The sequence below is a fragment of the Legionella sp. PATHC039 genome (assembly GCF_026191275.1).
Lineage (GTDB): Bacteria > Pseudomonadota > Gammaproteobacteria > Legionellales > Legionellaceae > Legionella > Legionella pneumophila.
The window spans coordinates 2,839,215-2,896,885 of the sequence record NZ_JAPHOP010000001.1; the positions used below are offsets into that span (position 1 = coordinate 2,839,215).

Here is a 57,671-nt window from a genome sequence, read left to right on the forward strand (position 1 = left end):
AGAGGCTAGTCAAGCAAAAATAACGATTAAAGCAACTGAAGTGGATGGCAGTGGTTCGCAAGGAGTTTTTATCCACGCAAGGAAAAATAAAAAAAACAGGTTATGCGGCTTATTATTAAAGTATGATTTGGGCATTAAAGATGCTTGGATAACTCCAGAGATTTCTGCAGCTGAAGTTACAGATTATTATCATAAAGCGTTTGAAGACAGTGTGACCTTACGGGAAGTTGATTTTTCTTATTTTCAAACAATAGTGGAGCATTTTTTAGCCATTACTGTTGAAAAAAGTGATATACCTAATTTGCATTTTTTAGAAATACTCGAATTTCTGGGCATTCGTTTGAAACCTAATAAGCTTGATTTGGATTGCGTATTTGAACAATTAAGTGTTCAGATTATTCCTTTTACTCAAGAAAAGATAGCAGAATCTTTAAAACGCTCGAAAATGTGGCTTAAAAATAAGCAATTTACAGAATCATGGTATATTGAAAATCCCACCATTGATAAAATTGTCAATCATAACAGCAGCTTTGTGGAAGGAGTTAAAGTTTGTCGTTTGGCTGATGCTATGGACGCGGTATTTTACGAGGAAATGGAATTACACCGGGATAAATGGCAGTTTCATTTTTTATGGATAGCGTTATGGGTTAAGGCAAAACACAGAAAAAATGAAAAGGTTTGGCAGGATAGTTTTTTGATAGCTTATGCTATTCACCAAGGATACTCATTGAAAGATATTCCAGTAATGAAAGAGATATGTTATCAAACAGTTGTCAACAGCATAGAAACCATGCAGGAAAGAAGAACACACTTGAGTCAGGAATAAATAGGAAAATATCCCGGAATGATTCTGTAACTAAACCTATTTTTAGAAATAACATCAAGTATTGCCAAATGTGACTGAAGGCTCAACATTTTCTTTTTGTTGCAAGGATGTGGATGGATCAGTATGCTCAATCCTTCCTTCAGCCATGATTTTTCTATACTCTACTGCAGGATTGATATCCTTTTCATTAGACACTGTTTCCTGATTTTCAGAGGTAGAAACCTTAACCGGCTCAGCTTGAACTTCAACTTTAAAGTCTTGGGCAGGGCCTTTGAACAGGGAAACAACCCATTCAATTGGTGCCCAAAGAAGATTCAATATCTTTGTCGCCCAGCTAGGCTCAGCGGCTGCTTTAGCTTCTGCCTCAACTTTATTCAAGTAAGTTTCCAGTTTTCCTTCACTTAAAAAATTAACTTGTTTAATGCAGAGGGCAAAGGCTTTCTCTTTCTGGATGTCATCCATTTTAGCATCGACTGTCAGAATGTCTTCAATTTGATCTAAATAATTTTGCACGCTACTGTAATCACCATCATTCATTTCTTTGACGATTTGTTCTTGAAGATGTAGAATAACTTGTGCATGCGCTGATGCCTCAAAAATCTCCTTCTCTGATTTCTCATCAATCAATGCATCCTTGAGTTTATCATGTCCGATATAAAGTATTGCCATTAATGGATGGTCAAATGCTTGCTTGTGAGAATCCAGTAATTGCATTGTCTGATCGTAGCCATTTTTTACAGCGCGCGCTCTTTGTTCAGGTGTTGGAGAGGTGTTTGTGGTTGTGACTTCACCTGTATTAATGTAAATCATATTATCAATGTTATAATAGACTTTTTCACGATTTAACACGGATGAAGTGGCATGAAGCCATTTTCCACCTATTGTAGCCTCAACCAAAGAATCCATGCGTGCCTTAAACCAGCTTATCGCTTCCATAGCATTTTGCTTGGCCTTATTAACGCGATCTTCAAATGCGGTGCCTGCCTCTGCTTTGACACAAAGCACCTCTTCTCTGTCAAGCCCTTCAATTTCCGGCATATTGTCCAGAATCCCTCCATCAGCGATGTATTCTCCCTTGGCATTTCTGCCAGGTACGAAAAGTACCGGATGTGCCCCAGACCACTGGACAACTTGTGCTATAGATTGTTGAGGAGTTGTGTCTTCACTGTAGCGTTCCAGCTCATGCTTTGTTTGATTAGTTACTGCTACAGACAAGTTTTTAATTAGATATTTATTTTCCTCAGGCAGCAACTCTCTTAAGCGGCCCAAGTCACCAAGAGTTATACGAGGATTTTCAAGTTGTTCTCCTTGGGCGCCTTTCAACTCAGTAGGAATACTATTAAGTGCTTTATCAAGTTTTTCCAGATCTTTTACTGATTGTGTCAAGTTGATAATATCGTCTACATTATTTATCACAATCCCCGCTCTTGATAACTTGTCTTCATAGAGAGCTATTTTTTGTTTAAGTATGCCATAATTCATCTGTTGCTCTGGAGGAATGGGTTGCTGCACGCTTTCTAAATGTTTTTTCATTTGCATCATGTAAATAACATCCAGAATGTTACGAAAACGATCTCCTCTTGCACGAAAACCTACTCCGCTATTATCTAATAGCTTGGTGATGTCCAATCCCTCAATCAGTTTTTTGATGTCTTTGATATCCATGCCAACGGCTAATATACTCGCCGTCATTGCTCCGGCAGATGCCCCGCTAACATGGGTCAGTTTTTTTATTTTTCCGCGCTCTTGTAACGCTTGAATCATACCCAAATAGGATATGCCTTTCGCTCCGCCTCCACTGAGCACCAAACCTTTGTGCTCAGGCGCACTAACAGAATATTGTCCTGCCTCAGTCTTTGATATTTCCAGTAAATTCCTTTTTAATTTGCGGCTTTTTGTCATAATTTCATCAAGTTTCAAACAGAATTTAATTTCTTATAGTTTTATTATAGTAATTAATTTTGACTTTGTGATCTTTGAATAGATAATTATGTGGTCAATTGATTGGGGGACCCTCCTCGAACCAATATAAGCATGTAGTCTTTTTTACTGGCAGCTTGAGATACGGTGCTCTTTATTAGCGAAAGCACAAATAATAAAGGAGTGATTCGCCTATAAAACAAATCAATTGCATAAAAATAAATCTAATGGTAAAATATTGAATCATTTGGTTGGGGTATAGAATAGAAATGGCGACACGAAATCCTTTTGATATTGATCTTAAAAGTAAATACTTAAGAGAAGCAGCATTAAAGGCCAATTTATCTCATCCAGAAACAACACCAACAATGCTGACTTGCCCTATTGACAGCGGATTTCTAAAAGATCCCGTGATCACACCAGAAGGTTTTGTTTATAATAAATCTTCTATTTTAAAATGGTTAGAAACGAAAAAAGAAGACCCACAAAGCCGTAAACCCTTAACAGCTAAAGATTTGCAACCATTCCCTGAGTTATTGATTATCGTCAATAGATTTGTTGAGACACAAACGAACTATGAAAAATTAAAAAACAGATTAGTGCAAAATGCTCGGGTTGCTGCACGCCAAAAAGAATACACTGAAATTCCGGATATATTTCTTTGCCCAATAAGTAAAACGCTTATCAAAACACCTGTCATTACTGCCCAAGGGAAAGTATATGATCAAGAAGGATTAAGTAAATTTCTTATCGCAACGGGCAATAAAGATGAAAAAGGCAAAAAATTATCCATTGATGATGTAGTGGTGTTTGATGAACTCTATCAACAGATAAAAGTTTATAATTTTTACCGCAAACGCGAAATGCAAAAAAATCAAATTCAACCTTCAGTAAGTAGTAGTTTTGGCTTTTTTAGCTTAAATTTTCTCACCTCATGGTTATGGGGAAGTGAGGAGAAAAAAGAAAAGACATCCTCTGATATGACGTACTAACGCCCTGTTTTTGCGCAATATTGATTCAAAGTGAAGTAAATTTTGAGAGAAAAAACCACTATACTGGCATGAATCAACTATATTAATAATATGGATTGTTCATTTGCTGGTTGATGTGGTATGAAAAGAACCATTGAAACCTACATCATCTATTTAAAAGAAGATTTAAAAATAGCTGATACTTGTAAAACAATAAAAGATGGTTTGTTAAAATCGATTACCGATAAAACCCATTTTTCTGAGGAATTAGCTGCTTATTTTGAACGAGATAACCCCAATACCCCTTTTAAAGTTAACACGACTGATCCTACCCAAGTCGCTGTTCTGAAAAAATTGCTTAATGCTTTGGAAAATGCTGAAAAGTCTTTTCGAGCTATTGAAAATATCGATATCAGTCGTGATAGGTACACTGCCATGATCGCTAAGGATGCAGTCATGGTCAGTTATAAAGCGGTGCATGAAATTTATGCGGCTCTTCAATTAATCAATCACAGTAATTCGGACATACAAGATATAGTCGGCCCACATATCCAAAAATTATTACCACAAATGGCTTTAGCCAGTAAGGCATTAGGAAATTTTGCTCCGGAGCATCCTGAGGAGAGTGCTGGAGCAGTGCTTGCTGGTGTAGTCAATATGCTTCCAACTGAAAAGCCAACCGAGTCAGAAAGTCTGGGTAAACTTAGTAACCTCATTTTTGAATTGCCTCATTACTTCGAGGAGTTACAAAAATTAATCGCTACCGGGGCATCAGGGATTGCCACCAAATCAATTACCAGCGCTGAAGACTATCAATCCGCAATGATAAAAAAGGCAAATGAAACAAAATATTATTTTGAACAACTCAGTTCCAAGAGTGGGCTATCAGCAATCCCAAGCTATCTCTCAATAGTCAAAAGATTAATTGCCCATAGTACTGATCTGGTTAATGCCGGTGCTCCTCTGACAAAACAAGCTTATTTGGATGCTGTCGCAAAGCTTGAAGACATTAAACATAATATTTTACCCCAATTGATTTCAGAGCTGGAAATGGTTGAAGAAAGCATGGGTCTAAAACCAGGTTTACTGACCGACCCCGCTCTTGAACAAATGAATAAATACTATACGCAGCTGGCAGAGCAAGTTGATAATATTGCCAAGGCAGCTGGAGTTCTTGATACTGTTTCAGATTATTCTGATTCAATAGGGGGAAAAATCGTTCGCTTTCTTGCTGGAGATAGCAAAAAACTGGATGTGGGGCCAAAATTAACGCCTGCACCTGATTTAGGTGTTTTGATGGACGATGTATTTATTCAGAAGAGAAGATCTAATCAGGAAAGTCGACTTAATGAAGCCAGACTTGGCTCTGAAGACAAAAGTGTACTTGCTGCGGCCAATCGTTTCTTTGATAAAATCGGCTCCTACAATAGCATTCACAAAGCATGGTCCAAGTGGAGTTTGGCCAACATTAGTCAGAGTGAAAAGGACGCTTTAATCAAGGAATACAAACAGTTTCAGCCACATTTTGCGGCATTATATCCAGATATTGACAAACTGGTTGTAGATGCTCTTACCCAGCCTACCGGCAGCAATATCGTTTCCAGACTATACAGTTCCGATTATAAGCAATTATGGAGCTCTGATCATTTTAAGCAGGTATTATCATGTAAGGACTCCGTGCTATCCAGTATTCACCAAAGCCTTGCTCAATCTGAGTTTAAAGCAAAGCTCATTGAAAAAACTATGAGCCACTCAGAAGAGACAGCTTATTCAATGAATAATAAAACAACTAATCTAACTACTCGGGTTCAACCGTTTGAACCACTAAAATTTACTTTGGAGGACGATAAACCGGTTGAGTATTACCATAAGAAGGTTATTGCAGCATCTAACCAAATTTTAGAACTTGAAAGAGCACAGAAAGGGGTAGCGGAGTTTTTTAATTATATTCAGAAAAAGTATCCCCATGAAAACCCATCGTTTGATTCTCTGGATGAATCGGATAAAGAATTTCTCCGCAAGGCTTATAAAACATTTCAACCACAATTATTGGCGTTGAAGCATGATGACATTAACACTCGCCTTGTAAACAGCCTAACCAATTCAAAACCAACTAACCCTCCCCTTCGCCTCACCGATCTGGTATCTCTTAAATCGAGTATTGATGATTATTTAGATGAGAAAATTAGTGATTTAAATCAAGATAAAACTACTTTGCTGGATAAGGAGGAAGAAGCTCGCGAAGAACAATATGCAAAAGTTCCCTTGGTAGCAAGGGGGGCAGAACTTGAGAAACAAACACTCTTTGGACAGATGAGTAAATTGAAGTTATCCAAATCTGTTGATGATTTTTTCAATAACAAATTTCAAACTTATCTTAAGGACAATCTTTCTCCTGAAGTATGGAAACAGCTCTCATCAAATGGAGAAACGCTTGATTTTGATAAAATACCGTATCTGGAATTTCATAAAGACAGTCCTGAAGTCAGCATGTACAAGCAATTAATAAACTCCATACATTACATGAAGAAGGGATTGGAAAATCTGGAGTCGTTAAATGACTATGGTGACCCCAATAACATTTATCACCGTACGCGATTTGTCATGACCACGTTTAATGCTCTGGTTATGAATATCTGCTACAGTAAGTACTATGTTATGGAGGCAGGAAATAATCCCGGATTAAAGGCAATCGTTCAGGAAGGCTTGGATTTACTAAAACCATTAGAGGGTATGCCACTGATAGGTGATTATTTAAAAACCACAGAAAACCAGGAGCCTCCCAAGCAAAATATTATTACTGCATGGAAGAAACAACAAGCAATTGTAGAATCTGGTTTGTCAAAAGGACCTAAGCCTAAAACAGATCAGCAATTAATTAGTGAGGAATTGGGTAAAATTCAGGAAGCCATCGATAATTTTGATGGAGACCTGGAAGTTTCAGATTTAGCCAGGGAAGAAATAAAAACTCAAATTGGCGAATTTGTCAAGGGGATCAGTGGCTTGTCTTTTGGCCCTGGTTCTGCGAAAAAAATACTGGCTGCCTTGACCAAACTCGAAACTCAGCTTTCTAATCTGGATAAGGAAAGTCCTGAAGTAACACTCGGTAAACTTAAGGACATTCATTCCGAATTGAATGCGCAATTCAGGGCGGCTGCAGAATATGCCGAGTATCATTCAGGTCAAAAGTTTGGCTCCTACTCCAATAACATAAGCACTATGGTCAGTAATTTTTGTAATGCTCTTGTTAGTAATCTGCCTTTAAAACAAGAACGGGCACCAAAGGCTAAGACACCAGAAAAATCGGTTACTTCTGTTATTACTGGTGCAACTAACCCTCATGAGGTAGTTTTTGGCACAAAACATGAAGAATTTAATAGTGTTTATCAGCCCTATCTCTTGTTAAAGCGTATTACTGATGAGTTTCGAGATCAAAATAATCCATATAAACCTTCTTTTGACGAATTAAAAGAGGAAGCGGTTAGTTATTATGACAAAATCCAACCTCTTCTCGAGTCTGTTGATCCAAAATTTGATAAAAATTTCATAGCAAAACATAAAGAGTCATCAACACTACTGAAAGCTATTGATGAAGTGATGTCAATGCGCCAACGCATTAATAAACCTGAAAGTAGTTTTGCTAAACTTAAGGATTTGCATTTGGAAGGGGACTTTGCAAAAGAAGAAAACAAGGAAAAATTTCGACAGCTATACAAAGAAATTCAGCCGTACCTCCATAAAATCGATAGTACTTATGATCAAACGCAATTTTTAGAAGGCTTAAAGACAGCAAAAGATTTCAGTGGTGCTTTGCAAAGAATTATGAATGAGGAAAATGCTCTTCAACAAAGTACGTCACTAAAAGATACTTCTTATTTACAATTAATTGCAGAAAGCATCTATCAAATTCCAGTTAAGCTCAATAAGTTAAAAGCGGAACCTGACATTCCAGAGCCTTCCAAAGAGGAAATAGATGCGAATGTTAAAGCATTTGTTGAAGGATTAAATGGATTATCCTTTGGTCCAGGTTCAGTTAAAAAGATTTTGAGTACTGCCGCTAAACTGCAGATGCAGCTTTCTGATATTGGTAAAGAAGGACGAGAATTAACAATGGGGCGTTTAAAAGAAATTCAAGCAGAGTTCGGCACCATTTTAATGGCGGCTGCTGATAATGCGGAATTTCATTTGGGCCTAAAGCCTGGTACCTATTCTCGAACTGTAAGTGAGCGATTTGAAAAGTTCTATAGTTCTCTGATTGTCAATTTACCTTTGGAAAAAGATCAAACGGGTTTGGAGTTATTAATTGATACAACAAGCACACAAAAACGTTTGGCAAGAGAAATGGAACGCCTTGAACGTGTTAAGGAAGATACCAGTGCAATCGATACGAAAAAAAGTATATTTGGTACAGAGCATGAGCAATTCAGTACTTTATATCAACCATATGCCAACTTAAGGCATATTGCGAAGGATATAGAAGATGGAGTGCACATGAATCTGTACGAGAGGACATTAGAGGAATTAAAAGAAGAAGCTTCGAATGAATATAAAAAAATTCAACCTTATCTTGCTAAAATTAATCCTGAGTTTACTGAGGATTACATTTCCAAAACAGATGGTGAGTACTCATTACTCCATGCCATTGACAGGGTATTCGAAGAGCGTCATAAAATTAATAAACCATCCAGCCCTTTTGATAAATTAAGGGATTTATATTTGGATGGCGATTTCGAAAAAGAAGAGAATAAAGAACAATTTTTGCAGCTTTATGCGGAGCTTCAACCCTATCTTATCAAAATAAACTACCAATATGATCTCGCTTATTTTCTTAGAGAGTTGCAAACACCGGAAGATTTTAAAGCCGCGACTGAAAGAATTATTAATGATGAAAGTAAACTTCAAGAATTGATTGCCGGTTTGGATGATACAAAACGATTAAAGGTAAAATTATGTGAAGAGCGTATAGGTTATTTTATTGATCTGCTAAAGAAACAGGAGCTGGAAGTTGGTCCAGAAAAAATACAAGCCTTTAAAGAAAAAATATTTTTTAATTACATCCATGCTAATGTCAATAGTGCCCTTGAAGCTAAAATTGGTTCTCGTGCCGAACAGTTTCTACAATTCATTGAAAAGGATTTTCTCGATAAAAAAAATGAGATTTTAGATATAATTACTATTGATCAAGATATGGAAGAGGAAATTGCAAAAGCAATAGACAGAATAGCCCCTGACATTATCAATAATAAAATAGAGTCTTTTAAAAAATTACTATTTGACAGTTATATTCAGAGCGATATTAAAAACTCTCTGCACAATGAATTGGGAATTTATACCAGTTTATTTATCGATAAAATAAGCCCGGAAATTCATTTGCATCAATCTGAAATATTGGGAAATGTTGCATTTGACAGCAAAATGGGGGCTGAAATTGGCTCAAAAATTAATGCGATTACTCCCGGAATTTTGCTGAATAACAATCTATTGAAAGAGTCGTACGTTGATTTAAAGAATACATTGAAGGAAATTAATACAGTACTTGATGAGGAAAATAAAAAGGCCAGGGATAATCCTTGTCGCAATGAAAAAATAGCCAAATTGACTTCTCTAAAGGATCGCTTGAGTGATTTGGACAGTATTCCTAAAGAAAATACAGTGGAATTCCTTAAGAAGATGCAAGAAGAAACACGGTCTTCGCTGAAATCTTTGGAAAGCAATGACGCCTTAATCAATATTTATGATGTACTTAATTCTTTAAAAGAAACCATAGAGAACGGGAGTGACTTACCCAAAATCAAAAAAGACAAGTTACAAATGATTTCCGATGTTCAGAATATCCTCTCGAATTCTGATAAAGACATAGCCGAACGTTTGAATTTGGCAGTGCAAATATTAAATGACTCTAACCCCGAAGTCTTGTCAAAAACTAAAGGAAACTTTCTTATTGGAGAAGCATTTAAAGGACAAGTTTTTACTAATTATATTAATACTAAAATCAGCGAACAATTGAACAACGAACTCGGTCCTTATGGAAAGGTATTCTTGAAGCAAATCATGCCTGATTTTATTGCCAAAAAATCTGAAATAATCAAAGAAATAGCCATTGATAATATGGAAACAGGACTTGAAACCCAGTTTAAAATTCATGTTCCTGCTATTTTTGAAAAGAATAAGGAGTTAAAAGCTGCATACGAGCAATTAAACGTCCATCTAAAAGAAGTACAGAGCCTGATTGAGGCAGAAGAAAAGAAACCTAAAGGCAATCCCTGCCGTGAAGAAAAAATAGCCGCATTAAGATCCCATCAGTCGCAGTTAATGAATACCCAACGTATTCCGGATCATGAGACACTCAGTTTTTTGCAGGAGCAGAATAAAAGCGCGAAAAGTTTTATGGGTAAATTAGAAAAATATGACACGATGATCAGTGTCTATGACTCACTGACAGAAATAAGAGAGCATGTCAGTAATCATAAGAGTTTGTCAAAAGAAATCAAAGATGAAAAAATTCAGGAAATATCAAAGATGGAAGACATGCTAAAAACAACCAGCAAAGAACCTTCTATTCGTTTGGCAGAGATCAAGGCTCACGGCCTAAGTGATCAATGTAAAAATGTACTACTTAAAAATTGTGACAATTTTCTGGTGAGTTTCTTTAAAACGCTATTTTCCAAATTATTTAATATTAAAAACGAAAATGAAACTTTGGTTTCATCATTCAAACAAAGGCTGCAAAATATCAAGGGTCCAGAGCCCCTAGCTACACCTTTGGAGACTCCAGAAAATGAAGCGCCTTTAGTGAATGCCAATATTACCAGATTCTAATTCGAATTAGTTTTGATTTAATCAGACATAATCTTTCATTTAAGTCAAAACAACAATTAAATTTAACTAATTTCTTAGTAAAGTATAGGGTGGCATTTCAAAAGTCTTGGTCAGTGTTTTTAATCTTCCTTCATTCAAGGCCAGATTTTCGAAAAATCCAAACTTCGTTGGTTTGCCCAGTATCTCCTGCTGTTTTTTTTCGGCTGCTTGGCATTTTGTTTCTCCCGAAAGTGAAAACGGAGTGCACCTTGGACGAGGATCTGCTTTACGATGTTTTATGTATTTGTCCAGACAAAAGACATAGAGTGCGGAATGCACTATTTTCATTTCCCTTTGGTTTAAAATGTTTGCTTGCTTTTTGACGGTATGGGCAAACTCCAAAGCAGCATGATAGGATTTATCTTTCTCAGTTGCAAAATCACTGTCTAACCAATTAACTGCATCATTCAGCAAATCATACTCTGATCTTGATGTATTTGTCCTGCTTTGAATAAAAGGGTATATCCAGTGTTCTTTATTAGTTATTTTAATAAAATCACTACGCGCAGTTGGGATAAAAGGGCGTAATGGTGCTAACTCATTAATTTGCCTAAACGATCTTGTGTCAATGTAATCTTCATTGGTTTTAAAGAATTCAAGGCAATCAGCTGGTTTTTGGGTTAGCCAGTTAAAAATCGCCAATTCAGATCGTCTTTCTTCATCTGTAGTGGGATTACGAAAATAAATCAGGTAAGGAATTAAAGTCAATTGCTCAATGGTGCAACAATGATGAATTAAATAGAAGATGGCTCTTAAAAGGCAGAGGATGTCTTTTAGCTTGGCAAGTTCCTGTGGCCTTCTCGCTTCGATTTGTTTGTTTAATGGTGAGTGGGGATAAGTAACAAGAGATTGTGGATCTTTATTGGCATACCCAGTCATGCGACTGCAACGGATAAGCAAGGGCAAGAGCTGGTCAATTCCTAATTCGCTGTGACCAAAGCTTTCATAGCGTTCTTTTAAGCGCTGGTACAAAATGGGATGGTGGAAATCCGTAGGCAGTAATCCGGCTTTGGATAATGATTGCTGTAATGTAAGCCAGGGAGCAACTTGAATACTGCTTTGCCATTCTTCATAAGGTAATGTGAGACTAACTAGCTTCCAGAACTCACAAATAACCGTTTCTATTCGGTATATAAGCTCTGGACTAACATGTTCATCTTGCTCAAAATACTCAATGATTTCTGATAAATTGCCAGCCAGGTTAATTATGTGTGTGCATGCAACCTTTGGTGAAATCTCTTTATTTAATTCAGCAACCAGTTTTTTTAATTCACTAATTTTCATGATGATTCCCTGCCTGAATGATTAGTTTTTTACAGGCCTTAAGTAAACCTCCAATCTTTTTTTACCTTGACCTTGGGGTTTTTCTTAAGTCTCGCTCTAGAGAATATCTGAAAGGAAATTAAACTGGTAGCAAAATTTTTTGAACTTTTAATAAAAAATCTCAGCCATCATGCATCGTGCGCTTCCACCTCCAATGGCTTCTATTGTAGGGATATCTGTTGATATTAATCTGGAGTGTTGTTGGATGATTCTTAGCTGATCATGAGTAAAGTTTCTTTTAGCTTGCTCGGATAAAATTAAAAGGCTCTCACCTTTTTTGTTATAAAGTTCCAAAACATTACCACACATGTGCTGTGCTTGATTCCAACTAATGTCAATCATTGTTTTGCCTGTTTCTTTGAAACTTTCTGAAAGTATTGCTTTTTGTTGAGCATCATTAATAGAGTCCAGGCAAATAATAGCGTAACATTTGCTTAGTCCCATTATGACATTGGTATGATAGACGGGTTTGTTCTGCCTATCTACACTATTAAATACAATAGGGGTGTATCCCAGAATATCAGCGACTTTGTTTACCAAATTCAGGGAGGTTCTCGGGGACAAAGACGCATAAAGAAGGCGGTTTTCTCTATCTAAAACCAGGCTGCCAGTTCCTTCAAGGATTTCATCCTTATCGTTTCTTAAGTCAATTATTTCATGAACTTCAAATTGGGCTCTGTTCAGTACTTCCATTAATCCTTTGATATTGACTTCAGCTTGTCTGTTTTTAGCTAATAATGGATAAATAAGCAGAATATTATTCCCTCTTGCATCAATATGTGTTGAAAACCAGTTATTGGGAAAGACGGCATCGGGTAAATCCCGGCTTTGTGAGAGGGTTAATACTCTTATCTCTTCTTTTTCCAGTTCTAACACCATCGCAGTAAATTCTGCTAATGCCTTGTTACCTATATCCCTAATAGAAAGGAATGATTGGAAAGAGTTGCTGGTTGATGTTTCATAATTGAAGCAAAATCCTTCCGGTGGAACCATTAATACCGTAGATCCTTTACAAGTCATAAATAAGTCAGCAGGGAAATCATGTTGCCTAGAATACTGATAGTATTTGCAAAAATCCATATCCACTTATTGCATTTTAAATAAATCTTTATTCTTTGCTGCACCGTTTTTTTCAAATCAATTAGTTTGGATTTGATGATGTTGTAAACCGTAAGCAAAACAAATAGGGTAAATAGTGCTCCAAGAATAAGGCCGCTAATCAAGCTTTATATTGTATACCATGGTATCAAGGCGAAGGTCATAGTTCACGGCTTCAAATAATTACCTGAAATTGCGAATTGCTCTAAACCCAACCAATAAATAAGGATCCCTTAATAATGATCATTTATAATATCATTTGCTCATTTAAATATGCTTATGATCATGGCAAGAGTAATTGTTACCTATAGTCCTGAAGTTGGTGGAAGCAGTGTTCTTTCGTTGAAAGAATCATTTACATATGTCGGTTCCGAAGTTATTGACGGTGACTACAGGAAAATGATGGAAGACATACCCAAAGAAGAATTTGATGAGTTGTATTCCACTAAAGAAGGCCGACAAAGATTATTTGCACACGCCAAAGCAAAAGCAATGGAATTACTTAAAAATGTTGATGTGTTAGCATTATCTGGTAATAATTCCATGATTGATCCGGAGCTTTTTAATCAAACTAGAGACCCCGATCAAAATTATGATTTTTCCAGAACAATCGCTGAATTGGCATTAGCGCATGTAGCGACAGAAAAAGGTATGCCTATTCTAGGTGTTTGTGGTGGACATCAAGTCATTGCAGTATATGGCGGTGGAGAAATATGCGATTTAAATTCTGACAAATTAAATAAACAACAAGTCATGAATTATGATGCAATCAAACTGCATAAGAGTTCATTAATAGCTCAAATTATTGGTGGAAAACAAGTCCAGAAAGAAATGGATACAGCCAGAAAAGCGTTTAATGAAAGAATGAACCAATACAATAGATTATCAGAAAAAATAAATGCATTGGAAAAATTAAACATAGTACAGGAAGCAGGGAAATTAGATGCATTAGGAAAATTAGAAGAATTAGATAAATCTGAAGTGCAGCTTTTATTAAAATTGACTGGATTAAATATAGAAGAAGAGTTATTTGATTTAAGAGAATTAGTAGGAGAAATGGGCGAGTCAGCTCAATTGAAAACAGAATTACAAAATATAAAAACGAGTTTAAATGTAGAAGATTCTCATTCTCTTAATTCTCCTCATTATGAAATGGAGTTTTTTGGCGCGCATGAGCAAATTGTTTCCAAATTAGCAGCTGGTTTTCAACATACGGGTACTGCAAGTGATAATGAATCCATTGAAGCAGCAGAATCAGAGTTTGGTGTTCCTATTATAACCACGCAATTCCATCCCGAAGTTGGTGCTAAAGGACTGCCCGAGGCTCATTTCTTTTATCTAAGAACAGAAGCTGAACAAGAGATGAATCTTAATATATTTAGATACCTTGACAAAGCAGGTGATGCTTACAATAAAAAGAAAAACTTAATGGTTGAGTTAAAACAAATCAATTCGAAAAATCAAGATGTATTGCTTCAACCCTCTCAAATTAAAAAAACAAGCAAAGAACGTCAGCAAGAGAAGGAAAAACAAGGGGGCAAGTCTTCATCAAAAAGACAAACAGAATCTTACTTTTTTGAGAGTATACTCTCAAAAATTGGTTCATATTATTTAAGTGCTTTAGGAGAATTCGTAAAAGAAGGAATTGGTAAATTTTTAAGAGACATCCTATCAAGTATGTTTACCTATGATTCCGTTTCAAGACTGAAAAAAAAGGAACAAAAACAATCAAAATCTGAGCATTCGAAAATAGATCTCATTGATAGCAAAAGTAACTCATATTCTACTGTGTTTCATGATATGAAAGTTAAGTCACCTTCTGAAATATTACGAGAAAATTCAGCAAAGTTGTGGGCAAAAAAAGATAATAATCATGAGAAAACCATCACCAATCAAACTGACATGGATAACTCTAATAAGGTAAGAATAACAACAGAACTGGTTCAAGACGAAGTTGGACAAGAGTTTGATGAGAACCATACTAGTTTGTACAGAAACAATTTATAATAGACAAAATATGACCGAACGTCTTTATGAAGTCTACTAGAAACGATGGGGATTGATATTTATCTACCATGCTGCCTCCATTGAAAAACAGAATGCTAATAACAGCTATTATCAGCACAGGTATTTGCCAATAATAATTTAAGCGCTATTGAATTCCTAACACACTTTTCTGCAATTGAATTCAATGATGGCACATACTTTATCATATAATTGAGCTGGCTTTAACCAATATTTGCTAAAGCAGTTGCTTACGCAGAGCTTTTTTAATTGCAGAACAGAAATTTTAAGAATGTTTTAGATAAAAAAAGCCCTGCTTTTCTAAGGATTAAATTATACTTAAAAAAACAGGGCTAATATAAAAAATTAGACTACTTCAACTTCCTCAGCTTGAGGTCCTTTTTGACCATTGCAAGCTTTAAACATTACAGTAGCACCTTCAGCCAGGGTTTTAAAACCACTGCCTTGGATCGCACTAAAATGCACAAAATAATCTTTGCCGCCACTTTCTAAAAAACCGAAACCTTTGGACTCATTAAACCACTTGACTGTACCACGAATTTTTTCTGACATGTTAATTTCCTAAATTGTTACGCATACATTGTAGCATTATTTTATTAATTGTGCTGTTTTTTTATTAATTTTTTTTTAATTTTTTGAATTAATTTAGATTTTGTATAAAAAATAGGAAATTAAATCAATAAATTGCTAAAATTTCACCCGAAAACGATCGATGTGTTCACTCATTGCTCAGCGATATCAGCTCTTTCGCATGAGACAGTGTTTGTTCTGTTATAGTGAGCCCACCCATCATGCGAGCGATCTCGGCAATTTTATCGGATGCTTTAAGTAATGAAATATGGGTAAAAGTTTGATTGTTATTACTATGTTTGGTGACTAAAAAGTGATGGTGTGCCGAGGCAGCAACTTGTGGCTGGTGGGTAACACAAAAAACCTGCAATCTTTCTCCAAGTTTTCTCAGCATTTTTCCGACTAGCGCAGCAGTTGAACCGCCAATACCCACATCCACCTCATCAAATAATAAGGTAGGAGTTGAACCTTTTTGCGCTGTAATCATCTGTATTGCAAGACTGATTCGGGATAATTCTCCGCCTGAGGCAATTTTGTTCAATGAATCAGGCTCCATACCAGGATTAGTACATACCTTGTATTCCACTTTATCCAATCCGTGAGCTTGCATTTTTTCTAAAGGAGTGATTTCAATTTCAATCCATCCTTTTGGCATTCCTAACTGCTGAATGCTGGCGGTTATTTCTTGAGCCAGTTTTTTTGCGTGAATTTTGCGTGATTCTCTTAATTTTAATGCGGCGCTTTCATATGCCTTATTGATTTGAGTCAATTGCATATGAAGATGTGCCAATTTGCTTTCCACATTTTGCAAACTTTCCAATTCATTTTGTAATGTTTTTTCATGCTCTTGAAGCGATTTGCTATCAAGATGGTACTTCCTGGCTAGTTGATGAATAGAACTGATTCGGGCTTCTACTTCTTGCAATCTTTCCGGATCCAGCTGAATTTTATCTGCGAATTGCTGCATTTCAGTGATTGCTTCTTCACATTGAATTAGGGCTGAATTAATTAACTCAGCTGTGTTTTTTATTTGCGGTTGTTCTTGAGGGAGTTGCTGGATGAGTTGAAAAATCTGGTTTAAACCAGAGCAAATATTCGGTTGATCATCACTATTCAATAGCTCATTGATCTGTTGACTTAACTGCAGATACTCTCTGGCATGATGTAAAATTTGATGCTCTTGATGTAAGGCTTCAACTTCACCTTCCCGAATACCCAGCGTTTGTAATTCATCAATTTGAAATTGCAATAATTTAATTCGGTCTGCTTGTTGCTCCTGACTTTGTAATGCATTTATTTCGTGTACTATTTGTTGATGTTGTTTATAGAGTGTATTGACATCATTTAACAAGAGGTGGTTATTGGCATAGCGATCAAGTTGTTGTCTATGTGTCACATGTTGCATGAGTGTTTGATGCTGGTGTTGCCCATGGATGTGTACCAGTTTTTCACTTAACTCCTTTATTTTTTGTAAAGGGAAAGGTTGGCCATTAATATAAGATTTGGAGCGGCCTTCTGAGTAAATAATGCGCCTTAGATAGATTTCTCCATCATGACAAGAAATATCGTGCTCAGCTAACCATTGAGCGAGTTCTGATGATTCATCGAAACAAAATCCGGCTGTGATATCACATTTTTCTTCACCGGGGCGGACTACGGAAGTATCAGCTTTTTCACCCAAGGCTAACAGTAAGGCGTCAATCATGATGGATTTTCCAGCGCCTGTTTCGCCTGTAAAGGTAGTCATGCCTTGTGTAAAATCGAGTTCCAGTTGTTTAACAATAGCAAAATGTTCAATGCGCAATGTCGTGAGCATGTTTTATCCCTGATGCTTTGATTCCCAACCAAGTTTGCTTCGTAATGTATCATAATAATGATAATCAAGAGGGTGTAACAAACGCAATCGATTACCATTTTTTTTGACTGCTACTTTCTGTCCCGGTTTAACGACACGGGATTCGTGACCATCACAACTGATACGCAAATCGGTTTCATTTGATTTGCTGATATACAATTCAATTTCTGCTTCCCCATCGATAACGAGTGGTCGGGAACTTAGGCTGTGTGAAAACATGGGTACCAGGACGATGGCATTGAGTTGAGGATGCATTATCGGTCCTCCTGCAGACAAAGCATAGGCTGTTGAGCCAGTTGGAGTGGATAAAATCATTCCATCTGAACGATAATGGCTAACCAGCTGCTGATTGATGTAAACGTCAAATTCTATCAAATGCGTTTCACTTCCTCTGCCTAATACGACATCATTGAGTGCGTCACCTTCAAAATAACTGTTTTCCTTGTTATATATTTTAGTATGTAATAAGAAGCGTTCTTCTTCATTATATTGTCCATTAAGCACAGGGCCTAAATGGGACTCAATGTCTTGGGGTAAAATATCCGTTAAAAAACCTAGTCTCCCCCTGTTAATGCCGATGACCGGTGTATTAACTTTTATAGCCATACGCGAGGCAGAAAGTAAACTGCCATCACCACCCACGACAATAATCAAGTCGTGTTTTGCCCCCATCTTTTCTCTAGGTAAAACAGGGGCCTTTAATTCAAAACTGGCCGCAGTATCTGAGTCCTGAAAGATTTCTATGTCTTGCGTGCTTAAAAAGTCAACCAGTCGATGCAAGCTTTCATTGACTTCCTGATTCGCTCTGTGTTGACGGGCATACAAGATGGCTCGTTTAAATTTTTGTTTCATAATGTGTTATTCTTCACTTGTGGCGGTACGAGAGGCTTTTTTTCTATCGTGTTCCTTGAGAAATTTTTTACGTAAACGAATAGATAACGGGGTAACCTCAACTAACTCATCATCATCGATAAATTCCAGCGCTTGCTCAAGAGATAATTTGACTGGAGGAGTCAGGATGATATTTTCATCCGAACCTGATGCCCTAATGTTTGTTAATTGTTTTTCTTTGGTGACATTAACAACTAGGTCGTTATCTCTGGCATGGATACCTACAATCATTCCTTCATAGCAGACTGATTGAGGCTCTAAAAATAATCTTCCACGTTCTTGTAAATTGAACAAGGCAAAAGCCCGGGCAGTGCCTGGACAATTAGCTATCATGACGCCATTGAGACGCTTCCCTATGCGTCCTTTAATCAACGGGCCGTAGTGATCAAAGACATGATACATTAATCCGGTACCTGAAGTGCTGGATAAAAATTCATTGTGAAAACCGATTAATCCGCGAGTCGGGATGATGTAATCCAAACGTACTCTGCCTTTGCCATCAGGAACCATATTTTGCATTTCACCTCGGCGTTCGCCCAATTTTTCCATAATGGTACCTTGATGGTTTTCCTCAACATCAACTGTCAGGTGTTCATAAGGCTCCTGTTGTTCACCATCTACCTCGCGAATAATCACTTCCGGTTTGCTTATTGCCAATTCATAGCCTTCGCGGCGCATCGTTTCGATAAGAATCGACAAGTGTAATTCCCCGCGACCAGAAACTCTGAATTTGTCAGGGTCATCGCAGTCCTCTACGCGAAGCGCCACATTATGCAGTAATTCTGTATTTAAGCGCTCACGAATTTTTCTTGATGTGACGTATTTACCTTCTTGGCCGGCCAGCGGTGAATCATTAACCTGAAAAGTCATGCTGATTGTAGGTTCATCTACCAAAAGTGCTGGCAATGCCTCCACCTGATTGGGATCGCAAATCGTGTCGGATATATTCAGGCTCTCAATTCCGGTTATCGCGATAATATCACCGGCACTGGCCTCCTCGACTTCAACGCGTTCCAGCCCTTTGAATCCCAGTAACTGGAGTAGTCGTCCGTTGCGCATATTACCGTCTTTATCAATAATTTTTACAGGAGATTTTGCCTTAATTTGCCCACGTGTAATCCGGCCAATGCCTATGGTGCCAACATAAGAAGAATAGTCGAGAGAGCTGATTTGCATTTGAAACGGACCATTGGCATCGACACAAGGTGGTGTGACTTTATCTACGATTGTTTGCAGTAGGGCAGACATATCTGTTGCATTGTCTTCCAAATTAAGTTTGGCATAGCCATTTAAAGCGGAGGTATAAACTACAGGAAAGTCTAGTTGGGTGTCATTGGCACCTAAGTTATCAAACAAGTCAAACACCTGATCCATGACCCAATCAGGTCTTGCTCCGGGACGGTCAATTTTATTGATCACGACTATAGGGTTTAAGCCACGGGCAAATGCTTTCTGGGTGACAAAGCGGGTTTGTGGCATGGGGCCGTCAACTGCATCGACCAGCAATAAAACGCTGTCAACCATAGAAAGAATGCGTTCCACTTCGCCGCCAAAATCCGCATGCCCTGGGGTATCTACAATATTAATTTGATAACCTTTCCAATAAACGCAAGTGTTTTTGGCTAAGATAGTAATTCCACGCTCTTTTTCAAGTGCATTGGAGTCCATCACACGTTCAACTTTTGGAGCTCTCTCATTGAGCGTTCCAGTTTGTTGCAAGAGCTTGTCAACAAGAGTAGTTTTGCCATGGTCAACGTGGGCAATAATGGCAATATTGCGAATTTTTTCAATCATAAAAAACCTTTAGTTGGGGAATAGCGAGATTTAATAATTTAAGGTAATAACTGACAATTGTTCATAGATTTAACATTATACACTAATCGCTCATTAAAGAATATCTACTCTTTAATTGATGCTCAACTGCCAGCCTTTTTGAGTTTTATTGCGATACCAAATTTTTTTGGAGAAGCAAGTAGAACTATCAAGCAAGCTTGATTCTTCTATGCCTTTGACTTGTTGATAAATTTCTTCAGGTGCCAGTAAATCATCGAATGCTCTTTCTCCACTATAAATTTTTCCATCATTTATTAATAAGCCTAATTTCATACACAAGAAGGTAGTAGTCGCGGTTGCAGCCAAGGCATTACCTGCTATTTCTCCTGTGCTGGCATTGATGCCTGTAGGCACTTCGATAGCCAGGATGGGTACAGTGAACTGTTGGAGGCGTTGAAGAAGCGAAGCTATTTCCGGGCGAACATGACCATACAACCCTACGCCAAAAAGGGCATCGACAATCAATTCAGGATCGCCTAAATCAATGTCAGGCGAATAAGTATGTAGAACAATACCTTGCTGATCGCATGAATTCATTTCATACCATACTTCTTTATGCATTTTTACCTTTTCCATAAATATCAGCTGTATCAAAGAAATTAACTTGGTATTGGTCATGCGCATTACGAATAATTTTGACTGCATCATCAAGGCGAGCAGGTTTGCCATAAAACTCTGATAATCCCATGCACCCAAAGCCCAATGCTGAGACATCAGGTCCCACCTTTCCCAATTTCCGATATTTCATGGTTTATCCTCAACTGACATAGGTTTATTTGGACAGTTGAATAAAGTATAGAATTATTTGGTAGTAACGTATTAATGATTGTGATTTTATTTCTGAAATGGTAATGCGTCTTGAATAATAAAAATCTTTTACATAGAATGCTGCGGTTCATCTTTAGGGATTTAAAAAGGATTTATTATGAGCTTTAAAGGATTTAAAGTGGTAATGCTGATATTATTATCAACTCAAAGTTATGCCTCTAAATTGGCATCCTCCGGTGTTTGTGATTCAACTATTGAAAATCCATGTATTGTCCAGGATAGTAAAACCCAATTTTCACCCGTCATTAGATATAGAGAGGTTGCATCAATTGCGGATGTTTACGGTGGCAATATCACAGGGATTAATAAATTTCATTTGTCAGGAAGCGAGCAACCAAGCGAAAAGGGTTGGGAGGCTATTGCTGAGTCCATTTCCAGAAAAATGGGGGCTGAAACAAAAAAAGTCATAGTGCTCGATCTTCGCCAGGAGAGTCATGGGTATCTAAATGGCAGAGCGATTACTTTAGTTAGCGTCTATAACTGGATAAATTTGGGCAAGTCAAATAGTCAGAGTACTTTGGACCAGGAAAACTGGTTAACCGGCTTAAGATCCAGAAAAATTGTTAACGGTGTTTTAACTGTGCCCCAATATGTAGCCAAACAATATTCTCAAGGCAAATCGATGGTAGTGAGCACTGTAAAAAATGAAGAATATTATGTATATAAAAAAGGATTTGATTATTATCGCATATTCATATCCGATCACCGGGCTCCTTTAGATTCTGAAGTGGATGCGCTTGTCGCACTGATAAAAAATAATCCAGAAGACACATGGTATCATGTCCACTGCAGGGGCGGGAAAGGCCGTACGACGACCGTTTTTTCCATGTTTGATATGTTAAAGAATGCAGACAAGGTTAGCTTTGAAGAAATCATCGCACGCCAAGCCTCCATTCCGCCTTTTTATAATTTGATGGTGACGAATCGTGAAATCCCTGAGTTGACTCCTTATTATGAGCAAAGACTGCAATTTTTGATTCATTTTTATGAATTTGCTCGCCAATCCCTCATGGGATATTCAGGTACCTGGTCAGAATGGAAAAAGCTCAATATCTAGCATCTAGCGCCATTTGCAAGAAGATCATATTAAAAAGCCTTCATTTGAAATGAAGCGAATTTCATGAAGGCTTGGCACTTAATCGTTTTCGGCAAATACCATATTAATCTTAAATTAAGTGTTGGTTTTCTTAGGATTTATCTGCCCCAAGATAAGAAATCCTTGATTTAATCATAAAAATACATTAGGAATTATTATATTAGTCATAGAAAACAATTGGTATTTGTTTGCTAGACTAATAGTAAGAGGTAAATATGGGGGGTATTTATGAAACAACTAATATTACATCCCACTGATATTAGCCAATGGCATGCGCTGGTTAATGAAGCGCAAGCAGCTACCAGACTGATATTGAATGAAAACACGGAAAGTTATTTGGTTTTTTTGCTGATGCGCTTTTCTCAAGGCACAAAGCTTATCGAATCCGTTGTTGCACTAGATTTTCTTGAATCCATGCGCAAACCTCGCCAGTTACAAGTCGAATTATTAAGGGATGTGGGGGACAAAAGCTTGTTGTTTTGCGGCTTATTTCCAGGTATCGCTAAAAAACGCCATGTGAGTTTGAGTTATTTTTCTGACATGGGGCAAGCGGCTTATTTGACTGTCGGAGAGCTTGAGGAAAATCAGACAGCCAATTTGTACTTGCAATTAAGTGAGCAATTTATTACTTTGCAGCAAGTACTACAAGCCATGAGAGGAGAGTATATCCAGTTTAGTCAGTCAAGTTGTGGAGTTCTGGCAGAACCCGATTTGACTATGCAGTAGGCAGAGGCTAATTTTATTTGCGAAATAGTAGAGTCACATCGATTGAATCAAAAGTGTATTTTTGATTGCAAAAATCGCAAGTGATTTCTATCTTTCCTTTTTCTTTGATTAAATCTGTTGCCTCTTCTTCTCCCAGGACACTAATGACCTGTTTCATTTTGTCCTGATTACAACGGCATTGGAAACGGGTAGATCGGCTTTCGAATATTCTTAACTCCGTTTCATGATAAAGACGATAGAGTAGTGTTTGATTGTCTATGGTCAGCAATTCATCTTCAGTTACTGTTTGTCCCAGCTGAACGGCATACTCCCAAAATTGTTCTCTTTGAATTGTATCTTGACCTGGCATAAGTTGTAATAGCATACCTGCAGCCATATCTTCATTGACAGCTAACCACACACGAGTAGCAATTTGTTCTGATTGGGCAAAATAAGTCATCAGATTTTCGCTCATGGACGTGGATTGAATAGGTATCAGGCTTTGATAGGCTTGAGTTTGGTTGTCTTGACTGAGTGTAATGACCATTCGGCCTTGAAGAAAAGCGGTCGCGTAATCAGCAATTTCAAGACCCTCTGCACATTTTGCAAAGCCCCTTATATTTAAATTATGATCGCATTGAACGAGTAACAGGGATAATCTTTCATCACCTTGAAATTGCAGACTTAAATTTCCTTCAAATTTAATGCTGCTTGCCAGGAGTAGACATGAGACTAACGCTTCACCTAAAAGATTTTTTACCATGGGTGGGTAATCACGTTGGTTCATGATGTTTTGAAATGTTTTTTCAATATGAACGATTTCGCCACGGATATTCGCATGCTCAAAAATAAAACGCTGTAAGGTATCTGCTTCTTTCATTTCAAACTCATAACACAAATAGACCTATTCTAACATAAAATGTTTATCTCAGGCCTTTTCTGAGTTCAGTTATTTTGAAGAAAATCTTACAAGAGGAATAGTAGTTTCCATAACCAGCGTATCTTAATTATTTTTTAATTTTTTTTAATTTTCCTGGAGAAATTTATTTCATGGACTATTCTTAAAAAACCCCTTTTTAAAATTGTGAGGAGTTATTATGAAAAATAACAGTTTACTTCTTCCCCTATTTAAAACAATAGACAAATTACTGTTTGGTATAGAAGAAATTAAAGAAATAGAAAAAAAACCAGAATATATTCTTTGTGACAACGAAGACGAGTTTGATGTAGAACGCTCTATCAATTAATTCTTGCGTGAAAAAGAAAGCCTGGGTGATAATGCCTTTTTTTTGAGCGGGAATAAGTATGTTGAATAGCCAACAAATGGCTGCAGTAAAATATATTGATGGGCCTTTGTTGGTGCTTGCCGGGGCTGGGAGTGGTAAAACCAGAGTTATTACACAAAAAATTGGTTATTTAATTAATTCATGTGGTTATAATGCCAACTCCATCTGCGCCGTTACTTTCACGAATAAAGCGGCGAATGAAATGCGCGCAAGGGTTTCGGCCTTTTTACCTGCCTTAAGCAGGCGGGGATTAAAGGTTGCGACATTTCATACATTAGGCCTAAGTATCATCAAGCGTGATGTTTCTCGGTGCGATTTGAAACCAGGATTTTCCATTTTTGATAGTGAAGATTGTTTGCAAATTTTGCGGGGTTTTTTACCTGTTAATAAGGCAACCGACAGAGATTTTATCCTCAAAGTTCAACAACAAATTTCTCTTTGGAAAAATAATTTATTGAACCCCGAATTAATACTCCAAAACCCTCCGCAAACACTTTTATGTGACGAGGCGTTAACAATTTATCCACGCTATCAAGAAGCATTAAAAGCATATAATGCAGTGGACTTTGATGATTTAATTCGGTTGCCTGTCAATCTACTGAATGATCATGCTGATGTGTTGGAATATTGGCAGAATAAAATTCGTCATTTGTTGGTGGATGAATATCAGGATTCAAACACTAGCCAGTATCTTCTGGTAAAAAAATTGGCAGGGGTTCGTGCCCACTTTACGGTTGTGGGTGATGATGATCAATCGATTTATGCCTGGCGTGGCGCTAAACCAGAGAATTTGGCGCAGTTACAAAAAGATTTTCCTCGGTTAAAGATTATTAAATTAGAACAGAATTACAGATCAACCAGCCGAATTTTACATGCTGCCAACCATCTGATCGCTCATAATCAACATTTATTTGAAAAAAAATTATGGAGTGATTTGGGGCATGGGGAATTATTAAGGGTTGTCAGCTGTAAGGATGAGCAGGATGAGGCGGAACATGTGATCGCTGATTTAATAAGTCATAAATTGCGTAATCGGACAAATTATAGCGATTACGCCATCTTATACAGAGGAAATCATCAAGCAAGAATATTTGAAAAGGTATTAAGACATCATGGTATTCCTTATCATATCAGCGGAGGCCAGTCCTGGTTTGCCAAGTTAGAGGTCAGGGACATTTTTGCCTATCTTAAATTACTTTGTAATGAAGCAGATGATGCTGCCTTTCTGCGAGCAATTACTACTCCCAAACGAGGTATAGGAGAGAGCAGTCTCGATGCTTTGGGACGCTATGCTCAGTCCAGAGGGATAAGTTTATATCACGGGTCCGATCATTTGGCCTTGTCTGAGTTTGTTGCTGACAAACAGAGAATGATTTTTCATGATTTCAAATTGTGGATGGAAGACATTAAAAAACGTATCAGTTCAGATTCAGTTCTGGAGCATTTAAGGCAAATGGTGGAAGATATTGGGTATGAAGCTTATATTTATGAACAATGTGATTCTCCCGCCAAGGCACAAAAAAAAATGGATAATGTATGGGAGCTTTTAGAATGGGTTAATCGTTTGTTAAATAAGGAACCTGAACAATCGCTCATGGATGTTGTGAATAAATTAATACTAATCGATATACTGGAACAATCCGATGAATCTTCAAGTGATGTAGTCCAATTAATGACATTGCATGCCTCAAAAGGTTTGGAATTTCCTTTTGTTTATTTGGTCGGGATGGAAGAAGAATTATTACCCCACCGAGTGAGTATCGATGATGATCAAATTGAAGAAGAAAGAAGATTGGCTTATGTAGGGATCACACGTGCCCAGAAGGGGTTATGTTTTACTTTAGCGAAGCAGAGACGTCGAGCTGGAGAACTGCAAGACTGTGTTCCAAGCCGATTTTTGGATGAATTGCCGCAAGAGAGCCTGGAATGGTTCGGTAAAAGCGGGGAGCGTTGTGAAGAACAATCAAAAAAACTGGCCAAATCCCACCTGGAAGGCCTGAAGAATTTGTTGAGTTAAGAGTGCATTATATTTTATCTTCAGTAAGGAGTATCATTAACTGAACTCCTTACTGCTTTTTAAGGTACTAATGTTAATCTCTATCATTTGCCAGAAGAGAGATTGATTCGTTCTGGAAGCTCTTCAATGAAAACTTGTGTACGGGTTTTTTCCCCTTTTTGGTTAAATAGCCTATGCTGATTGTAGTCTGGTTGCTTTTTAGCCTGCTCCAGAGTGTCACTCAATGCTTCTCCTTTTTCAGGATGGCGTATTTTTTCCTTTAAATGATTGAGGGCGATGATTTTTTTATCGGCTAATTCGCGACCGATAACAATGTCTTTGAGATGCTTTCTTTGAAATTTGTCGATTTGAGCAACAGCATGTTCCACTTGCCATTCTTGCGATGGGCGTTTGGCATGAGTACTTAATTCAGCATTGAACTCTTTGGCTACTCCCCATTGTTTATTCCATGCTTCTCCAAGACTTAACACATGAGGTTTTTTGCCAGAAGGCAAATTCTTAATATGATTCTCTTGAGGAGGATTTAGCTTACTGGCAGAACAATCCCAGAGTGCTGCCAAGCCATATATAGGTGAAGCAATGGTTTTTAATATCCAGGTAGGAATATCCATATTATGATCTTGACCGGAGTCAGGATCCAGCCTTTCCTTTAGGAGTTTTTCAAATTGGTGATGATCTTGGTGTCCATGTTCTTCATCCTGTTCGTCTTCATGGGTATGTCCAATAAAATAGTGGGCATCTTCAAAGCCTTCGCTAATAATGGCAACGAGTGCGGAAAGAATCTGCGGTACTCCAGGCATACGATCCGATGTGACTGCAACGCTGATCAAATGCCCCAGAAACAAAAGAATTCGTAGTGGGGTAATGGTTAGTTTTAAAAGAATGCGAAACGGGTTAACTATTTGTAACCAATTTTCAGTTTCACGTAAGTGCTGATATCCATTGCTTATTGCTTCGTAAATTTTTTGGAAGACGCTCTTATTACTACGAGTTGCTTCATCGACCATATCCAGTGATTCAGCCGTGTTTTGTATGTTAAAAACTATAGCAGAGGCGCCAGTTATAATGGGATTGATAATTCCCATAATAAAACTTGGCATTTTTTTCATCCAGTCAAATAAAGGGCGGGCATTTGTAGCAATCGTCCACCATGTTCCAGCAGTACAGATGGTTAGGGCCATTGCCAGTCCAACAAGAAAAACTGCGGTGGATGCTATAAATACATTGCGTACAGTTAAACCTTGGCTTAAGTCATTGCGAATTTTATTATACCATTTGACAACAGTATTATTGTTGATCATGTCGGTAACGGCATTGTAGGTCAGCATTCCATAAGCGGCTCCTGCGACGATAGCCATGGGAAGGATGATAATGGGCCAAAATGTAAATGGAATGGCGGCAAAAAACGGAATTATTGTAAAGGCTTCAACAATAAGATAGGTGCTTCCAAGCCCCATGAAAAGGCCGGCAACCACACTAAATCCTTTAACAATATGAAATTGAAAATGACGCTTTTCCCATCGTTTTATCCATTCGTCTTGATCATTTAAAGCAAGCCAGTCAAGTAGTTCCCTGGCGTATTTGGATGTGTTTGGAGATGGATTGTTTTTATCTGAAAACAATTGCAGGGCAAACCACTTTTCCATGTCTGATAGTGTCTTTTCAATTTGCCGCTTTCTTTTTTTGCTGTCTTGATTTAGTTCTTTGTGCCCAAATTCAGCCAATAATTTTAACTGTCTTTTATAATCTTTGAAAAATTGCGGGCAATTTTCTTCGTTAGTGTTTGGAAAATGATTCAGCAAATACTCTTTCGCAAAGTGATTCTTAAGATAGTTAAATTTAAAAAGCTTATTAAGAGCGCCTTTTATGTTTTGCAAATAAATTTCACCCTCATAAGCTACCGATAACGCAAAACCAGCAAAAGCTAAGGGTAACACAGGCCAAAGAGCATACATGCCTCCAAAGCTTAAAAAGCCGAGTATCAGGCTTGCTCCAACAGTTAATAACAAAAGAAACAAGTAATAAGGGATTTTTTGGGGCTTGATAGGTATATTTTTTATATTCATTGTAGTATATTTGCTCATTGATGCGTAATGCAGAACTTTATATCAAATGAAAATGATTATCAATAGCATTAATATTAAAAAAGTATTTTTTGTCTTTGTTTCAATTCAACAATAAAGTTTATTTGCAATATTCGTTTCATAAGGTAGTATCAAAAACGATTTAAATAACTTAGGAGAGGATATGCGTTTTAACCAATGGATGACCTGTATCACATCAGGATTAATACTCGCCAGTAATTCAAGTTTTGCAACGACGTCGCCTGTTCATGAGCAATTGCAAGTCCCACAATGCCTTGCTGCAAAAATAACCGTACCCCATAAGATTTTGGCCGAGAATAAAGAATTCAAAATTATTGATGTACTTTCATCTGATGTAGAAACTTTGACTATTCTGGCTGATAAAGTCAGTTGCGGCCATTTTGTGAATGTGAGTCATAAATTAACGGGAACCTTAGCGGCAAACCAACAGCAATCTGCTCAAAAGTTACTGCAAAAAAAGCTCGTTAAGCCGTTTGGTGTATCCAAATTACATAAAGACGTTTATGAAATCAAGCATGAAGAAGAAGTCAATGCAGCACTAAAAGAAATTGTCTCTGATAACATATGGCAAACTCTGACTCATATGACTTCTTATTATAACCGCTCTGCAACAAAAGATACGGGTGTTGAAACTGCCAATTGGTTAAAATCCAAATTTGAACAGATGGCCGTTGAGTATGGACGAACTGATACCTCGACCTTTTTTGTAAAAACAGGGTGGTATAAACAACCTTCCCTGGTTACCGTGATTGGCAAAGACATCAAAGCCCCTGCTATTGTTATTGGTGCTCATATGGATACTCTTGATGGTCGTATGCCTGGAGCTGGTGATGATGGAAGTGGATCATCGAGCATTATGGAAGCCGCACGGGTTATTTTGTCTTCTAAAACAACATTTAAGCGCCCCATTTATTTTATTTGGTATGCCGCTGAAGAAAGAGGTTTGGTCGGTTCACAACACGTAGTCCAACACTTTCAGGAACAATCAATTCCAGTGAAGGCTGTGGTACAATTTGACATGACAGGTTATCGAAATGATGCCAATGATCCAACTATGTGGGTATTTACTGATTATACAGATAGAGATTTAAGTAATTATTTGGCCAAATTAATTGATCATTATATTCATGTACCAGTAGATTATTCACGATGTGGTTATGGTTGCAGTGATCATGCTTCCTGGAATGAAGAAGATATTCCTGCTGCATTCCCATGTGAAACTAGTTTTGCTGATCACAACCCATACATCCATACTTCTTCTGATAAAATGGATTTATTGAACCTGGAACATATGACTAATTTCTCCAAACTCGCGGTAGCTTTCGCTATTGAGCTGGCTTCTGAGTAATGATTTTAATGCCTCTCAAGAGTCTTAAATATTTTTTTGAGAGGCTATTATTTTTAAGTTAGCTATTGATATCGATTGATATTTATTTTGTTCCAGGTTGTTGTTTACTAACTTCTTCGATGTTATCGGAGAGAGCCTCGCCATGGCTTTTCCAAAATTTAAAAGTACCTTTGGTCAGTTTCGAATAAATACCCAGACTTATTATGTGCAGGATACTTTCTAGAAATCTAGCACCACTAAATGAATCTCGGCGATCTTTTAAGGTTGCTTTGTTTTCTTCAGTCAGTATTTGCTCCATATTTTTAATTTTTGTTGCGCTATTTGGGGCTGTGCTGTCAGTGAGAGCGGCTAGCATGTTTGTAACAATCGCATGTTTTTTATTTACTAAATTATTAGCGTCCTCGGTTAGAGATGGTTTCAAGTGCTCTTTATAATCTGTGCATAATTGGATTAGTTTTTCTAATTTTTCATCGATTCCGGGAGGCGATTGGAAAAATGCAATGATTGGGTTCAAAATAACTGCTTTAAGATTGTTTATATCATTTTCGCCTGGGAATTCTGTTCTCACTCTTGTCGAGTTGAAATGTTCCTCTGCTTTTGTTGGGTAGTGAGCCATTTCAAAAGCTAAAAAAGCTTTTTCCAAACTAGAGCCTCTCATAAATGTGTTTCTATCTCCGGGTGGCGATAATTCGATCATTCGAGATGTTAATTGGTGAAGTATTTCAGAATCTAAAGTTGGGCCGATGGTTAATACAAAATCCTTTATTGCATCCATTTTGCTATGATTGGAGTCTGAAACCGGGGCATTGGGAGCAACATAACCTTCTGATTTTGTAAACGTGTTTGGAGCCAGCAAATTAATCAGTTCTTCGTTAGAGATTGTTCCATTTTTAAGTGAAGCGCCATAGGTGTTAATCAGGCGTTGAGTTTGAGTTAAAGGCATGACACTGTCTCCAAAGATTAATTATGGCAAATTATAGTACAAAATTATTAACAATTTATTAGAAGAGTAGTTCTATTGTTGATCGAATTAATGAAAAAACAAGTGCAAGCAATTGCTATCAAGCAAAACTTGGATATGAGGCAACACGATATGAATTCTAAAATCATGATTACCTTGTTTTCACTCTTTGCTGAACTAGAATGCGACCTCATTAGTCTCAGAAACAAGGAAGCACTTGCCAGCAAAAAAATGCAAGGAATTCAATTGGGCAAGCCTAATGGCACAATTCAAAAAAGTAATCTTATATCATGCACAGATTTTAAAGCTTACTTCGATCTTCCCCCCACCTCTTCGCGCGTAAGGAATTTGAATAGTGGTCTGATGTGGTGACATCGGTAACGAAAGTGACCGGACACATAGGTAACAGTTAATCTGTATCTCAAACAAAAGAAGGAGAGTCTGAGATGCCTTGGATAGAGACAGAACCTATGAGCAAAAAAGTTAAATTCATTTCAGCTTATTTGATCCCTTATTCCGCCGTAAATTTTTAATTTAAAAACCATATAAAAATTGATGGCTTGTTATTTATGAACAATGTAGTGCCCTGATGATTTGTCCATAATCAAATCCATATGTATATTAAATGATCATTTGACATGGTATAATGGCAACCTCTTTAATCGCGCCGAGAAATAATTATGCAAGAACAATTTGAATTTCCCTTTGATGAATTACCCAAAGACATAAGGGAAACAGAAATTGGTCAGTATTTAAAGTTACCTGATTTTGCCCATCTTATCCAAAGCTCAAAGGCTAACCATACTCTATTCAAGCCCCTACTGGATGAGAAAAAAATACCTACATTTCTGCACAGGGCAGTCCGACGAGAAGATGCTGCGGTTCAAAAGATACTGATAAATGACCCCACTTTACTCTCTAAAAGAGGAAAAGTCACCGACTGTTCAGGTCGAACTTTCGAGAATATCAGTGCTTTTGAATACATGCTTTGGGCCTTGGATAAGCATGGTTGGACGATGCTTCTTGAGTGTATTCCTAAAGACAAGAATAACGAGGAACTCGTTAAAGAATTATTAGCACAATACAGCAAGGTGAAAAATGAAGGAGTGACCTATACACTCAACGGAATAAAAATCACGCAACAGCATTTTGATTTTAAAAATACCATTATTAAAGAACTTCAAGACCAGGTGGATGCGAGTAATGGCACTAATCCCAATTGGGATTCAATTGATAAACAATGGAGAGAAGGGGTGGGCGGCGCGCAAAAGCTTTTTCCTATGCATGTCGTTTATGAATACTGCTCGGACGAGCCTTTTGACCCTGTACCGAAGTTTAAGTCAAAACCCAAGTTATCCAGCCAGTTTTATAATTGGATAACTAAGAAGCTTGAAAGTTGGTTCTCTTCTGATTCGTTGTTGGGGGGTGAGTTTGCAATATATAAGGCCGGGTTGGGGCTGTGTGGTGCAGTGTCCCGTGCGGGTGTATTTCTTGCTCGGGCGGCTCGCGATTTACTCGCCATGAAGGCGTTATGCGAAATAAGAACAAGCGATTTTATCGTACTCAAATCAACACTCGAAAATTTACTCAAACCAGATGTTAAACCGGAACACAAGGATGATAATCAAGGGTGCATAATTTTTTAATGTACGTTGCATGAAGCTGTGTGGCATACGCTGCCCCATCAGCGCCCCAGCAGGTCTCTAAAAACCATAAAAGTACGTCTGGATACAACCAGTGTTTTGATGTTCTTACCCACCACAAACACCAACGATGCATGTATGCAAAAGAGGCTGACCATTCGGATGAAACATTGCATCTAACTCCTCCCGCAACACCTTCAGCGACGTTGCCTATATTATCCCTTGAACTAATTATTTTAGAAAATGATACACATCAACTGCTTAGATGGTGTTAAATTTACCTGATCAGTGGATGGTATGGCTTATTAGATTAAAAACCAAAAGAACCTCCAGCTATTTAAAATTTAGTAGTAAATGTTGTTCAAAAGCCCTTACTAAGGGAATACAATTGCTGCTAGGCAGACGATGCAAACTAACACTGCGCATTGGTAGTGCAGGTAGCAAGCGTGCAAAATGTAATCCTTTATTTGGCAAAGCGCGTTTAGTAACTGCAGGTAGAATGGCAACACCATTAATTTTATGTAAGGCACCAAGAATGGCAATGATGGTGTTAAATTCAATAATTCGTCGAGGAACAGTCCGATGCTTCGCCATTAACTCATCAACCCATTGACGAATGGTAAATTGTTGCGGCAAGGTTAAAAACATTTCATCTGCAAGCTCTTGAATGTTTATTTCAGAATACTGTGCCAAACGATGGCTCGTGTTGCATGCAATCAAAATATCTTCATCATAGAGTTTATGCTTATGCATACGATTATCAGAAGCAGTAAAACCGATTCCTAAATGTAGACGACCAGCAAGAACTGCCTTGCTGATGTCGTTGTTAGCTAGCTCTTCGACTTCGATGTCAATTTCAGGCCATTTTTCCAAGAATTGACTGAGAATTTCTGAAAGATAAAAAGCATTGAATGTTTGTATGACACCAAGTTTTAGACACCCGCGTCGAAGGCCTTGCATTTCTAGTAAGCTATTCTTTAATTCTTGCACAACTCCAAGAGCTTCTTTTGCATAGTTACAGGCAATCTCCGCTGCATCAGTGGGAATAAGCTGGTGGTATTCTCGATGAAATAACAAACATCCGAGTTCATCTTCAAGATCGCGTATTTGTTGCGATAAGGTGGGCTGCGAAACATACAATAATTCAGATGCTCTAGTAAAATTTCGTTGTTCATAGACAGCAAGTAAATAGCGTAAATGCCGTAATTCCATCTGTTTAATCTCATCATAAGTTTAACCTATAGCAATATAGGTCTAAAGTATTAGAAATAGCAAGCAGTTTATTTTTATACTTCAGTTCTTTAATACCATAAGAGGAGATAGCATGTCTGTCATGAAAAAATTTCATTCTGCAGATTTTGATAAAACACCACCAACAATTACTGTAGAATTACCCGAAAAATTAAAGCACCAAAATGTGGAGGGCAATGGCAAAAATACGAATTATTCAGCAGAGCGTAAACATCCGGTACACTTCGTGGATTTACCTTCCCATACTATAAGCATAACAATTGGAAGCTTAGATCCTGATGGACGTTCAAATCGTCATCGCCATACTTATGAGACGATATTGTTTGTATTGGAGGGTAAAGGCTACAGTGTCATTGAAGACACTTGTGTGGAATGGGAAAAAGGCGATGCAATTTATATCCCTGTTTGGGCATGGCATCACCATGTGAATCAAGATAACCAAAAATCGGCAAAATATCTGGCTTGTGAAAACACGCCTATGCTGCAAAATCTTGGCTGCCTGGCAATTCGCGAAGAGAGTCATCTAGCTATAGGAAATAACAATAATGTTTAACCCACCCAAAGGAATCATTGCCTATGCTGTTACTCCCTTTTCGAAAGATGATAACAGCCTCGATTTAGATGCTTTCGATCAAGTGACAGAGCATTTACTCTTTACTGCCCCTTCTGCTATCAGTTTTTTGGGAAGTGCTGGTGAAAGTGCTTATCTTAGTGAGGAGGAGTGGCAACTTGTTGCTCTCAAGGGTGTTCAGAAAGCCGCAAAACATACTCCTGTCATTATTGGAATAAGTGAGCTAACAACATCTGCTGCAATCCGTAAAGCCCAATATGCTGAAAAAATAGGTGCTGATGCTCTCATGATTATTCCTATTTCCTATTGGAAATTAAGCGAACAAGAAATATTTGATTATTTTGCAGCGATTGCAGAAAAAACTTCTTTACCAATAATGGCTTACAATAATCCCTCTAATAGTGGTTTGGATATGTCTCCATCTTTGTTACTCAAGTTGGCACGAGAAATAGATAATATTACCATGATAAAGGAGAGCTCTGGCGATATTCAACGGATGCATACCCTCTTTTATGAAAGTCACGGTGAAATTCCCTTTTATAATGGTAGTAATATCTTGGCCCTAGAGGCTCTGGCTGCAGGTGCGATAGGCTGGTGTAGCGCTGCTCCGAATTTAATTGATAGGCAACCAGCAGCCTTATATGAGACGGTGGCAATGGGAAATTTGCAGGAATCCCGCAAATTGTTTTATTCAATGTTGCCTTTACTGCGTTTTATTGTGAACGGAGGATTGGCAACTACAGTGAAGGCAGGTCTTATTCTTAGAGGATTGAATGCAGGTGTTCCACGCCATCCACTTAAACCGTTAGAAGGCAAGTCGCTTGAAGAGCTCAGACGATTAATGAGTGCTAACGCTATAAAAGTAGGTGTATAATGAAGATACAGCTTATCCAACATGCCCCTTTTGAAAATCCAGGCGCTATTGTGAACTGGGCAATTGAAAGAGGATATCAGATTAATTCTACTCATACTTATAGGGAAGAAAAGCTACCGGATCTATCTGAAATAGACTTTCTTATCATTATGGGTGGTCCACAAAGTACAATGGAATTGGATAAATATCCTTATTTGAGAGACGAAATCGCTTTGATTCGACAAGCTATCAATAGCAAAAAAACAGTATTGGGCATTTGTTTAGGTGCACAACTAATCGCTGAAAGTTTAGGTGCTAAAACAGAACCTAGTCCAAATAAAGAAATAGGTATTTTCCCTGTGCAGCTCACAAACGAAGGTGAACAAGATCCAATTTTTGGTTTTTTCCCAAAAATATTTGATGTAATGCATTGGCATAATGACATGCCAGCTATTCCTGCTGGCGCTATATTATTAGCCGCAAGCAACGGATGTCCACGACAAGCAATTCGATATGGTGATCGAGTGTACGCACTTCAATTTCATATGGAAATGACTAAAGAGTTGGTACAAAATATGATTATAAACTGCCCTAATGATCTAAAGCCAGGAAATTATATTCAGGATGTATTACAATTGCTATCTATTGATTTTACTGAACTTAATAAAAAAATGTATTGTGTTCTGGATTATTTATCTGCATTAGCCAAGTAAAAAACAATGCGAGACAAGGACGTCAGGCAAGTTGAGCATAAATCGATGATAAAGAAACCATATGAAAATAAGAAAGGTGCAACACAGCACTCCAGGGAGTCATCAAAATATTGTTCTTAACAGCCTAGATTATTTTTTACATAATGGATGTGGTGCCAATGCTAGCATGCTAATTAAATATTGAATTTTTCTGCCAAATAAATAAAAAGCTTAGAAATTGCTTCAAATTAACTGCTGCCGAAGGAGGCAATAAGAGTAGGAATAGGTAGGCCAGGATTAGGCAGTTCGCAGGAAATCACGGGCGAGATATAGAGAAGAAAAAGGATAGATATGTACCCTTGTACATGATAGGAAGCTAATAAATAGCTATTTTGAATCAGGTCATGCAAGAGGTCTAATTAGTTTCCCCTGTTTTATTTGTATTTCGAGGCGGACAACTAAATTCCTCAGTGATCTTATTTTCCCCATCTATTGCCTGCAATATGACCGGAAATTGCCATAAATAATGTAAGTGCTTTAATACTTCATTAGTTGAGCTTCCAAGTGGTGCTCTGTTTTGTTGGGAGTACCTTAAAGTCAAAGAACGATCTCCTTGCAAATCAACGGAGTAGACTTGGATATCAGGCTCCAGATAACCCAGATTGTATTGTCTGGATAATGCTTCTCTGATTTGCTGATATCCCCATTCGTCGTGAATGGCATTGATGTATAATTCGGAGTTTCGGTCGTCATCAACAATATGGAACAGTTTTAAATCTCGTATAAGTTTTGGTGACAGGTATTGAGCGATAAAACTTTCATCTTTGTAGTTGCGCATCGCCGTATCAAGGCTTGTGAGCCAATCGGTATTCGCGAGGTAGGGAAACCACTTTTTGTCTTCGTCCGTTGGGTTTTCACAAATTCGTTTGATGTCTTGCATCATGTGGTAGCCAAGGGTGTATGGATTAATACCATTGTAATAAGGGCTATTATAGGCTGGTTGCATGATGACATTGGTATGACTTTGCAGTATTTCCAGCATAAATTCATCAGTCACTAAACCTTCGTCATACAAAGCATGCAAAATAGTATAATGCCAAAAGCAGGCCCACCCTTCATTCATCACTTTAGTTTGTCCCTGAGGATAAAAATATTGGGCCAGTTTTCTTACTATACGCACTATTTCTCTCTGCCAAGGCTCTAATAAAGGGGCATTTTTTTCTATAAAATAGAGAATATTTTCCTGAGGCTCTTCTGGAAAGCGTTTTTTTTGTCCGTTTTTATCGATTTGCTTACTGAAAGGTATCGTTCTCCACAGCTCATTAACTTGCGATTGCATGTAGATTTCACGGTTTTGCTGTCGAATTTTTTCTTCCTGGATAGATAAGGGTGTGGGATGTTTGTACCGATCAACCCCGTAATTCATAAGGGCATGGCAAGCATCAAGCACTGGTTCTACCGCATCTATTCCGTAGCGTTCCTCACAATCGCTGATGTATTTTTTGGCGAATACCAGATAGTCAATAATAGCATCCGCAGAAGTCCACATTTTAAATAAGTAATTGTTCTTAAAAAAAGAATTGTGGCCATAGCATGCGTGAGCGATAACCAAGGCTTGCATAGCCATGGTATTTTCTTCCATTAAATAAGAAATACAGGGATTGGAATTAATTACAAGCTCATAGGCCAAGCCCATTTGTCCTCTTTTGTAGCTTTTCTCAACACTGACAAAATGTTTTCCAAAAGACCAATGGTGGTAACCGATAGGCATACCCACCGAAGAATAGGCATCCATCATTTGTTCAGCGGTAATGATTTCAATTTGGTTTGGATAGGTATCCAAATTAAAGCTTTTGGCGATGCGTGCAATTTCGCGATCATAGGCCTGTATTAACTCGAAAGTCCATTCTGCACCAGTTGATAGAGGCTTTTTTCTCATACCGTTTTCCTTTTAAATAATTCGCGAAATACCGGATAAATATCGGCAACATTATCAATATTTTCCATGGCAAAATTAGGATAACGTTCTTTTACTTGTTGATATACTTCCCACAAACTTTGATGATGACGGGGCATAATTTCAATATAGGCAAAATATTGCAATAAAGGCATAATTTTTTCCTGCAGCACCTCCTGACAATAAGGAGAGTCGGCATTCCAATTATCGCCATCTGATGCTTGGGCAACATAAATATTCCAGGCTTGAGGAGGGTAGCGTGCCTCGATGATGGTGTTTAATAACTCCAGGGCACTGGAAACAACAGTCCCGCCAGTCTCGCGCGAATAAAAAAATTCCTCTTCATTAACTTCTTTGGCTGAGGTGTGATGGCGAATAAAAACCAATTCAATTTTTTCGTAATTTTTGGTAAGAAACATATAGAGTAGGATGAAAAAGCGTTTTGCTATGTCTTTTTTTGCTTCATCCATGGAACCTGATACGTCCATTACGCAAAACATCACTGCTTGTGTAGATGGTGAAGGCACACGCACACGGTGATTATAACGCAGATCGATTGTGTCTATAAATGGTACAGTTTGTATCTTTTTTTTGAAAAATTCAATGTCTCTTTCAAGTTTCAATAAGTCTATTTTGTCTGGATTGGCTAATTGTTTCAGCCGTTCAAGCTCTTCTTCTGCTTCCTTTAATCTCCTTTTATAGGGGGAGGCTAAAGCGACACGGCGTCCTGTCGCTTGTTTCATTGAGCGAAGGACATTAATGTTGTTAGGTATTCCACTGGTGGTTACGCCAGCTCTTACTGTTTTATAAGTGCTAATTCTTGCTAGTTCTTTTTTTACCAAATCGGGTAGTTCCAGATCTTCAAAATAGAGTTCCAAAAACTCTTCTCGAGATAATTCAAAAACAAAATTATCTTCGCCTTCTCCACTATCGCTGGCGTTACCTCCAGCTCCTCCAGCACCACCGCCACTGGGTCTTTTTACCCGATCTCCGGCGATAAAATTATCATTTCCTGGTAGTACACGTTCTATATGGCCACCATGGCCTCTATGGAATTGAGGTTCATAAATGTCTTTAGCTGGTATGGTAATTTGTTCGCCCTGATCAATTTCAGTGATACTCCGTTTTCCGACAGCCTCAGAAACTGCTTTTTTAATTTGGCTTTTATAGCGGCGTAAAAAACGTTGGCGATTAACCGTGCTTTTTTTTCCAGCATTTTGTCGTCTATCAATTAATTGCGACATAATTGTTAGCTCCACATCTTCTGCAGGTCAGTTTTTTGTTAGCCAGGTTGTAAGTAGTATCTGAATTTAGGATTCTACTTGATCTTTTCAGATAGATACTTATTAACCCTGACTGTATTTCATAACCTATCGAGTTATGAATGATCCTACCTATTATTGTGACTTCCTTACTCTCAAATACCATTCACAAAGTAAGCGAACTTGTTTTCGTGTGTAGCCTTTTTCTACCATTCGAGAGATAAACTCTTCGTGTTTTTTCTTATCTTCCTCAGATGCTTTGGCATTGAAAGAAATAACGGGTAACAAATCTTCCGTATTGGTAAACATTTTTTTCTCAATCACTGATTTTAGTTTTTCATAGCTATTCCATACAGGGTTTTTTCCTCGGTTATTTGCCCGAGCGCGCAGTACGAAATTGACTACTTCATTACGGAAGTCTTTAGGATTGGAGATCCCTGCCGGTTTTTCGATTTTCTCCAGTTCCAGGTTTAATAAGGCCCTGTCAAATATCTCGCCAGTATCCGGATCACGATAATCCTGATCTTGAATCCAGAAATCAGCATAGGTAATGTAACGGTCAAATATGTTCTGCCCATACTCAGAATAGGATTCCAGGTAAGCGGTTTGAATTTCCTTGCCTATAAAATCGACGTATTTGGTTGCCAAGTATTCTTTAATGAAGTTCAAGTAGGTTTCATGTAGCTCTTGAGGAAATTGTTCCTGCTCGATTTGGCGTTCCAGCACATACATTAAATGAACCGGGTTCGCTGCCACTTCAGTATGATCAAAATTGAATACTTTTGAAAGGATTTTGAAGGCAAACCGCGTGGATATTCCGCTCATCCCTTCGTCAACCCCTGCGAAATCTCTATACTCCTGATACGATTTTGCCTTGGGATCGGTATCTTTCAAACTCTCTCCATTATACACGCGCATTTTGGAGTAAATACTGGAGTTTTGTGGCTCTTTTAAACGGGTTAATACAGAAAACTGGGCTAGCATATCCAGTGTACCAGGTGCGCAAGGGGCATTGGCTAAAGAACTGTTATGGATTAGTTTTTGGTAGATTTTGATTTCTTCAGAAACACGCAGGCAATAAGGCACTTTGACTATGTTGATTCGGTCTATAAATGCCTCGTTATTTTTATTGTTTCTAAATGATTGCCATTCTGATTCATTGGAGTGGGCTAGTATAATTCCTTCAAAAGGAATAGCTGAAAGCCCTTCTGTGGCATTGTAATTCCCTTCTTGCGTTGCGGTCAGCAAAGGATGAAGGACCTTGATCGGTGCCTTAAACATTTCAACGAACTCCAAAAGCCCGCGGTTGGCTCGACACAAGCCTCCAGAGTAGCTGTAAGCATCAGGATCATCTTGAGAAAATTCTTCCAATTTACGTATATCGACTTTACCAACCAGAGAAGAAATGTCTTGATTGTTTTCATCGCCAGGTTCTGTTTTTGCGATGGCAATTTGCTTGAGTCGAGAAGGCTTGACTTTAATAACCCGGAATTTGCTGATGTCGCCATTGTATTCCTGTAATCGCTTGACTGCCCAGGGGGACATTAAATAGCGTAGGTAGCGTGTTGGGATACCAAAACGTTCTCTAAGTAATTCACCATCTTCCAAGGGGTTAAATAATGATAGTGGAGATTCAAAGACAGGAGAACCTTTGATTGCATAAAAAGGGACTCTTTCCATTAAATCTTTCAATTTTTCTGCAATGGAGGATTTACCACCGCCAACAGGCCCCAAAAGATATAAAACCTGTTTTGTTTCCTCTAACCCTTGCGCAGCATGCTTCAAAAAGCCAACGATTTGCTCAATGGGTTCTTCCATTCCATAAAAATCTTTAAAAACATCATAATGATGTATTATTTTATTTGAGAAAATTCGTGATAGAACCGGATCATGTCGGGTATCGATCAATTCAGGCTCGCCTATCGCCATAAGCAAACGTTCTGCTGGGTTGGCATATGCTGTCGGGTCCGTTTTGCACAACTCCAGATATTCATCCAAACTCATGTCTTCTTCTTTGTTATCAACAAATCGTTTGGTATAACCCGCTAAAAAATCTTGTGTATTCATGCGCCATCCCCTTTTACTTAACCCTGAGAAGGATATAATGTGATTCTTTTTTTACACTTTCCTGTATAAAAACAAAAATTACTTCTTTTAATTCATAGTATAGTAGACTAACCACTTAATTTAATACATAAATCAATAAACTTATTCGTTTTTTTATAGGAAGCAATGACTATGCCAGACACGACCATTTATTTGAAGAATTATCAACCGCCTTCTTTTACAGTTGAGACTGTGGAATTGAATTTTGATTTGTATGATGACCATGCTCTAGTGAACAGCACTCTTAAGTTAACACGTCAAAAGGATGGCGCTTTGCATTTGTATGGCGAAGAGCTGGAATTAATTGCTTTGCATTTAAATGGGCGACCGTTAGAACATGAGAAGTATGTGTTGACGAAAGATGCTCTTATTATAGAGGAATGCCCGGATGAAATAGTACTTAATATTGTGACTCGCATTAAACCTCAAGAAAATACTCAATTATCAGGACTTTATCGTTCTAACCATTTATTCTGTACTCAATGCGAAGCAGAAGGTTTCAGACGAATTACCTATTATCTTGATAGACCCGATGTTTTGGCAACTTTTACTACACGAATTACTGCAGATAAAAAGCAATATCCGATTTTATTGTCTAACGGTAATTTAATCGATACCGGAGAAACAGCGGATGGACGTCATTGGGTGATTTGGGAGGATCCTTTCAAGAAGCCCTCTTATTTATTCGCTTTGGTAGCGGGTAATTTAGCTTGCGTTAGAGATAGTTTCGTTACTTGCTCTGGCAGGGCTGTTGATTTACGGATTTATGTAGAGCCGGGGAATGAAGACAAGTGCTCTCATGCCATGGAGTCACTAAAAAAAGCCATGAAATGGGATGAAGAGGTTTATGGCCGTGAGTACGATTTAGATATTTATATGATAGTTGCGGTGAGCGATTTCAATATGGGAGCAATGGAAAACAAAGGATTGAATATATTTAATTCCAAATACATCCTCGCTCGCCCTGAAACCGCCACTGATCAAGATTTCGCGGATGTTGAAGGTGTAGTAGGCCATGAGTATTTCCATAACTGGACAGGGAATCGTGTGACTTGTCGCGATTGGTTCCAGTTAAGTTTAAAAGAGGGATTGACTGTATTCCGGGATCAGGAGTTTTCTCGGGATATGAATTCTCGTGATGTTAATCGGATTATGGACGTTAAAGTATTGCGCAGTGCTCAGTTTCCCGAGGACGCCGGGAGCATGGCGCATCCAGTAAGGCCGGAATCCTATCAGGAAATTAATAATTTTTATACGGCGACAGTATATAACAAAGGAGCAGAAGTGATTCGAATGCAACATACTTTGTTAGGCAAGGAGAGGTTTCGAAGAGGCATGGATCTTTATTTCAAACGCCATGATGGCCATGCCGTAACCATTGATGATTTTGTTGCTGCCATGGAAGATGCCAACGGAATTGACTTAACGCAATTCAAACTCTGGTATAGCCAGGCAGGGACACCTGAAGTGCGCGTTCTCAGCCATTTTTCAGAAGGACGATTGGAAATTACCATGAAACAAAATTGTCCTCCTACGCCTGAGTGCCATGAGAAAAAGCCATTTCATATCCCGGTTCGCATTGCATTATTTGATTTGAAAGGGGAAATGATTCCCATAGAAAAAGAGCTTCTGGAGTTAAAGGAAACGGAGCAACGCTTTATTTTTTCTGGGCTAAATGAAAAGCCTGTTGTCTCGCTATTAAGAGAATTCTCAGCTCCTGTGAAAATTTATGATGATCTGGATCAGGATGACTTGTTATTTTTATTGCGTTATGAAACGGATGGATATTCCAAGTGGGATGCGGCACAACGCCTGGTTCTTAACTGTCTCAATGAAAACTTGAAATTGCCAGCCAGTGAATGGCAAGTCTCTAAAACTCTTGTTGCTGCCTTTCAGCATGTTCTGCTTGATGAATCTCTTAATATGGATCTCAGGGCAGAGTTGTTGACACCTCCAGGATTTGAAGAAGTGGCAGCTACCATGAAATTGGTTGATGTCAGCAAGGTTGAATCGGTGCGAGATTATTTCCGTCAACAATTAGGATTGGGCTTATACACCAAGGCGTCTGATTTTTATAAAGAATTATGGGAAGTAGAAGATCATCGCATGCATGGCCAAGCTTATGGACGCAGAAAATTAAGAAATGTTTGTTTATGGTTGATGATGAAATCGAAAGAATCAGATGCTTTAGAATTATGCCGAGAACAATTCAAGACTTCTCGTACCATGACGGATCAAATTGCCAGTTGCAGCTTACTAGTCAATTGCTCCAGGGAATCTCACCGAAACGAAGCCATAGAAGGATTTTATAAACAATGGTCTCATAATGAATTGGTACTGGATAAGTGGTTTGCGATGCAAGCGGCATGTGAGTTACCAGGTACCTTAGATCATGTCAAAAAACTAACCCAACATCCTGCTTTTTGTATTAAAAATCCGAATAAAGTTCGGGCGCTGGTTGGCGCTTTTTGTATGGCTAACCCCAGAAACTTCCATGCGTTGGATGGCAGCGGATATGTCTTTTTAAGTGAGGTATTGATTAAACTGGACAAACTAAATCCTCAAATCGCCGCGCGCTTGGCTACCCCCTTTACTCGCTGGCGAAGTTATGGTGAACCAAGACAAAAGTTAATACAGAACCAGTTGGAGCAGCTTACAAAACTGGATTTGTCACGGGATTTGCGCGAGGTTGTAGATAAGAGTCTGATTGTTGAGGAAAAATAGGATGAATTAAAGTGTGCTGGATTTTGCTATAGGCAGATTCAGCACGATTTAAACGATTTTTATCCTTTTATTTGCGCAAACAAAACTTACAAAATTCATAAATTAATTTTTCAGCTTGAGCATCGGGGCGCGATATAAGAACAACATGGATTGATGTACTTGTTGCGTGAGAACAGTTTATAATTAGGAAAACCAATGAAACCTATAGGATAAAGGAGTTTTCGTGCTTCATCATTTTGCAGTGATAGGTAATCCAATTGCACATAGTTTGTCTCCTGTCATTCATCAAATGTTTGCCCAACAAACTCAAATTGAATTGATTTATGAAAAAATCCTGGGTGATGATGTCAAGTTTGAACAACAAATCTCCGATTTTTTTATCCAGTATGGCAAAGGGCTTAATGTCACTTTACCTTATAAACAACGCGCTTATGAATTAGCAAAAGTACGCACGCAAAGATGCTCCCTGGCTGGAGCAGCAAACACCCTATGGATGAAGGAAAATCAATTACATGCTGATAATACCGATGGTATTGGGTTAATACGTGATTTATCTCGATTTCTTGAGTTAAAGGATAAAAAAATTCTGATTCTGGGGGCTGGCGGAGCTGCAAGAGGAATTATTTTTCCTTTATTGGAAGCGAAACCGTTACAATTAATTGTTGCTAATCGGACTTTGGAAAAGGCAGAAGAATTACAGCGTCAATTTCCTCAAATCAATGTCAAAAGTTTAGATGAATTATCGGAGTCCTTTGATTTAATCATCAATGCCACTTCTGCGAGTTTGTCAGATCAGGCCATTGTATTACCTGAAGAAGTGTTATCCCATAAACCATTTTGTTATGATTTGGCTTATAATCAAAAAACAAGCACCGCCTTTGTTCAATATGCTCGTAATGGAGGGTGCGAAGCAGTTGATGGATTAGGTATGTTAGTAGAGCAAGCTGCCGAAGCATTCTTTATATGGAACAAAGTTATGCCTTCTACCCAAAAAATATTAGAACACCTGCGATCTTTTTAAATTGGAAGCTTGCATAACAGCTAGATGTGCTTTTGCAACCAAACTCTGGCTAACTAAAAAAAGCGCTCACTTCTGCGGCTGCTGCAATGGTGTCCTGGTAGCCTAATTCCAGTAATTCGCGAGTGAATTCTTTTTCAAAGAGTAAAAAGCTAAGCAGATCACCGGAGTGACTGGTGGCCCCCATAATATTTAATAAAAATCGAAGCAATACTGGCATGCTGGTGTAATGGCTTTGGGCTACTGACGCCATTGCTCGACTTGGACGTAAATGCAAAGTTGAGATGGGTCTCCAGGGAGAGCGTCGTTTTTTCCACATGGATAGTAGAGTAGCTATTTCATTCATACGATTGACCATTTCAATATCCCTATCCAGGTTGTCTAAGAAAAGACCATTCATCATGTTGCCCAAAATATGAGCGAAAGCAATTTCACCATTACGTAAGGTTTCTGGGTCAGTAAACTCTGGTAATTCTCGAGTACCTAAAATGAGAATTCTATCTACTTGAAAACGAATAGCTCCACGAAGGGGGGCGACCAAACCTATGCTTCCATCGCCATAATGGAATCCATTGAGACTAACAGGGGGGAAGAATAGTGGTAAGGCACTTGATGCCAGAATATGCTGGGCGTTGATTACCGCGCGTTGGCTGCTATGACGGGGATAATTCCAATCTTCAAATTCTGAATGATTATGGGCATAAAAGGAGATGGTTTGATGTGTTTCATAACAGGCGCTTAAGACTTCGAAAGTATCGAGGTATCCTTCTTGAATATTTTGTTCAATTCGTGTGAAGTCAATATTTTCTTCCAGAAATTGCCGTAATGGTGTTGTATCAAGCAAATGCCCTGATTGACGCTGTTTGATAATCAAGGTGCTTAAATTACGCATTACGGATTTACTCAATTCGTAATTACTTGCCTTGTAGATTTGCTGACAATGAATTTCACCCCAAATGGCTTCGAGTTTATCCAGGGCAGCAGGAAAATCATTGGCATTTTCAGCAAGTACGGCCGCATTGACGCTTCCTACGCTGACACCACTTACCAAGTCAAAAGGTAGCGTTTTGGTTTGTAAAATATGCCCGATTGCCTTGAGTACCCCTGCTTGATAAGCGCCTCGAGCACCGCCACCTGCCAAATATAGAGCTTTTTTAGCCATCATGTTTTATTTTATTTATTATAATTTGAAATATAGTTGAAATCTGGGCTAATTAGCAAGAAAGAATTATCGATGTCATCTTTTCTTAATTATGAATTGATATACTTAAATTAAATCGATACTTTTCTTGAGTCATTATCATGGGAATTACAAAAGACGAAAGATTCAGAAAATTTGAAATAGAAAAGACTCTTCATCTGTTACAGGCGATGCAAGTTCCTATTGAATATCCGTTGACTCCTTTAGATAAAGCATCACTATTAAAAAAAGCAACAAAACGGATTCCTTTGCTGTCAAAATTTTTAAAAACGATTGATGACACAGGTGACGTAGCTGTCAAAATTGGTGAGCGAATTACTAGTATATCCCATACCCCGGGCAAAGAATCTTTAGCTCACGGTTTTGCCTTTGGTGGTTTGGCCATGGCCGGTTTTGATTTTCTGCGCATTCCTATTATTTATTTATCAGCTTATTTGCTAGGCGAAGAAGTGCCTGTTAATTTGAGTAATAATGCAAAATGGCTTTATTCCGCAGTATTGTTAGGATTGACAATAACCGCATTGGCAGTTCCGGTAGCAGCTCCTTATATCGCTTTTGCTGCAGCAGGCCTAAGTTTCGGTGTAGGTACGTTTTTATTAGGAAAAACTCTTTACGAACGCTATCAACTAGGCAGGGAAAGGAAAAAGTTAAAAGCGGAGATAATAAGAGAAGAGGATGAAATGCTGAAAATTCAGGATAAAGCCAAGCATTTAGAATCCCTTTTACAAAGCGCTGACAATGAAGAACAGATAGCAGCTATTTTATATGAAATATCAGTTGTCCAGGAGGACTATAACAGGCAGAAAAAACAAATTCAGGGTTTAAAAAACGAAGAGTTGCAATTAGAACAACAAATCAAAAATTTAGATACAATGAAGGTTGTTGACAGGACTGTCGCGGTTGCTTTATCTGCTCTTACTATTGCAGCCTTGGCTGTGACTTTATTTTTCCCGCCAGTTGGTGGAGGAATGTTGGCTGGGATAGCCATTTTGGGCGGAGCGTATTTCGTGGCCAGGGTAAGCTCGCCATTAGTTAAAGCAACCGCTATCTGGCTCTACAATAAATTAAAATCGACCCCAAGTGAGAGTGCCGAATCACAAGATATAGATAACAAACCGACTTTAAGTCATGAGGAAGAAGAAAAAATAGAAGATTCTTTGCAAATCGATAATGAGTTTGTTTTACCGCCAATAGATGCTGAGACGCCGATTTCTGCGGATTCAGAGGAGTATAAACCGGTACATGAATCAACCGAGGATGTACTGGTAGGGTTATCAGTCAATATCGACAGGCTCAAGGAAAAGGTAAGAGCGGAAAAAAACGAGGAAATAGAGGAAGTGCTCCCAGAGGATCTTCAGCATTTTTCATCTCCACCCCCTTCTCCAAGAACGTTGGGTTCCAGAAAACCATCAGCAAAAGAGAATGATGATAAGGATGGAGAAAGCGAGTCAGATATAGAGCACCCTGACATCCCTAAAATTTAAATCCGCATTGCAAAAAAGAAGAATTTCCTTTAAGTTAAAAAAATTACTACTAAGGAATGAAAATTCATGCTGAATTTATTTCGTGAGCAACCTCGTGCATTTCAAATGATTTTTATGTTGGAATTGTGGGAGCGATTCGGATTCTATACCGTTCAGGGAATTCTTACTCTTTATTTTATTCGCTACCTGGGTTATAGCGATTTAGAGTCTTACTATACCTTTGGTGCTTATTCTGCTCTGGTGTATGGGATGGTGGTTATTGGTGGATATTTAGGAGACAGGATTCTTGGCACCAAACGAACCATAGTGCTTGGGCTCGTTGTTCTGGCTCTGGGTTATTTTTCTCTCGCGGTCACGGATAAGCAGCATGTGTTTCTTGCGTTAGGTTTGATTTGTGTAGGTAATGGGCTGTTCAAAGCTAATCCATCGAATTTGTTATCCAAATGCTATGATGACAATGACCCGCGATTACACGGTGGTTTTACCCTTTATTATATGGCTATTAATCTGGGCAGTATGGTTGCATTATTCGTCGGACCAGCAGTGTCAAGCGCTTATGGTTACTCTTATGCTTACATGATTAGTGCAATCGGTTTGATTCTGGGTATTGTGAATTATTGGTATCAACGACAACATATAGCTCATGTCAATACAAAGGCTGACCTTCGTAAAATAACAGTTCTTCACTGGGGAATAATAGTAGCCGGTGTTTTAATGCTTACTGGAATATCCGCGTACTTATTACAACATGTCATGCTTGCCAAAAATTTGTTGTGGGGTATTACTCTGTTCGTAGTGTGTATTTATATCTATTTAATGCGCAAACAAGGCCATGCTTCTTTTATGAGAATGCTAGTCGCTTTGGTTTTAATGATCGAAGCAGTTATATTTTTTACTTTATACCAACAAATGCCTACTTCATTAAATTTGTTCGCTGTCAATAATGTAATACCTACTTTCCTTGGCATCACTATTGATCCGCAGAGCTTTCAAGCTCTGAATCCAATATGGATTGTATTAATGAGTCCAGTATTAGCTTATTTCTATAGAAAATTACATCAACATAATATTGTATTTTCCATACCTTATAAATTTGCATTCGGCATGACTATGTGTGCAGTGAGCTTTTTAATGCTGTATTTTGCCCGTTATTTTTATGTTGGAAATGGCATGGTTTCTTCCTGGTGGATGATTTTCAGTTATTTATTCCAAAGTCTAGGCGAGTTATTAGTATCAGCCCTGGGTGTTGCTATGGTTGCTGAATTAGTGCCTGCTACTAACGCAGGGTTTGTTATGGGAATGTGGTTTTTAACCTCTGCAGTGGCAGGGTTTATTGGCGCAACAGTTGCGTCTTTTACAGCACTTCCAGAGAACATCAAGCCAGGGGTTGAGTCTTTATTGATTTATTCTGATGTATTTGCCTGTATTGGTCTTGTTACTCTATTGATTGCAGTTATTATGTGGTTAGTATCACCTCGGCTAAGCCGCTATATTACAGTCCCTTCCTTGGAAGGGGATAAGGATATAGAAACAGTAGAATACTCTACGACCTATATCCCCAGTCACTAGGTTTGTTTATTTCCCTTTTCGGCAATTGAGTTGGTTTTAATATCACCAATTGCCGTTTTTTATTTTTGTCCTATTACATATCTCTTAATGTTAATTTAATAAAAAATGTATAAAATATGTACTTGCAATCAATCTTTCCTTAATCATTACCGGGTTAAGGTTCTCAGGTTCTGTGAGTTAATTTGCTTGGAGTATAAAGTGGGGCTTGAAAAAAAAATTAAGCTAAGCCAGCGTTCTCTGGAATTATTAAACGATTACTTAAATTTGGGTGGGTCTGGGCCTTCCAATTTAGTAAATGGGAGTTCGTCGATTGATTTTTCATCCTTAACTCAACTACTTGCCAGTAATCTGTCCAAATCATCCAAAACTTCAAAAACAATAAAAAAGAAAAGAGAATTTATAGAGGCAGCTTTGTATGCCGAGTTGTTACGTGACTTAAGTACTTCATTGAATGGATTGGATGAGGAAATCAAGCCTGCAGAAAAAGAACCTCCTGTCTCTAATAAGTTGAAATTCTGGCTTTTGGCAATAGCTGGGACATTATTAGCCGCATGCGAGGGGTTTGACAGCATTACAACCATGATGGCTGTATTATCTTTTCCTGCCTGGGTTGTCCTTTGTGCAGGTATTTTATTTTCCGCTTTATCTGTCGTTGTATTTTATGGGTTTGATTTAGTCCAGGTTTCTCAAAACCTGGAAATAAAATTAACTGATACTCCCAAGCTATTGGATTTATACCTGTCACAAATGGAAGAAATTAAGGCGATTAGAAAAAAAATTGACAATTATTCTCTTGCTTCTATGTCAATGGATGAGTTGAATGAGTTTCATTTAATCCTTGTTATCCTGCAAGACCGTGTCAACTCTCTAGTAAAAGCAGGCAAAAAATTTGATTTGGCACTGAATAGCCCCAAAATGGATGTTGCTAAAACAATTGTTTCTGGAGTATCTGGAATACTCTTTTTTGGTGGAGGTTTTTTTGCCGGACAATCAGTAGCGACATTCATGCTGGCTCTGGTTATGACTTCTGTTACACCTACATTTTGGCCAGTTTTATTATTTAGTGTGATTGTCGGCTTGGCTGCCTTTAGTTTGTACTGGTATGTGCAACGCGTAGGAGTAAATAAACTGGTTAGCGAATGGTTTGGTTTGGATGAGGATAAAATAGAAAAATTATGTGGAAAGTCCAAGATGGACAAAGAATTGAAAAAGCTAAACAACCTTGATGAAAAGGTAATGACTACTTCGGATTTGCTCTCGAAAGTGGTTAATTTGGAGAGTAAACTAATATATATCGGCAAACAAATGAAGGAGATGAGGGCGCACCAGGCTCCTGAAAAGAAATTAGAGGGTTCTACTGGATTAAAGGCAAGTTCTAATGTGTATTCCTTTCACTTTAATTCCTCAAATCGGGATCAGGAGAGCATTTACGGTGAGAGGGTCCTTGATGATGCTGTTTCTGATTATGGTAGGGGTCAGAATCATAATGATTCAATCCATAGCCTATGTTAGCCAAATGCAAAGGCATATAGACTAACACGGAGTTTCCTTGCAAATAATCCGGATTGGCTGAGATATAAAACTCTTTTAATTCACTGCTCTCTTCATTAATTCTTGAGAGCTGGCTTCTTAAAGGAACCAGTGGGGAATTGACAACCATAGGATGATTATTGGTTGAAATCCAGCCGTTTTGTTTTTTAAGGGCGTTTAGAACGGTCAATATTTGATCTGGAACCCTTTGTAGTGGTTTAGGATATATTAGGTCACTTAATTGATAAATAAATTCGTAAGTTAACGGGTTGTTGGCAAATGCTATGTAAACCAATTCCTCGTGAGGATTGGCTAACTTGTATTTTATCGCCTGAGTGAGGCCGGCACTTTTAATAGATGCGTGAATTTGGTATTCAGGATTTAGATACAAATAAGCGATATAACAAGTCACTTGTTTTTTTCCCAGATCAACAGATTGTCTGCAGTTACGGCTGAATCCGGCTATTTCTTTATTTTCTCCATAGAGAACCGTTAATTCCCCATACAAATCAGGCTGTATGATGAAACGTATAAATTCTTCTTGGCTGGCCAGGTGATAATACTTGGAGAGGAAGCGATATAATTTATTTATTAATTTTAAGGAGATTTTTTTCTTTTCTTCATCTACAACATAAGAGTGGATCGCTTTAACATCGTGTCTGTTCATTGCTCTCTCCATGAAACATTTTTTTCGCTTTAATGGCTCGCTGTATAATTTATCCATAAATTATCTATGTAATAGCGAATAGCAGATAAAAAATTGTGCAACTCTTTAAATATAGACTCGTTTTCATTTTTGTCAAATTGAAGAATAACAATTGAAGAATAACAATTGAAGAATAACAATTGAAGAATAACAATGTGTCGTAACTCCATGAAACGGTCATCTCAGCAACTCTGTGGATAGGCAATATATGGGAAATGATAGAAGAATTACGTTGGATCCTCATCGAGGATCTTAAATAAATTTATAAAGGAGAGTCAATAAACTCTTATATTTTCAAAATATTTTTAACAAAAGGTATGGTGATTTTACGATGAGCCTCCCAGGATGCATCATCTAGTCGGTTGAGAAGCTCATATAAATCATGCATGTTTCGAGAGCAACGGTTTAATAAAAAATGTCCGACACTCTCAGGAAGTTCAAATCCACGTTTTGCTGCGCGCATTTTGAGTGTGTTTATTTTTTCGTCATCATTTAATTCGTTCAACTGAATAATTAATCCCCAACTTAGTCTGGAGCGTAAATCCGCAAGTTTAATGTCACATTTTATTGGGGGTTGATTACCTGATATAATTAAAAGCGAACGTTCGGAGTCCTTAATCTTATTATATAAATGGAATAAAGCTTCTTCCCAGGCCGAATCGTTAGCGATGGTATTAATATCATCGATACAAATTAAAGTTTGATCTTCTAATCCTTCAATGCTTTGTGGTCCCCATTCTTTTAAAAAAGCTAAAGGAAGGTAAATGGCTGATTGGGTTAAGTTAATGGCTTGGCAACAAGCTTGCAGTAAATGTGATTTGCCGCTTCCTTTAGGGCCCCAAAGATAGAGCAACCTGTCTGCTTTAAAAGAAAGCATCTCAATTAATTGCTGCTGCAACAAGGTATTATTACCCCAATTGAAGTCGTCCAGGGTTGCTTCATCATTCAATTTTATTGCCAGGACCAGCTGTTTATTCATTTTAACGATTCTTTGGGGGACCAGGCTTTTCTGCTCCAGGTCCAAACATAATCAAGGTAGGAAGTAACGGTGGTAAAGGCAGTTAAATAGATGAGTATATCAACTAAATCATAGGGGAATCTAAAGTAAGCTAATTCAAATAAACATAAAGTGACTAAAGTTAACTGGAAGCCGGTATTGAGTTTACTGAGTCGAGTGGGCTCAAAATCCAGTTTGCGCTGTATAAAGTAATACCAAGCTAATACTCCCATTGAAATAGTGAAGTCTCTTAAAAAAACAAGAAGCACTAACCACCAGGGCAAGGAGCTTAAGAGGGCTAAAGAAATGAAGCTGGAGGCAACTAACAATTTATCTGCAAGAGGGTCAACAAATGAGCCAAAAAAACTTTGCCATTGAAAATGCCTGGCTAACCAACCATCCAAACCATCAGTTAATCCTGCGGCGATAAATATATAAAAGGCCTTAACGTACTCATGATGAAATAAATACATTATAAAAGGTGCTATTAAAACTAATCTTAGCAATGTTAAGGTATTGGGAATATGTTTTAGTATCATCTGTTATACGAAAATTAGTTCCTCCTCTTTTTTTATTTATCGCTGAGGAGGGAATATATTGTGCCAACAATACTCTATTATTTGAGTGTTTCAAATGGCGTATGTGAATTAGTTTATACAATACCATTGTCTCTGTCACCTTATTGAGAAATCAATCGGGATTTATTGACTCATAGTATTCGCATCCCGGCCTCGAGAAGTTCTCATATTTTAAGATTGCAACAAGAGCGCATGAGGTTTTTCGTAAGTCCAGTAGAGCTTAGATCTCGGATAATGGGTTGTGTTCCTTTATTGTAATATTTCGATTGAGTTTGGAATGCAGACTTAATAACAATTCAGGTTGATGCTCCCAGTTATCATGAAGCAATAGATGTTGTTGCCAACTTAGAATACGCGGATCAATGTCTTTGGATAAGTCTTTAAATACAGTTTTCATGACTTGGCGAGTTAATCCCCATAAGGTTCTTGAAGGAATCTGATACTCATTACGTAAACAGCCAATCAAGTGATGTAGATGATTTTTTAATGTTCCCTGGATGAAAAGGGTTCTAACCTGATTAAGATCTTTTGTATAGATGGATAGAGAGTCTGGAGCGTTGGGTTTTTGAACGTTTTTAAACAATTCATGATTGCATAGCTTAAGGTTGTTTGGCTCTTTTATAATTATCCCCTGAGGTTTATTATCATCGAAGATAACTAAAATATTGTGTTGCTCTACTTCTAGTGCTAATCCATATTTTAGCAATAGATGCAATTGTCCAAATAACATCTTATAACAATATTCAGTGAAATAAGTCGTTGGGTGCAGTTCGCTAGCTTTAATAATTTCAATGAGTAATGGTGTATTGCTACAAGGTGAATCAGTTAATAGGGCCGGTAATGGAACTGCTCTTTGATCCTGTCTTATTTTGTGGAGTGGGTTTTGATATAAACCAAACAATAATTTTACTCGATTGCATTCAGAGAGAGTTTGATCATAGGCGCTCATGCTCTCCAGGTTTTTACATATAAACAAGGTATTTTGGTAATAGTTTGTTTTTGCTAACAGGGAATCGATCCATCTGGTAAGTAATACCATGTCATCAGGATTATCGAGTTTTCCAGCCATTGAGGTGCTTAAAGTGTTAGCCAGTTTAAGTGTACATTGAGTGGATTGTGTTGGCATCATAATATCAGGTGATAAAGAAGGTATTAGTGTTTGGTGATGAGGTAACAAGATGAGGGATTTATTATCAATTAAAGAAGCAAACGCCATTTGTAATTGATTCCTCCACTGCAAAGGGTGAACAGGAATTGGATAATAATCATCAGGGTTGATGTGGCTAAATAACAATTTTTCACGCCAATAAAAATATTCTTTGGGAAATTCTTGGGAAATTTGGTTGGCATAATCAATTTTTGAGTTTATTGACTGAATTTTTGTTTTATTTAATGCACACCAATGTACACTGACTTTGGCCTGGAATTCGGGAGAGTTTTGGAGTACTTCTCTTCGCGAAAATCCTGTTTTTGCGCTGAATGCCGGGTGATAGGGATGCCTCAAACTGCCCCATTGTTCCAAAAATAATAGCGTTTGATACGGTGATAGTTCATTATTTATCCATGTCCACAGACTCTTGTAGTGCATGGCTTCATTTCTTAATTGGGTGTTCCAGTTTTGCCTGTAGGCGTATGCCAAAGCCTCATTAGCAATCGATTCATCTAATGCTTCCCTGATTTTTCGCCATTGAAAAAACTTGCTTTCTGGCATTGAATTTTTCAGTTTTATCTGCAATTGGTCAATGAAATCATGGATATGGTGACTTGCAATGGCTGATTGAATTAATCCTTCCTTAATGGAGGCATGCTGTAAACGGTTCAGGGTATTTTTATGAGCTAAGGTAATAAAATAATCCACACTATTTTGTGGTAGTCCTATGCCAATCTCAAATAGTAAAAAGCGTAATTGATGGCTGAGTTCATGAAAGTTACCGTACGCCAAGGCCATTATATTAACTCCTGAAGGATTATTTTGTTCTAAATTAAATATAAATGATAATCATTCTCATTTGCAAGGGGTGGGAGCAAATAAAATATTATAAATTAATAATAGAGTTTGATTTTGGATAAAAAGTTTCTGTATTCTGAGTTAAATGATAATATTTTCTACTTTTATTATGTAAATGAGTAAGTGGCATGAATTATAGACCCGATATAGATGGATTAAGGGCCATCGCAATTTTATTGGTCTTAATTTATCATGGGGGCCTCTCGCTTTTTCCATCAGGGTTTATCGGTGTTGATGTATTTTTTGTTATATCAGGTTTTCTCATTACTACTATTATCCATGAATCACTGAATAAGAATGATTTTTCATTCTTCGATTTTTATAATCGAAGGTTATGGCGGTTACAGCCTGTTTTTGTTGCTCTAATCGTGGTGACAACCCTACTAAGCGTATTGTTTTATTTGCCTGATGATTTAATTGAATTTAGTCGTAGTGCGCGTAAAGCATCACTGTTTATTTCCAATTTGTTTTTTAATAAAACAACCACCGGGTATTTTTCACCCGATACACATCAACTTCCTTTGCTGCATACTTGGTCTCTTTCAATTGAGTGGCAATGTTATCTAGTTTTGCCACTGGTGATGTATGGCTTATATCGGTTTCTAAATAAAGGGCAGGTTATCTATGTTGTACATGGTTTGGCCATTTTATTTTTTTTGCTGGCTTTGCACTACTCACAGGCGGCTCCTGCCCAAACCTATTATCAATTTTCCAGTCGTATTTTTGAGTTTTTAATCGGTTCTTGCATCGCTTTAAGTCCTCGAATTGAGTTCTCAATCAATAAGCCTATTTTAGTTATTTTGGGTTCATCAGCATTATTTTTTATAATTTATACCGCTACACTGGATAATATTCTTCTTGGATATCCTAATTGGCATACACTTTTTGTGTGTCTGGCAACGGCTTTGTTGATAGCATTAGGTACAAATTTTCCTTCACTTGCTATTGTAAATGCTCTCTCTTTTCGACCATTAGTGTTTATAGGAGTTTTATCTTATTCTCTTTATATTTGGCACTGGGTCCTCTTTTCAATTTTAAGGTACCAAAATATCGAAGAGCGGTCCGAGGTTTTATTTATAGTTTATGGCATTGTTTTTGTTTTAGCTTATTTATCCTGGCGATATATAGAAAAACCGACGAAAAAATTCAGACATATTTCTTTTCGTTATACGGTTGTGATTTTATTGCTGATCCCTGTTTTATTTTCTCATTTAAGCTCTTTAGTTATTAAATCTCATTCTGGATATCCACAACGATTTAATCAGGAGCTGGTTAGGGTTTATAAACAATTAAAGAGTTACGAAAGCCCATACAGAGCGTTATGTATAGATAATACCAGGGCAGACAATGCGTGGAAATGCAAAATAGGAGCAAAAGAGCAAGGTGGCAGGACTGGCCTTATGATAGGTGATTCTTTTTCCAATCATTATTGGGGGTTTATGGATGTGTTAGGGAAAGCTGCCGGTGTTTCAATATTGGCTCAAGGAACCTCTTCTTGTATTTCCTTACCAGGCATATATCTTTATGATTGGTGGCATTTCAAAGATAAAATATATCAGGATTGTTATGAACAAACGGAAAAATATTATCGCATGATTCAAGAGAATCATTACGATTATGTGATTATAGGCCAAGTATGGGAAAATTATGTTTCAGCCCATATTATCAATCAACGTGGCGATGATTATTCTGCAGAATTAACCAAAAAGCGTTTGGCAGATGCCTTGGACAGAGCGCTTGGCGTGATAATATCTTCTGGAGCAAAACCCGTGTTAATCGAATCAACCGCTTTAACGCATGGAAATTTACATCAATGCTTTTTTAAGCACATTAAATTAAGACAAAGTTATAACTCAGAAGATTGCCGCTTTACTTTAACCAGTTCAGATAATGAGACTTGGCTAAACCAATTGTTTAATAACATGCGAAGAAAATACCCTCAATTGATAATAATCGATCCTAAACAAGTTCAATGTCGCGATAATGTTTGCTATTCCGATTTGAACGGGATTCCAGTATATCGCGATGAAGGGCATATTACTGATTACGCTTCATACCAATTGGGTTATTTATATTTGCGGGAGTTTGAAAATCCTTTGATTTAAAAAGGTTGGTTTGCTTTGATTCCTAGACTACAAAACGATTTTACAAATTTCATTCTTCATTTTTACGATACAGAACCAGTGTATTTCCTATCATCTGAACTAATTCAGCATGCAATTGTTGACAGAGCTCCTCGGCCATTTGCATTCTGTCTTCCTTTTCAGCTCCATTAATTTTGACTTTAATTAATTCATGTGCTAACAAGGCTACATTCGTTTCTGCCAATATAGCTTCAGTTAAGCCTTTGGCGCCAAGGAGCACAACGGGCTTTAAATGATGAGCCTTGGCTTTAAGTGATTGTTTAAAAGACGTATCCACGGCGATATCCCAGATAATAAAATGGTAAATTATTGCACGTTTTGCTGGGAAAAGGTAGTAAAATTCTGTATCATAGGAAAAATTGTTTTATCTTTATTCGTTATGAATCGTACTAAAAGCAGTAAACGTTGGCTGCAAGAACATTTTGATGACGTTTATGTAAAAAAAGCGCAGGCTGAAGGATATCGAAGTCGAGCCGTATATAAACTCAAAGAAATAGATGACAAAGAGTCGCTCATTAAACCAGGCATGACGGTGGTTGATTTAGGGGCCGCTCCTGGTGGTTGGACCCAATACGCCTCAGAAAAGATGAGAGGAAGCGGTCGTCTCGTTGCATTAGATATTTTACCCATGGATGCTTTGCCTAATGTGGAGTTTATCCTTGGGGATTTTCGTGAAGATAATGTCTTGCAAGAATTAATTAATTTGATTCCTCAAAGGACTTTAGACTTGTTATTATCGGATATGGCCCCAAATATGAGTGGAAGCTCAGCAATAGATATTCCAAGAGCCATGTATCTGGTAGAGCTGGCTTTTGATTTCGCGGAAAAAATGTTAAAACCCGGTGGTAATATGCTAGTTAA

The 57,671-nt window shown here is 37.8% G+C and carries 44 protein-coding genes (2 of these 44 cut by a window edge); 22 read left to right on the forward strand and 22 right to left on the reverse strand.

What is annotated here, in order from left to right; translation table 11 throughout:
• Window positions 1-826: the 3' portion of a lpg2832 family Dot/Icm T4SS effector gene (locus OQI99_RS12955; protein WP_061513128.1), read on the forward strand. The gene continues 815 nt to the left of window position 1, outside the view; only the last 826 of its 1,641 coding nucleotides appear in the window; its start codon lies off the left edge, out of view; the stop codon is at window positions 824-826.
• Window positions 827-880: 54 nt separating this feature from the next.
• On the opposite strand, the gene vipD is transcribed toward OQI99_RS12955, so the two are convergent.
• Window positions 881-2,746: a Dot/Icm type IV secretion system effector VipD gene (gene vipD, locus OQI99_RS12960; protein WP_080447258.1), complete on the reverse strand. Its 1,866-nt coding sequence runs from the start codon at window positions 2,744-2,746 to the stop codon at window positions 881-883.
• A 251-nt stretch (window positions 2,747-2,997) separates the two neighbouring features.
• Here vipD and lubX point away from each other — a divergent pair, with 251 nt between their 5' ends.
• Window positions 2,998-3,738, forward strand: coding sequence for a Dot/Icm T4SS effector E3 ubiquitin ligase LubX/LegU2 (lubX, locus tag OQI99_RS12965; protein WP_080447259.1), 741 nt, complete (start codon window positions 2,998-3,000; stop codon window positions 3,736-3,738).
• 120 nt (window positions 3,739-3,858) lie between these two features.
• Entirely contained in the window at window positions 3,859-10,536 is a 6,678-nt protein-coding gene (sidH, locus tag OQI99_RS12970) for a Dot/Icm T4SS effector SidH (protein ID WP_265732120.1), read from the forward strand.
• Between the two features lie 66 nt (window positions 10,537-10,602).
• Here sidH and OQI99_RS12975 read toward each other — a convergent pair whose 3' ends face one another.
• Window positions 10,603-11,859 (reverse strand): lpg2828 family Dot/Icm T4SS effector, encoded by a 1,257-nt coding sequence (locus tag OQI99_RS12975; protein WP_061513132.1) that lies wholly within the window; start codon window positions 11,857-11,859, stop codon window positions 10,603-10,605.
• Window positions 11,860-12,006: 147 nt separating this feature from the next.
• Window positions 12,007-12,978, reverse strand: a complete 972-nt coding sequence (locus tag OQI99_RS12980) for an arginine deiminase-related protein (protein ID WP_241495166.1) — start codon at window positions 12,976-12,978, stop codon at window positions 12,007-12,009.
• Window positions 12,979-13,269: 291 nt separating this feature from the next.
• Here OQI99_RS12980 and ceg34 point away from each other — a divergent pair, with 291 nt between their 5' ends.
• Window positions 13,270-15,003, forward strand: coding sequence for a Dot/Icm T4SS effector Ceg34 (ceg34, locus tag OQI99_RS12985; RefSeq protein WP_061513134.1), 1,734 nt, complete (start codon window positions 13,270-13,272; stop codon window positions 15,001-15,003).
• Window positions 15,004-15,366: 363 nt separating this feature from the next.
• Here the strand turns inward: ceg34 and OQI99_RS12990 are convergent, their stop codons facing one another.
• From OQI99_RS12990 to OQI99_RS13015, 6 genes are all read right to left on the reverse strand, one after another.
• Window positions 15,367-15,573 carry a cold-shock protein gene (locus OQI99_RS12990; protein WP_010948512.1) on the reverse strand — a complete coding sequence of 69 codons (207 nt, stop codon included), beginning with the start codon at window positions 15,571-15,573 and terminating at the stop codon, window positions 15,367-15,369.
• Between the two features lie 166 nt (window positions 15,574-15,739).
• The gene (recN, locus tag OQI99_RS12995; protein WP_061513135.1) at window positions 15,740-17,407 is read right to left on the reverse strand and encodes a DNA repair protein RecN; all 1,668 of its coding nucleotides are present in this window, start codon (window positions 17,405-17,407) and stop codon (window positions 15,740-15,742) included.
• A gap of 3 nt (window positions 17,408-17,410) precedes the next feature.
• The gene (locus OQI99_RS13000) at window positions 17,411-18,298 is read right to left on the reverse strand and encodes an NAD(+) kinase (protein ID WP_061513136.1); all 888 of its coding nucleotides are present in this window, start codon (window positions 18,296-18,298) and stop codon (window positions 17,411-17,413) included.
• Window positions 18,299-18,304: 6 nt separating this feature from the next.
• Window positions 18,305-20,131 carry a translational GTPase TypA gene (gene typA, locus OQI99_RS13005; protein ID WP_061513137.1) on the reverse strand — a complete coding sequence of 609 codons (1,827 nt, stop codon included), beginning with the start codon at window positions 20,129-20,131 and terminating at the stop codon, window positions 18,305-18,307.
• A gap of 111 nt (window positions 20,132-20,242) precedes the next feature.
• Window positions 20,243-20,746, reverse strand: a complete 504-nt coding sequence (locus tag OQI99_RS13010; RefSeq protein WP_265732121.1) for an NAD(P)H-hydrate epimerase — start codon at window positions 20,744-20,746, stop codon at window positions 20,243-20,245.
• A complete protein-coding gene (locus tag OQI99_RS13015; protein WP_265732122.1) occupies window positions 20,724-20,918 on the reverse strand; it encodes an aldo/keto reductase in 195 nt (64 codons plus the stop codon). Before OQI99_RS13015 ends, OQI99_RS13010 begins: the two co-directional genes overlap by 23 nt.
• Before the next feature lie 177 nt (window positions 20,919-21,095).
• On the opposite strand from OQI99_RS13015, the gene OQI99_RS13020 reads away from it, so the two are divergent.
• Together OQI99_RS13020 and OQI99_RS13025 are read left to right on the forward strand one after the other, a co-directional pair.
• Window positions 21,096-22,055 (forward strand): tyrosine protein phosphatase, encoded by a 960-nt coding sequence (locus tag OQI99_RS13020; protein ID WP_061513139.1) that lies wholly within the window; start codon window positions 21,096-21,098, stop codon window positions 22,053-22,055.
• A 267-nt stretch (window positions 22,056-22,322) separates the two neighbouring features.
• A complete protein-coding gene (locus OQI99_RS13025; protein WP_010948505.1) occupies window positions 22,323-22,820 on the forward strand; it encodes a hypothetical protein in 498 nt (165 codons plus the stop codon).
• Window positions 22,821-22,833: 13 nt separating this feature from the next.
• Here the strand turns inward: OQI99_RS13025 and hslO are convergent, their stop codons facing one another.
• Complete coding sequence (gene hslO, locus OQI99_RS13030; protein ID WP_061513140.1) at window positions 22,834-23,679, reverse strand: Hsp33 family molecular chaperone HslO; 846 nt, start codon at window positions 23,677-23,679, stop codon at window positions 22,834-22,836.
• Window positions 23,680-23,896: 217 nt separating this feature from the next.
• Here hslO and OQI99_RS13035 point away from each other — a divergent pair, with 217 nt between their 5' ends.
• On the forward strand, window positions 23,897-24,046 hold the full coding sequence (locus tag OQI99_RS13035; protein WP_011216658.1) for a hypothetical protein: 150 nt from the start codon (window positions 23,897-23,899) through the stop codon (window positions 24,044-24,046).
• Between the two features lie 58 nt (window positions 24,047-24,104).
• Window positions 24,105-26,102, forward strand: a complete 1,998-nt coding sequence (locus OQI99_RS13040) for a UvrD-helicase domain-containing protein (RefSeq protein ID WP_061513141.1) — start codon at window positions 24,105-24,107, stop codon at window positions 26,100-26,102.
• Between the two features lie 83 nt (window positions 26,103-26,185).
• Here the strand turns inward: OQI99_RS13040 and iroT are convergent, their stop codons facing one another.
• Window positions 26,186-28,168 (reverse strand): T4SS effector ferrous iron transporter IroT/MavN, encoded by a 1,983-nt coding sequence (gene iroT, locus OQI99_RS13045; RefSeq protein WP_061513142.1) that lies wholly within the window; start codon window positions 28,166-28,168, stop codon window positions 26,186-26,188.
• A 181-nt stretch (window positions 28,169-28,349) separates the two neighbouring features.
• On the opposite strand from iroT, the gene lapA reads away from it, so the two are divergent.
• Window positions 28,350-29,555 carry an aminopeptidase LapA gene (gene lapA / locus OQI99_RS13050; protein ID WP_027265936.1) on the forward strand — a complete coding sequence of 402 codons (1,206 nt, stop codon included), beginning with the start codon at window positions 28,350-28,352 and terminating at the stop codon, window positions 29,553-29,555.
• An 82-nt stretch (window positions 29,556-29,637) separates the two neighbouring features.
• Here lapA and vipE read toward each other — a convergent pair whose 3' ends face one another.
• Window positions 29,638-30,498, reverse strand: coding sequence for a Dot/Icm T4SS effector VipE (gene vipE, locus OQI99_RS13055; protein WP_061513143.1), 861 nt, complete (start codon window positions 30,496-30,498; stop codon window positions 29,638-29,640).
• Window positions 30,499-30,576: 78 nt separating this feature from the next.
• On the opposite strand from vipE, the gene OQI99_RS13060 reads away from it, so the two are divergent.
• The 3 genes from OQI99_RS13060 to OQI99_RS13070 all read left to right on the forward strand — a co-directional run bounded on the left by OQI99_RS13060 (window position 30,577) and on the right by OQI99_RS13070 (window position 32,434).
• Window positions 30,577-30,888, forward strand: a complete 312-nt coding sequence (locus OQI99_RS13060) for a recombinase family protein (protein ID WP_265732371.1) — start codon at window positions 30,577-30,579, stop codon at window positions 30,886-30,888.
• 308 nt (window positions 30,889-31,196) lie between these two features.
• Window positions 31,197-32,162 (forward strand): hypothetical protein, encoded by a 966-nt coding sequence (locus OQI99_RS13065; protein WP_061513144.1) that lies wholly within the window; start codon window positions 31,197-31,199, stop codon window positions 32,160-32,162.
• A 20-nt stretch (window positions 32,163-32,182) separates the two neighbouring features.
• Complete coding sequence (locus tag OQI99_RS13070; RefSeq protein ID WP_154694775.1) at window positions 32,183-32,434, forward strand: hypothetical protein; 252 nt, start codon at window positions 32,183-32,185, stop codon at window positions 32,432-32,434.
• A gap of 58 nt (window positions 32,435-32,492) precedes the next feature.
• On the opposite strand, the gene OQI99_RS13075 is transcribed toward OQI99_RS13070, so the two are convergent.
• A complete protein-coding gene (locus OQI99_RS13075) occupies window positions 32,493-33,371 on the reverse strand; it encodes a LysR substrate-binding domain-containing protein (RefSeq protein WP_061513145.1) in 879 nt (292 codons plus the stop codon).
• Between the two features lie 112 nt (window positions 33,372-33,483).
• Here OQI99_RS13075 and OQI99_RS13080 point away from each other — a divergent pair, with 112 nt between their 5' ends.
• From OQI99_RS13080 to OQI99_RS13090, 3 genes are read left to right on the forward strand one after another with little or no spacing between them, the layout of a single operon-like run.
• Window positions 33,484-33,963 (forward strand): cupin domain-containing protein, encoded by a 480-nt coding sequence (locus OQI99_RS13080; RefSeq protein WP_061513146.1) that lies wholly within the window; start codon window positions 33,484-33,486, stop codon window positions 33,961-33,963.
• Window positions 33,956-34,855: a dihydrodipicolinate synthase family protein gene (locus tag OQI99_RS13085; protein WP_061513147.1), complete on the forward strand. Its 900-nt coding sequence runs from the start codon at window positions 33,956-33,958 to the stop codon at window positions 34,853-34,855. Before OQI99_RS13080 ends, OQI99_RS13085 begins: the two co-directional genes overlap by 8 nt.
• Window positions 34,855-35,547, forward strand: a complete 693-nt coding sequence (locus tag OQI99_RS13090) for a glutamine amidotransferase-related protein (RefSeq protein ID WP_061513148.1) — start codon at window positions 34,855-34,857, stop codon at window positions 35,545-35,547. Before OQI99_RS13085 ends, OQI99_RS13090 begins: the two co-directional genes overlap by 1 nt.
• A gap of 394 nt (window positions 35,548-35,941) precedes the next feature.
• Here OQI99_RS13090 and OQI99_RS13095 read toward each other — a convergent pair whose 3' ends face one another.
• The 3 genes from OQI99_RS13095 to OQI99_RS13105 all read right to left on the reverse strand — a co-directional run bounded on the left by OQI99_RS13095 (window position 35,942) and on the right by OQI99_RS13105 (window position 40,812).
• On the reverse strand, window positions 35,942-37,465 hold the full coding sequence (locus OQI99_RS13095; RefSeq protein WP_265732123.1) for a SpoVR family protein: 1,524 nt from the start codon (window positions 37,463-37,465) through the stop codon (window positions 35,942-35,944).
• The gene (locus OQI99_RS13100; RefSeq protein WP_265732124.1) at window positions 37,462-38,727 is read right to left on the reverse strand and encodes a YeaH/YhbH family protein; all 1,266 of its coding nucleotides are present in this window, start codon (window positions 38,725-38,727) and stop codon (window positions 37,462-37,464) included. Before OQI99_RS13100 ends, OQI99_RS13095 begins: the two co-directional genes overlap by 4 nt.
• Window positions 38,728-38,880: 153 nt before the next feature.
• Window positions 38,881-40,812, reverse strand: a complete 1,932-nt coding sequence (locus OQI99_RS13105; protein ID WP_061514308.1) for a PrkA family serine protein kinase — start codon at window positions 40,810-40,812, stop codon at window positions 38,881-38,883.
• 171 nt (window positions 40,813-40,983) lie between these two features.
• Between OQI99_RS13105 and pepN the strand changes: the two genes are divergently transcribed.
• Together pepN and aroE are read left to right on the forward strand one after the other, a co-directional pair.
• Window positions 40,984-43,575, forward strand: a complete 2,592-nt coding sequence (pepN, locus tag OQI99_RS13110) for an aminopeptidase N (protein ID WP_265732125.1) — start codon at window positions 40,984-40,986, stop codon at window positions 43,573-43,575.
• A 223-nt stretch (window positions 43,576-43,798) separates the two neighbouring features.
• On the forward strand, window positions 43,799-44,596 hold the full coding sequence (aroE, locus tag OQI99_RS13115; RefSeq protein ID WP_061514310.1) for a shikimate dehydrogenase: 798 nt from the start codon (window positions 43,799-43,801) through the stop codon (window positions 44,594-44,596).
• Between the two features lie 49 nt (window positions 44,597-44,645).
• Here aroE and OQI99_RS13120 read toward each other — a convergent pair whose 3' ends face one another.
• The gene (locus tag OQI99_RS13120) at window positions 44,646-45,758 is read right to left on the reverse strand and encodes a patatin-like phospholipase family protein (RefSeq protein WP_080447531.1); all 1,113 of its coding nucleotides are present in this window, start codon (window positions 45,756-45,758) and stop codon (window positions 44,646-44,648) included.
• Between the two features lie 137 nt (window positions 45,759-45,895).
• Between OQI99_RS13120 and OQI99_RS13125 the strand changes: the two genes are divergently transcribed.
• From OQI99_RS13125 to lem29, 3 genes are all read left to right on the forward strand, one after another.
• Entirely contained in the window at window positions 45,896-47,278 is a 1,383-nt protein-coding gene (locus OQI99_RS13125) for a hypothetical protein (protein ID WP_265732126.1), read from the forward strand.
• Window positions 47,279-47,344: 66 nt separating this feature from the next.
• Entirely contained in the window at window positions 47,345-48,847 is a 1,503-nt protein-coding gene (locus OQI99_RS13130; RefSeq protein ID WP_265732127.1) for an oligopeptide:H+ symporter, read from the forward strand.
• Window positions 48,848-48,952: 105 nt separating this feature from the next.
• Entirely contained in the window at window positions 48,953-50,359 is a 1,407-nt protein-coding gene (lem29, locus tag OQI99_RS13135; protein ID WP_265732128.1) for a Dot/Icm T4SS effector Lem29, read from the forward strand.
• On the opposite strand, the gene OQI99_RS13140 is transcribed toward lem29, so the two are convergent.
• From OQI99_RS13140 to frgA, 4 genes are all read right to left on the reverse strand, one after another.
• Window positions 50,244-51,044 (reverse strand): hypothetical protein, encoded by an 801-nt coding sequence (locus OQI99_RS13140; protein WP_195911936.1) that lies wholly within the window; start codon window positions 51,042-51,044, stop codon window positions 50,244-50,246. The genes lem29 and OQI99_RS13140 overlap by 116 nt on opposite strands.
• A 325-nt stretch (window positions 51,045-51,369) precedes the next feature.
• Entirely contained in the window at window positions 51,370-52,062 is a 693-nt protein-coding gene (gene hda, locus OQI99_RS13145) for a DnaA regulatory inactivator Hda (protein WP_265732129.1), read from the reverse strand.
• Window positions 52,059-52,619, reverse strand: a complete 561-nt coding sequence (locus tag OQI99_RS13150) for a CDP-alcohol phosphatidyltransferase family protein (protein WP_061514315.1) — start codon at window positions 52,617-52,619, stop codon at window positions 52,059-52,061. Before OQI99_RS13150 ends, hda begins: the two co-directional genes overlap by 4 nt.
• Window positions 52,620-52,878: 259 nt before the next feature.
• Window positions 52,879-54,606 carry a siderophore biosynthetic protein FrgA gene (gene frgA, locus OQI99_RS13155; protein WP_061514316.1) on the reverse strand — a complete coding sequence of 576 codons (1,728 nt, stop codon included), beginning with the start codon at window positions 54,604-54,606 and terminating at the stop codon, window positions 52,879-52,881.
• Window positions 54,607-54,794: 188 nt separating this feature from the next.
• Here frgA and OQI99_RS13160 point away from each other — a divergent pair, with 188 nt between their 5' ends.
• Entirely contained in the window at window positions 54,795-56,771 is a 1,977-nt protein-coding gene (locus OQI99_RS13160) for an acyltransferase family protein (RefSeq protein ID WP_061514317.1), read from the forward strand.
• 49 nt (window positions 56,772-56,820) lie between these two features.
• Here OQI99_RS13160 and yhbY read toward each other — a convergent pair whose 3' ends face one another.
• Window positions 56,821-57,087, reverse strand: coding sequence for a ribosome assembly RNA-binding protein YhbY (yhbY, locus tag OQI99_RS13165; RefSeq protein WP_061514318.1), 267 nt, complete (start codon window positions 57,085-57,087; stop codon window positions 56,821-56,823).
• A 102-nt stretch (window positions 57,088-57,189) separates the two neighbouring features.
• Between yhbY and rlmE the strand changes: the two genes are divergently transcribed.
• Window positions 57,190-57,671, forward strand: the 5' portion of a protein-coding gene (gene rlmE, locus OQI99_RS13170; protein WP_015443939.1) for a 23S rRNA (uridine(2552)-2'-O)-methyltransferase RlmE. The gene runs 139 nt beyond the window's last position; only the first 482 of its 621 coding nucleotides appear in the window; it begins with the start codon at window positions 57,190-57,192; its stop codon lies beyond the right edge, outside the window.

What these genes read in the sequence shown, in the direction of transcription:
- sidH (WP_265732120.1), top strand. Translation starts at nt 3,859, where the DNA reads ATGAAAAGAACCATTGAAACCTACATCATCTATTTAAAAGAAGATTTA.
- OQI99_RS12975 (WP_061513132.1), bottom strand. Translation starts at nt 11,859, where the DNA reads ATGAAAATTAGTGAATTAAAAAAACTGGTTGCTGAATTAAATAAAGAG.
- OQI99_RS12980 (WP_241495166.1), bottom strand. Translation starts at nt 12,978, where the DNA reads ATGGATTTTTGCAAATACTATCAGTATTCTAGGCAACATGATTTCCCT.
- ceg34 (WP_061513134.1), top strand. Translation starts at nt 13,270, where the DNA reads ATGCTTATGATCATGGCAAGAGTAATTGTTACCTATAGTCCTGAAGTT.
- OQI99_RS12990 (WP_010948512.1), bottom strand. Translation starts at nt 15,573, where the DNA reads ATGTCAGAAAAAATTCGTGGTACAGTCAAGTGGTTTAATGAGTCCAAA.
- recN (WP_061513135.1), bottom strand. Translation starts at nt 17,407, where the DNA reads ATGCTCACGACATTGCGCATTGAACATTTTGCTATTGTTAAACAACTG.
- OQI99_RS13000 (WP_061513136.1), bottom strand. Translation starts at nt 18,298, where the DNA reads ATGAAACAAAAATTTAAACGAGCCATCTTGTATGCCCGTCAACACAGA.
- typA (WP_061513137.1), bottom strand. Translation starts at nt 20,131, where the DNA reads ATGATTGAAAAAATTCGCAATATTGCCATTATTGCCCACGTTGACCAT.
- OQI99_RS13010 (WP_265732121.1), bottom strand. Translation starts at nt 20,746, where the DNA reads ATGGAAAAGGTAAAAATGCATAAAGAAGTATGGTATGAAATGAATTCA.
- OQI99_RS13015 (WP_265732122.1), bottom strand. Translation starts at nt 20,918, where the DNA reads ATGAAATATCGGAAATTGGGAAAGGTGGGACCTGATGTCTCAGCATTG.
- OQI99_RS13020 (WP_061513139.1), top strand. Translation starts at nt 21,096, where the DNA reads ATGAGCTTTAAAGGATTTAAAGTGGTAATGCTGATATTATTATCAACT.
- OQI99_RS13025 (WP_010948505.1), top strand. Translation starts at nt 22,323, where the DNA reads ATGAAACAACTAATATTACATCCCACTGATATTAGCCAATGGCATGCG.
- hslO (WP_061513140.1), bottom strand. Translation starts at nt 23,679, where the DNA reads ATGAAAGAAGCAGATACCTTACAGCGTTTTATTTTTGAGCATGCGAAT.
- OQI99_RS13035 (WP_011216658.1), top strand. Translation starts at nt 23,897, where the DNA reads ATGAAAAATAACAGTTTACTTCTTCCCCTATTTAAAACAATAGACAAA.
- OQI99_RS13040 (WP_061513141.1), top strand. Translation starts at nt 24,105, where the DNA reads ATGTTGAATAGCCAACAAATGGCTGCAGTAAAATATATTGATGGGCCT.
- iroT (WP_061513142.1), bottom strand. Translation starts at nt 28,168, where the DNA reads ATGAATATAAAAAATATACCTATCAAGCCCCAAAAAATCCCTTATTAC.
- lapA (WP_027265936.1), top strand. Translation starts at nt 28,350, where the DNA reads ATGCGTTTTAACCAATGGATGACCTGTATCACATCAGGATTAATACTC.
- vipE (WP_061513143.1), bottom strand. Translation starts at nt 30,498, where the DNA reads ATGCCTTTAACTCAAACTCAACGCCTGATTAACACCTATGGCGCTTCA.
- OQI99_RS13065 (WP_061513144.1), top strand. Translation starts at nt 31,197, where the DNA reads ATGCAAGAACAATTTGAATTTCCCTTTGATGAATTACCCAAAGACATA.
- OQI99_RS13075 (WP_061513145.1), bottom strand. Translation starts at nt 33,371, where the DNA reads ATGGAATTACGGCATTTACGCTATTTACTTGCTGTCTATGAACAACGA.
- OQI99_RS13080 (WP_061513146.1), top strand. Translation starts at nt 33,484, where the DNA reads ATGTCTGTCATGAAAAAATTTCATTCTGCAGATTTTGATAAAACACCA.
- OQI99_RS13085 (WP_061513147.1), top strand. Translation starts at nt 33,956, where the DNA reads ATGTTTAACCCACCCAAAGGAATCATTGCCTATGCTGTTACTCCCTTT.
- OQI99_RS13090 (WP_061513148.1), top strand. Translation starts at nt 34,855, where the DNA reads ATGAAGATACAGCTTATCCAACATGCCCCTTTTGAAAATCCAGGCGCT.
- OQI99_RS13095 (WP_265732123.1), bottom strand. Translation starts at nt 37,465, where the DNA reads ATGAGAAAAAAGCCTCTATCAACTGGTGCAGAATGGACTTTCGAGTTA.
- OQI99_RS13100 (WP_265732124.1), bottom strand. Translation starts at nt 38,727, where the DNA reads ATGTCGCAATTAATTGATAGACGACAAAATGCTGGAAAAAAAAGCACG.
- OQI99_RS13105 (WP_061514308.1), bottom strand. Translation starts at nt 40,812, where the DNA reads ATGAATACACAAGATTTTTTAGCGGGTTATACCAAACGATTTGTTGAT.
- pepN (WP_265732125.1), top strand. Translation starts at nt 40,984, where the DNA reads ATGCCAGACACGACCATTTATTTGAAGAATTATCAACCGCCTTCTTTT.
- OQI99_RS13120 (WP_080447531.1), bottom strand. Translation starts at nt 45,758, where the DNA reads ATGATGGCTAAAAAAGCTCTATATTTGGCAGGTGGCGGTGCTCGAGGC.
- OQI99_RS13125 (WP_265732126.1), top strand. Translation starts at nt 45,896, where the DNA reads ATGGGAATTACAAAAGACGAAAGATTCAGAAAATTTGAAATAGAAAAG.
- OQI99_RS13130 (WP_265732127.1), top strand. Translation starts at nt 47,345, where the DNA reads ATGCTGAATTTATTTCGTGAGCAACCTCGTGCATTTCAAATGATTTTT.
- lem29 (WP_265732128.1), top strand. Translation starts at nt 48,953, where the DNA reads ATGTATAAAATATGTACTTGCAATCAATCTTTCCTTAATCATTACCGG.
- OQI99_RS13140 (WP_195911936.1), bottom strand. Translation starts at nt 51,044, where the DNA reads ATGAACAGACACGATGTTAAAGCGATCCACTCTTATGTTGTAGATGAA.
- hda (WP_265732129.1), bottom strand. Translation starts at nt 52,062, where the DNA reads ATGAATAAACAGCTGGTCCTGGCAATAAAATTGAATGATGAAGCAACC.
- OQI99_RS13150 (WP_061514315.1), bottom strand. Translation starts at nt 52,619, where the DNA reads ATGATACTAAAACATATTCCCAATACCTTAACATTGCTAAGATTAGTT.
- frgA (WP_061514316.1), bottom strand. Translation starts at nt 54,606, where the DNA reads ATGGCCTTGGCGTACGGTAACTTTCATGAACTCAGCCATCAATTACGC.
- OQI99_RS13160 (WP_061514317.1), top strand. Translation starts at nt 54,795, where the DNA reads ATGAATTATAGACCCGATATAGATGGATTAAGGGCCATCGCAATTTTA.